The sequence below is a fragment of the Pseudomonas sp. ES3-33 genome (assembly GCF_000952175.1).
In the GTDB taxonomy this organism is placed as follows: domain Bacteria; phylum Pseudomonadota; class Gammaproteobacteria; order Pseudomonadales; family Pseudomonadaceae; genus Aquipseudomonas; species Aquipseudomonas gregormendelii.
Genome location: NZ_JZRI01000008.1, coordinates 1 through 56,061, shown reverse-complemented (window position 1 = coordinate 56,061; position 56,061 = coordinate 1). Strand labels below are relative to the sequence as shown.

61 protein-coding genes and 4 tRNA genes (1 of these 65 only partly in view) are annotated in these 56,061 nt (G+C 56.9%); 7 read left to right on the top strand and 58 right to left on the bottom strand.

What is annotated here, in order from left to right; genetic code table 11:
* The 3 genes from UB23_RS01015 to UB23_RS01005 all read right to left on the bottom strand — a co-directional run.
* Window positions 1-633, bottom strand: partial view of an NAD-dependent epimerase/dehydratase family protein gene (locus UB23_RS01015; RefSeq protein WP_045057485.1) — the 5' portion only. The gene continues 297 nt to the left of window position 1, outside the view; 633 of the gene's 930 nt are visible here — the first part of the coding sequence; its start codon is at window positions 631-633; its stop codon lies off the left edge, out of view.
* Window positions 626-1,510 carry a sugar nucleotide-binding protein gene (locus UB23_RS01010; RefSeq protein ID WP_045057484.1) on the bottom strand — a complete coding sequence of 295 codons (885 nt, stop codon included), beginning with the start codon at window positions 1,508-1,510 and terminating at the stop codon, window positions 626-628. The genes UB23_RS01015 and UB23_RS01010 overlap by 8 nt, the downstream gene beginning before the upstream one ends.
* Before the next feature lie 241 nt (window positions 1,511-1,751).
* A complete protein-coding gene (locus tag UB23_RS01005) occupies window positions 1,752-3,875 on the bottom strand; it encodes a mechanosensitive ion channel family protein (protein WP_045057483.1) in 2,124 nt (707 codons plus the stop codon).
* Between the two features lie 231 nt (window positions 3,876-4,106).
* On the opposite strand from UB23_RS01005, the gene UB23_RS01000 reads away from it, so the two are divergent.
* From UB23_RS01000 to UB23_RS00985, 4 genes are read left to right on the top strand one after another with little or no spacing between them, the layout of a single operon-like run.
* Complete coding sequence (locus tag UB23_RS01000) at window positions 4,107-5,033, top strand: DUF72 domain-containing protein (RefSeq protein ID WP_045057482.1); 927 nt, start codon at window positions 4,107-4,109, stop codon at window positions 5,031-5,033.
* The gene (locus UB23_RS00995) at window positions 5,030-5,824 is read left to right on the top strand and encodes an endonuclease/exonuclease/phosphatase family protein (protein WP_045057481.1); all 795 of its coding nucleotides are present in this window, start codon (window positions 5,030-5,032) and stop codon (window positions 5,822-5,824) included. Before UB23_RS01000 ends, UB23_RS00995 begins: the two co-directional genes overlap by 4 nt.
* Complete coding sequence (clsB, locus tag UB23_RS00990) at window positions 5,821-7,113, top strand: cardiolipin synthase ClsB (RefSeq protein ID WP_045057480.1); 1,293 nt, start codon at window positions 5,821-5,823, stop codon at window positions 7,111-7,113. Before UB23_RS00995 ends, clsB begins: the two co-directional genes overlap by 4 nt.
* Window positions 7,100-8,086 carry a lysylphosphatidylglycerol synthase domain-containing protein gene (locus tag UB23_RS00985; RefSeq protein WP_045057479.1) on the top strand — a complete coding sequence of 329 codons (987 nt, stop codon included), beginning with the start codon at window positions 7,100-7,102 and terminating at the stop codon, window positions 8,084-8,086. The genes clsB and UB23_RS00985 overlap by 14 nt, the downstream gene beginning before the upstream one ends.
* Before the next feature lie 67 nt (window positions 8,087-8,153).
* Here the strand turns inward: UB23_RS00985 and UB23_RS00980 are convergent, their stop codons facing one another.
* The 3 genes from UB23_RS00980 to UB23_RS00970 all read right to left on the bottom strand — a co-directional run bounded on the left by UB23_RS00980 (window position 8,154) and on the right by UB23_RS00970 (window position 11,127).
* Window positions 8,154-8,912 carry an alpha/beta hydrolase family protein gene (locus tag UB23_RS00980; protein ID WP_045057478.1) on the bottom strand — a complete coding sequence of 253 codons (759 nt, stop codon included), beginning with the start codon at window positions 8,910-8,912 and terminating at the stop codon, window positions 8,154-8,156.
* Window positions 8,902-10,011, bottom strand: coding sequence for a DUF3182 family protein (locus UB23_RS00975; RefSeq protein ID WP_045057477.1), 1,110 nt, complete (start codon window positions 10,009-10,011; stop codon window positions 8,902-8,904). Before UB23_RS00975 ends, UB23_RS00980 begins: the two co-directional genes overlap by 11 nt.
* A gap of 129 nt (window positions 10,012-10,140) precedes the next feature.
* Window positions 10,141-11,127: a GlxA family transcriptional regulator gene (locus UB23_RS00970; protein ID WP_045057476.1), complete on the bottom strand. Its 987-nt coding sequence runs from the start codon at window positions 11,125-11,127 to the stop codon at window positions 10,141-10,143.
* 101 nt (window positions 11,128-11,228) lie between these two features.
* On the opposite strand from UB23_RS00970, the gene UB23_RS00965 reads away from it, so the two are divergent.
* The gene (locus UB23_RS00965; RefSeq protein WP_045057475.1) at window positions 11,229-11,783 is read left to right on the top strand and encodes a cysteine hydrolase family protein; all 555 of its coding nucleotides are present in this window, start codon (window positions 11,229-11,231) and stop codon (window positions 11,781-11,783) included.
* A gap of 135 nt (window positions 11,784-11,918) precedes the next feature.
* Complete coding sequence (locus UB23_RS00960) at window positions 11,919-14,123, top strand: OsmC domain/YcaO domain-containing protein (RefSeq protein WP_045057474.1); 2,205 nt, start codon at window positions 11,919-11,921, stop codon at window positions 14,121-14,123.
* 78 nt (window positions 14,124-14,201) lie between these two features.
* On the opposite strand, the gene UB23_RS00955 is transcribed toward UB23_RS00960, so the two are convergent.
* Window positions 14,202-14,735, bottom strand: a complete 534-nt coding sequence (locus UB23_RS00955) for a single-stranded DNA-binding protein (RefSeq protein ID WP_045057473.1) — start codon at window positions 14,733-14,735, stop codon at window positions 14,202-14,204.
* A gap of 9 nt (window positions 14,736-14,744) precedes the next feature.
* The gene (locus UB23_RS00950) at window positions 14,745-16,142 is read right to left on the bottom strand and encodes an MFS transporter (RefSeq protein WP_045057472.1); all 1,398 of its coding nucleotides are present in this window, start codon (window positions 16,140-16,142) and stop codon (window positions 14,745-14,747) included.
* Between the two features lie 191 nt (window positions 16,143-16,333).
* On the opposite strand from UB23_RS00950, the gene uvrA reads away from it, so the two are divergent.
* Window positions 16,334-19,168 carry an excinuclease ABC subunit UvrA gene (gene uvrA / locus UB23_RS00945; protein ID WP_045057471.1) on the top strand — a complete coding sequence of 945 codons (2,835 nt, stop codon included), beginning with the start codon at window positions 16,334-16,336 and terminating at the stop codon, window positions 19,166-19,168.
* Window positions 19,169-19,300: 132 nt separating this feature from the next.
* On the opposite strand, the gene bfr is transcribed toward uvrA, so the two are convergent.
* The 50 genes from bfr to birA all read right to left on the bottom strand — a co-directional run bounded on the left by bfr (window position 19,301) and on the right by birA (window position 55,858).
* Entirely contained in the window at window positions 19,301-19,765 is a 465-nt protein-coding gene (gene bfr, locus UB23_RS00940) for a bacterioferritin (protein WP_045057470.1), read from the bottom strand.
* Between the two features lie 149 nt (window positions 19,766-19,914).
* Window positions 19,915-21,369 (bottom strand): catalase, encoded by a 1,455-nt coding sequence (locus tag UB23_RS00935; RefSeq protein WP_045057469.1) that lies wholly within the window; start codon window positions 21,367-21,369, stop codon window positions 19,915-19,917.
* Between the two features lie 224 nt (window positions 21,370-21,593).
* Window positions 21,594-21,980: a 50S ribosomal protein L17 gene (gene rplQ / locus UB23_RS00930; RefSeq protein WP_007896790.1), complete on the bottom strand. Its 387-nt coding sequence runs from the start codon at window positions 21,978-21,980 to the stop codon at window positions 21,594-21,596.
* A 42-nt stretch (window positions 21,981-22,022) separates the two neighbouring features.
* Window positions 22,023-23,024 carry a DNA-directed RNA polymerase subunit alpha gene (locus tag UB23_RS00925; RefSeq protein ID WP_003176403.1) on the bottom strand — a complete coding sequence of 334 codons (1,002 nt, stop codon included), beginning with the start codon at window positions 23,022-23,024 and terminating at the stop codon, window positions 22,023-22,025.
* 22 nt (window positions 23,025-23,046) lie between these two features.
* Window positions 23,047-23,667: a 30S ribosomal protein S4 gene (gene rpsD / locus UB23_RS00920; protein WP_003210056.1), complete on the bottom strand. Its 621-nt coding sequence runs from the start codon at window positions 23,665-23,667 to the stop codon at window positions 23,047-23,049.
* 18 nt (window positions 23,668-23,685) lie between these two features.
* Entirely contained in the window at window positions 23,686-24,075 is a 390-nt protein-coding gene (gene rpsK, locus UB23_RS00915) for a 30S ribosomal protein S11 (protein ID WP_002555466.1), read from the bottom strand.
* Between the two features lie 30 nt (window positions 24,076-24,105).
* On the bottom strand, window positions 24,106-24,462 hold the full coding sequence (rpsM, locus tag UB23_RS00910) for a 30S ribosomal protein S13 (RefSeq protein ID WP_045057468.1): 357 nt from the start codon (window positions 24,460-24,462) through the stop codon (window positions 24,106-24,108).
* A 130-nt stretch (window positions 24,463-24,592) separates the two neighbouring features.
* A complete protein-coding gene (rpmJ, locus tag UB23_RS28145) occupies window positions 24,593-24,709 on the bottom strand; it encodes a 50S ribosomal protein L36 (protein ID WP_002555468.1) in 117 nt (38 codons plus the stop codon).
* 27 nt (window positions 24,710-24,736) lie between these two features.
* Window positions 24,737-26,065, bottom strand: a complete 1,329-nt coding sequence (gene secY / locus UB23_RS00905; RefSeq protein WP_008073883.1) for a preprotein translocase subunit SecY — start codon at window positions 26,063-26,065, stop codon at window positions 24,737-24,739.
* Window positions 26,066-26,503 carry a 50S ribosomal protein L15 gene (gene rplO, locus UB23_RS00900; protein WP_007896782.1) on the bottom strand — a complete coding sequence of 146 codons (438 nt, stop codon included), beginning with the start codon at window positions 26,501-26,503 and terminating at the stop codon, window positions 26,066-26,068.
* A 3-nt stretch (window positions 26,504-26,506) separates the two neighbouring features.
* The gene (gene rpmD, locus UB23_RS00895; RefSeq protein WP_003186033.1) at window positions 26,507-26,683 is read right to left on the bottom strand and encodes a 50S ribosomal protein L30; all 177 of its coding nucleotides are present in this window, start codon (window positions 26,681-26,683) and stop codon (window positions 26,507-26,509) included.
* A gap of 2 nt (window positions 26,684-26,685) precedes the next feature.
* Window positions 26,686-27,186, bottom strand: coding sequence for a 30S ribosomal protein S5 (rpsE, locus tag UB23_RS00890; RefSeq protein WP_003186035.1), 501 nt, complete (start codon window positions 27,184-27,186; stop codon window positions 26,686-26,688).
* A gap of 3 nt (window positions 27,187-27,189) precedes the next feature.
* On the bottom strand, window positions 27,190-27,540 hold the full coding sequence (gene rplR / locus UB23_RS00885; RefSeq protein ID WP_017341069.1) for a 50S ribosomal protein L18: 351 nt from the start codon (window positions 27,538-27,540) through the stop codon (window positions 27,190-27,192).
* A 10-nt stretch (window positions 27,541-27,550) separates the two neighbouring features.
* The gene (rplF, locus tag UB23_RS00880; RefSeq protein ID WP_003176412.1) at window positions 27,551-28,084 is read right to left on the bottom strand and encodes a 50S ribosomal protein L6; all 534 of its coding nucleotides are present in this window, start codon (window positions 28,082-28,084) and stop codon (window positions 27,551-27,553) included.
* A 12-nt stretch (window positions 28,085-28,096) separates the two neighbouring features.
* Window positions 28,097-28,489, bottom strand: coding sequence for a 30S ribosomal protein S8 (rpsH, locus tag UB23_RS00875; protein WP_008065722.1), 393 nt, complete (start codon window positions 28,487-28,489; stop codon window positions 28,097-28,099).
* Between the two features lie 208 nt (window positions 28,490-28,697).
* Window positions 28,698-29,003, bottom strand: a complete 306-nt coding sequence (gene rpsN, locus UB23_RS00870) for a 30S ribosomal protein S14 (protein ID WP_003176414.1) — start codon at window positions 29,001-29,003, stop codon at window positions 28,698-28,700.
* 13 nt (window positions 29,004-29,016) lie between these two features.
* Entirely contained in the window at window positions 29,017-29,556 is a 540-nt protein-coding gene (rplE, locus tag UB23_RS00865; RefSeq protein ID WP_003176415.1) for a 50S ribosomal protein L5, read from the bottom strand.
* A gap of 22 nt (window positions 29,557-29,578) precedes the next feature.
* A complete protein-coding gene (gene rplX, locus UB23_RS00860) occupies window positions 29,579-29,893 on the bottom strand; it encodes a 50S ribosomal protein L24 (protein WP_003176416.1) in 315 nt (104 codons plus the stop codon).
* Window positions 29,894-29,904: 11 nt separating this feature from the next.
* Window positions 29,905-30,273, bottom strand: coding sequence for a 50S ribosomal protein L14 (gene rplN, locus UB23_RS00855; protein WP_002555479.1), 369 nt, complete (start codon window positions 30,271-30,273; stop codon window positions 29,905-29,907).
* A 23-nt stretch (window positions 30,274-30,296) separates the two neighbouring features.
* On the bottom strand, window positions 30,297-30,563 hold the full coding sequence (rpsQ, locus tag UB23_RS00850; protein WP_003176419.1) for a 30S ribosomal protein S17: 267 nt from the start codon (window positions 30,561-30,563) through the stop codon (window positions 30,297-30,299).
* A gap of 2 nt (window positions 30,564-30,565) precedes the next feature.
* Window positions 30,566-30,757 carry a 50S ribosomal protein L29 gene (gene rpmC / locus UB23_RS00845; protein WP_008030901.1) on the bottom strand — a complete coding sequence of 64 codons (192 nt, stop codon included), beginning with the start codon at window positions 30,755-30,757 and terminating at the stop codon, window positions 30,566-30,568.
* On the bottom strand, window positions 30,757-31,170 hold the full coding sequence (gene rplP / locus UB23_RS00840; protein WP_045057467.1) for a 50S ribosomal protein L16: 414 nt from the start codon (window positions 31,168-31,170) through the stop codon (window positions 30,757-30,759). The genes rpmC and rplP overlap by 1 nt, the downstream gene beginning before the upstream one ends.
* A gap of 12 nt (window positions 31,171-31,182) precedes the next feature.
* Window positions 31,183-31,869: a 30S ribosomal protein S3 gene (rpsC, locus tag UB23_RS00835; protein ID WP_003176422.1), complete on the bottom strand. Its 687-nt coding sequence runs from the start codon at window positions 31,867-31,869 to the stop codon at window positions 31,183-31,185.
* Between the two features lie 13 nt (window positions 31,870-31,882).
* Entirely contained in the window at window positions 31,883-32,215 is a 333-nt protein-coding gene (gene rplV / locus UB23_RS00830) for a 50S ribosomal protein L22 (RefSeq protein ID WP_003103908.1), read from the bottom strand.
* An 11-nt stretch (window positions 32,216-32,226) separates the two neighbouring features.
* The gene (rpsS, locus tag UB23_RS00825) at window positions 32,227-32,502 is read right to left on the bottom strand and encodes a 30S ribosomal protein S19 (protein WP_003232420.1); all 276 of its coding nucleotides are present in this window, start codon (window positions 32,500-32,502) and stop codon (window positions 32,227-32,229) included.
* Between the two features lie 16 nt (window positions 32,503-32,518).
* Complete coding sequence (gene rplB / locus UB23_RS00820) at window positions 32,519-33,343, bottom strand: 50S ribosomal protein L2 (RefSeq protein WP_045057466.1); 825 nt, start codon at window positions 33,341-33,343, stop codon at window positions 32,519-32,521.
* A gap of 14 nt (window positions 33,344-33,357) precedes the next feature.
* Window positions 33,358-33,657, bottom strand: coding sequence for a 50S ribosomal protein L23 (gene rplW / locus UB23_RS00815; protein ID WP_002555488.1), 300 nt, complete (start codon window positions 33,655-33,657; stop codon window positions 33,358-33,360).
* On the bottom strand, window positions 33,654-34,256 hold the full coding sequence (gene rplD / locus UB23_RS00810; RefSeq protein ID WP_007896707.1) for a 50S ribosomal protein L4: 603 nt from the start codon (window positions 34,254-34,256) through the stop codon (window positions 33,654-33,656). Before rplD ends, rplW begins: the two co-directional genes overlap by 4 nt.
* Before the next feature lie 12 nt (window positions 34,257-34,268).
* The gene (gene rplC / locus UB23_RS00805) at window positions 34,269-34,904 is read right to left on the bottom strand and encodes a 50S ribosomal protein L3 (protein ID WP_027898301.1); all 636 of its coding nucleotides are present in this window, start codon (window positions 34,902-34,904) and stop codon (window positions 34,269-34,271) included.
* Between the two features lie 80 nt (window positions 34,905-34,984).
* Window positions 34,985-35,296 carry a 30S ribosomal protein S10 gene (gene rpsJ / locus UB23_RS00800; protein ID WP_003186070.1) on the bottom strand — a complete coding sequence of 104 codons (312 nt, stop codon included), beginning with the start codon at window positions 35,294-35,296 and terminating at the stop codon, window positions 34,985-34,987.
* Between the two features lie 141 nt (window positions 35,297-35,437).
* Window positions 35,438-36,631, bottom strand: coding sequence for an elongation factor Tu (tuf, locus tag UB23_RS00795; RefSeq protein WP_008145495.1), 1,194 nt, complete (start codon window positions 36,629-36,631; stop codon window positions 35,438-35,440).
* A 31-nt stretch (window positions 36,632-36,662) separates the two neighbouring features.
* The gene (gene fusA / locus UB23_RS00790) at window positions 36,663-38,768 is read right to left on the bottom strand and encodes an elongation factor G (RefSeq protein WP_045057465.1); all 2,106 of its coding nucleotides are present in this window, start codon (window positions 38,766-38,768) and stop codon (window positions 36,663-36,665) included.
* 30 nt (window positions 38,769-38,798) lie between these two features.
* Window positions 38,799-39,269: a 30S ribosomal protein S7 gene (gene rpsG, locus UB23_RS00785; protein ID WP_002555493.1), complete on the bottom strand. Its 471-nt coding sequence runs from the start codon at window positions 39,267-39,269 to the stop codon at window positions 38,799-38,801.
* 117 nt (window positions 39,270-39,386) lie between these two features.
* Window positions 39,387-39,758 carry a 30S ribosomal protein S12 gene (gene rpsL / locus UB23_RS00780; RefSeq protein ID WP_002555494.1) on the bottom strand — a complete coding sequence of 124 codons (372 nt, stop codon included), beginning with the start codon at window positions 39,756-39,758 and terminating at the stop codon, window positions 39,387-39,389.
* Between the two features lie 216 nt (window positions 39,759-39,974).
* Entirely contained in the window at window positions 39,975-44,174 is a 4,200-nt protein-coding gene (gene rpoC, locus UB23_RS00775; protein ID WP_045057464.1) for a DNA-directed RNA polymerase subunit beta', read from the bottom strand.
* Between the two features lie 64 nt (window positions 44,175-44,238).
* The gene (rpoB, locus tag UB23_RS00770; protein ID WP_045057463.1) at window positions 44,239-48,312 is read right to left on the bottom strand and encodes a DNA-directed RNA polymerase subunit beta; all 4,074 of its coding nucleotides are present in this window, start codon (window positions 48,310-48,312) and stop codon (window positions 44,239-44,241) included.
* 220 nt (window positions 48,313-48,532) lie between these two features.
* Window positions 48,533-48,898, bottom strand: a complete 366-nt coding sequence (gene rplL / locus UB23_RS00765) for a 50S ribosomal protein L7/L12 (RefSeq protein WP_008145490.1) — start codon at window positions 48,896-48,898, stop codon at window positions 48,533-48,535.
* Window positions 48,899-48,978: 80 nt separating this feature from the next.
* Window positions 48,979-49,479, bottom strand: coding sequence for a 50S ribosomal protein L10 (rplJ, locus tag UB23_RS00760; RefSeq protein ID WP_045057462.1), 501 nt, complete (start codon window positions 49,477-49,479; stop codon window positions 48,979-48,981).
* A gap of 198 nt (window positions 49,480-49,677) precedes the next feature.
* Window positions 49,678-50,373 (bottom strand): 50S ribosomal protein L1, encoded by a 696-nt coding sequence (gene rplA / locus UB23_RS00755; RefSeq protein WP_007896626.1) that lies wholly within the window; start codon window positions 50,371-50,373, stop codon window positions 49,678-49,680.
* The gene (gene rplK / locus UB23_RS00750) at window positions 50,373-50,804 is read right to left on the bottom strand and encodes a 50S ribosomal protein L11 (RefSeq protein WP_003210097.1); all 432 of its coding nucleotides are present in this window, start codon (window positions 50,802-50,804) and stop codon (window positions 50,373-50,375) included. The genes rplA and rplK overlap by 1 nt, the downstream gene beginning before the upstream one ends.
* Before the next feature lie 117 nt (window positions 50,805-50,921).
* Window positions 50,922-51,455: a transcription termination/antitermination protein NusG gene (gene nusG / locus UB23_RS00745; RefSeq protein WP_007896622.1), complete on the bottom strand. Its 534-nt coding sequence runs from the start codon at window positions 51,453-51,455 to the stop codon at window positions 50,922-50,924.
* A gap of 9 nt (window positions 51,456-51,464) precedes the next feature.
* Entirely contained in the window at window positions 51,465-51,833 is a 369-nt protein-coding gene (secE, locus tag UB23_RS00740; RefSeq protein WP_009045851.1) for a preprotein translocase subunit SecE, read from the bottom strand.
* A 45-nt stretch (window positions 51,834-51,878) separates the two neighbouring features.
* A tRNA-Trp gene (locus tag UB23_RS00735) sits at window positions 51,879-51,954 on the bottom strand.
* Between the two features lie 53 nt (window positions 51,955-52,007).
* Window positions 52,008-53,201 (bottom strand): elongation factor Tu, encoded by a 1,194-nt coding sequence (tuf, locus tag UB23_RS00730; RefSeq protein WP_007896619.1) that lies wholly within the window; start codon window positions 53,199-53,201, stop codon window positions 52,008-52,010.
* 84 nt (window positions 53,202-53,285) lie between these two features.
* Window positions 53,286-53,361: transfer RNA gene (locus UB23_RS00725), tRNA-Thr, on the bottom strand.
* A gap of 26 nt (window positions 53,362-53,387) precedes the next feature.
* Window positions 53,388-53,461: transfer RNA gene (locus UB23_RS00720), tRNA-Gly, on the bottom strand.
* A 23-nt stretch (window positions 53,462-53,484) separates the two neighbouring features.
* Window positions 53,485-53,569: transfer RNA gene (locus UB23_RS00715), tRNA-Tyr, on the bottom strand.
* A 142-nt stretch (window positions 53,570-53,711) separates the two neighbouring features.
* Window positions 53,712-54,152, bottom strand: a complete 441-nt coding sequence (locus UB23_RS00710; RefSeq protein ID WP_045057461.1) for a hypothetical protein — start codon at window positions 54,150-54,152, stop codon at window positions 53,712-53,714.
* Between the two features lie 7 nt (window positions 54,153-54,159).
* A complete protein-coding gene (locus tag UB23_RS00705; protein ID WP_045057460.1) occupies window positions 54,160-54,909 on the bottom strand; it encodes a pantothenate kinase in 750 nt (249 codons plus the stop codon).
* Window positions 54,899-55,858, bottom strand: coding sequence for a bifunctional biotin--[acetyl-CoA-carboxylase] ligase/biotin operon repressor BirA (gene birA / locus UB23_RS00700; protein ID WP_045057459.1), 960 nt, complete (start codon window positions 55,856-55,858; stop codon window positions 54,899-54,901). The genes UB23_RS00705 and birA overlap by 11 nt, the downstream gene beginning before the upstream one ends.
* Between the last annotated feature and the right edge of the window lie 203 nt (window positions 55,859-56,061).

Genomic DNA, 56,061 nt, shown 5'->3' with positions numbered 1-56,061 from the left:
CTCGCCATCGCCAAACACGGTGATCGGCAAGCCTTTCTGCGCCCGCTCGCTGAAGATGCTGATCACCCCGGAGTACGGCGAGGACGGATCCTGGCGCGGGCCGTAGATGTTGAAGAAACGGAAGACCACCGGTTCCAGGCCATGCTGTCGCCGGTAGAAGTCAAAATAGTGCTCGCTGGCCAGTTTGTCCGAGGCATAGGGCGTCAACGGCGATTTGGGCGTTTCTTCGTCGATCGACTCGCCTTCACCGTTGTTGCCGTAGACCGCCGCGCTGGAGGCAAACAACACGCGTTTGACTCCGGCCTGGCGCATGGCTTCGCACACATTCAACGAAGCTACGAAATTGCTCTGGTGGGTTCTGACCGGATCATCCACCGAGGCCTGGACCGAAGCGACCGCCGCCAGGTGTGCCACGGCGCTGCAGCCGACCATCGTGCGCGCCACCAGCGCTGCATCGGCGACATCACCGAGAATCAGCTCAACCTTGGGATTGTCCAGCGGCAGGTTGCTGCGCTTGCCGGTGGACATGTCGTCGAGAATGCGCACCGAATGGCCCTTGGCGAGCAAGGCATCGGTCAGGTGCGAGCCGATGAAACCGGCACCGCCGGTGATGAGAATTGGGCCGTCAGCCATGGCGATAGAACCTGTCCAGTAGGCCCGGGAGTGCCGCGCGCCAGGCACGCGGCTTGATCCCGAACGTGTGCAGAATTTTCTTGCAGGCCAGCACTGCATGCTGCGGCTCGTCGGCAGCGTCAGGACGCGCGGCGTGAGCCTGGGCGGTCGGTGCTTCGATGGCCAGCGGGTGCAGGTTGCGCGCTTCGGTCAGGATAGCCTGCCCCAGTGCCAGCGGCGTAGTGGCCTCATGCCCTGCGTAATGGTAGGTGCCCCACAGCGGCGCTGCACAATCCAGTTGCTTGAGCACCGAAATAATCACCCGGGCGGCATCGTCGACCGGCGTCGGATTGCCTCGGCGATCATCAGCCATCAGCAGTTCTTCTGGCTGCTCGGCACGAGCCAGGAAACGCCCCAGGGCGCCATCGGCGCTGTCATCGAGCAGCCAGCCGAAGCGCAGCAGCACATGCTGCGGGCAAGTGGCCCGCACGCTTTGCTCGATGCGCCACAGGGCCTGACCACGCAGGCCCAACGGCACCGGCTCGTCTTTTTCGCTGTAGGCCGTCGCGCGGGAACCGTCGAACACCCGATAGCTCGACGGTTGCAGCAGGACGATATTGTGGTGCTGGCACAATTCGGCCAGGCGCTCGACTGCGCGCTCCTGCCCGGCCAGACGCTGCTCGCTGACCGCCTCGGCCTGGAACCAGTCGAAGTAGTACGCAAGGTTGATCAGCGCGTCCGGGCGGGTGTCGTCGAGCAATTGCGTCAGGCTCGCGGCATCCCAGCCGTCTTGCGGCGGGCGGGGGGCGAGGAAGCCGATGTCTTCCTCCGCACCGAGGCGAATCAGCGCCTGCCCAAGGGCATTTCCGCCGCCCAGTAACATAAGGCGCATTCGCATAGAGTCAGCAGGCCCAGTCTGATTGGAACGATGGCTGTTAGACATCACCCAGGGTGATGCCATTGATAATTGCCGGAATCGTTGCATTTTGCGGGTTTAGTACGCAACCGTCACCCGTAAAGTGTATCTGCGTGGATTGTGCTGTTGCCGATGGCCCCTTCTCGGACAAGCCCGCTCTCACAGGGTTGATCGGGGGTTACAAATTTTCTGCTCGCGATAGCGGTGTGACCCACACCGAAAATCACTGCGAACGCGGCGGATCCGGCAGCAAAACAGCCCCATGCTGTGGAGCCTGCCCATCCTCCAGAACTTCGTCACCCTGCCGCTTGGGCAACAAAACCTGCTGTGGATAAGTCTGCGCGAAATGCACCCAAGGGCTGTTATCCACAAGCTTTTTCAAGCGTTGGTTGAACGCCCGGCTCACCGCATATTGCCCACCCGATACCGTGCGGAACTGTGCGGTCAGCACCACGCCATTGAGGTCCATCTTGTCGACACCAAACACGTCAAGCGGCCCCTGCAGGTTGTACTTGAGGAACGCATCTTCGCGGATCGACTCCCCGGCCTCGCGGATCAGCTCGATGGCCTTATCAACATCGGTGTCATACGTGAACTGCACCGAGAAAAACGCATAGGCGAACTGCCGAGATTGATTGGTAACCGCCTTGATCTGGCCGAACGGCACCGAGTGCACGAAGCCTTTGCCATCGCGCAGGCGCAAGGTGCGAATGGTCAGGCCCTCGACAGTGCCGGCGTGGCCCGAGTCGAGCACCACCCAGTCGCCGATCGAGAGCGTGTCTTCGATAATAATGAACAGGCCCGTGATCACGTCTTGCACCAGCTGCTGGGAGCCGAAACCGATCGCCAGACCGACCACCCCGGCACCGGCAAGCAGTGGCGCCACGTTGATCCCCAGGTTGGCCATGGTGGTAATCGCGCAGATCACCACCAGGATGATCTTCATCGCATTGCGCAGCAGCGGCAGGATGGTTTTTACCCGGGTGCTGGGCTGACGCGCCGATGAGCGCTTGTTGACGGGCGGCTTCAGGGCCTCCTGAATGGCCGTGTCGAGCACCACCCAGAACAGCCAGGTCACCAGGAAGATCAGGCCGATGCGGCTCAGCGAGTCGCTGATCGCCCGCCCGATCGAGTTGCGTTCGGCAAATTCGAACAGCGAAACTCCCCAGATCCGGCCCAGAATCTCGATAAAAGCCACTGCCATCACAATCCGCACCAGTGCGTGTAGCAGGCTGAGAAAACGCTCCTTGTAAGCGCTGCTGCGCTGCAGCGCCTCGGCTTTTCGCGACTTGAACAGGTGCTGGAATACCGTGCTGAGAAATACCGTGGCGATCAGCAGGATGGTGGTGAACAACGCACAGCGCAGGGCTTTCTGATTATCCTCACCCACCCCGATCAAATTGATCGCTGACACCATGACCATCAGCAGGATCGGCCAGTACCAGAGTCCGGAGAAAATTCGCAGGGACTCCTGCAGCGATGGCTGCTTGAGCCGTTGCGCCAGGGGTCGGTTGCGAATCAGGTGAGCCACCGGACGACGCAGGCGGATCACCAGCAAGCCAAAGATGATCGACGCAAACAGCCCGGTGAACACCGCGATGCTGCTGGTGATATTGCCGCCCAGTTGCCGGGCGATCTGCGGGCTGGTCAGGGCATCGCTCAGCGCGGCGAGGAAGCCGATCAGGAATAGAGGCTTGGGACAGTAGTCGCGGATGATCTGCACCGCCGCACGCTTGTGCCCGGTGTTGAACATGACGATCACACACAGCAGCATCGAAGTGGAAAATATCCCGCTGCTGGTGGCGTAGGCAAAGCACAGCGCCAACGCCCGGCCTACCGAGGCTGGCAGGAAATGGCTGATGGACAGCGTCAGCGGCAGACACATAATCGCGGGCAATGTGTAGGGCAATACGTAGCTGAGCAGGTCCTGACTGCGCTGGCGGGTACCCAGCCAGCGACCCTGGTTCAGCCGCTTGGCCAGCAGGCCACCGAGCACCGTGAGCAAGGCAAAGGCGCCCAGCCAGACCCCGGACAACAACAGGAAGTCACCCACGATGCTCATGGGCGAGCGCGCCGAGGGCTGGTTGACCAGCTTGTCGACTTCGTCCGCTGCCCGATCAGCTCGCAAACGCCAGGCGTCCACCAGGTCTTCGTTGAGGTCGAGTTTGTCCTGCACGTTATCGATGCTGGAACTGATGGCACCGAGCAAACCGCCCTGCACCAGCGGCTCCGGCGTGGCCGGCTCTTCGGCAGCGGCTGGAAGGCCCGGCAACGCGGCGGCTTGTAATGCGTTGCTGGCAAAAATCAGCAACGCCCCCAGTAGTATCGCGGTCCTGAACTTGAGCAAAACGCGGAGCTCCTCGAAAACGCATCTGTGAGGAACTGATCGACAAATCCCGTGCAAGTTCGGTTTTGGCCGCGAGATAGCGGCAGCAGTGCCCCATCAATAACTGGCAAAACCCTCTCCTCGCCGCTTATCCACGGGAGATACCGTCCGTAGCCCGCTCGAAACTTTCTCTATCGCCCCGCAGTCAGCAATGGAACGGGGTAAACCGAGGACCACAAGACGGGAGGCGACATGGCGGGGATTCATATTGGTATTTCAGGCTGGCGCTACTTGCCCTGGAGGGGGGATTTCTACCCAAAGGGGTTGACCCAGAAACGCGAATTGCAGTTCGCGTCGAGGGCGGTCAACAGCATCGAAATCAATGGATCGTTCTACGCGTTGCAACGTCCGCAGCGGTATGCCGAGTGGTACGCCCAAACCCCGGCGGATTTCGTCTTCAGCGTCAAAGCCCCACGGTTCATCACCCACGTCAAACGCTTGCGCGACGTGCATAAGCCCCTGGCCAATTTCTTCGCCTCCGGGGTGCTGGAACTCAAGGAAAAGCTGGGGCCGGTCCTCTGGCAATTCCCGCCCAACTTCAAATTCAATGCCGAATTGTTCGAAAGCTTTCTCGAACAGCTCCCCCACAACACCCAGCAGGCCGCCGCCCTCGCCCGCCAGCACGATTCCCATGTACCGGGGCATGCCAGTATCAAGGCCTACAGGAAACGACCGCTGCGCCATGCCGTGGAAATCCGTAACGATAGTTTCGTCGACCAGGCGTTCGTGCGCTTGCTCAAGCGCTACAACGTGGCACTGGTGATCGCCGACACGGCGGGAAAATGGCCCTATCGCGAAGACATCACCAGCAATTTTGTCTACTTGCGCCTGCACGGGGCCGAAGAACTGTATGCCAGCGGCTACACGGCCCAGGCGCTGAAACGCTGGGGCGACCGGATCGATGCCTGGAACCATGGGCAGCAACCTGCGGATCCACAGCTGATCGCTCCGCGGCTCAAACCCCAGCCGCGCAAGTCCCGCGAAGTGTTCTGCTATTTCGATAACGACATCAAGGTTCGCGCGCCGTTTGATGCGCGTAGGCTGCTGGAGCGCTTCCATCTTGCAGACAGTCTGGCCACTACCCCCGGCGAGCCCGCAGCCGAAGGAGTGCTGTCATGAGCATGTCTGAACAGCCCGAGGCACCAGAACAATTGCAACCCCTCGCGGCCGTGCGGCGTTTCACCGTGCTGACGGTGAACACTCACAAGGGTTTCACCGCGCTCAACCGGCGTTTCATCCTGCCCGAGTTACGCGAAGCGGTGCGCGCCGTGTCCGCCGACGTGGTGTTTTTGCAGGAAGTCCACGGCACCCACGAGCAACATCCCCAGCGCTACGACAACTGGCCGACGATGCCGCAGTACGAATTCCTCGCCGACAGCCTGTGGCCACAATTTGCCTATGGCCGCAACGCGGTCTACCCCGAGGGCGATCACGGTAATGCGCTGCTGTCGAAATTCCAGATCATCCGCCATGACAATCTCGACGTGTCCATCAGCGGCCATGAAAACCGCGGAATTTTGCACTGCGTGCTACGCCTGCCGGGCGACGGTCCGGAGGTGCATGCGATCTGCGTCCACCTGGGCCTGCACGAGGCCCACCGCAACGAACAACTGGGCCTGCTGGCCCGGCGTCTGGAAGAGCTGCCCAAGGATGCGCCGGTGATAGTCGCCGGCGATTTCAATGACTGGCGCCAGCGCGCCGATGCGCTGCTCAAGCCGTGCGGTTTGCGCGAAGTGTTCGCCGAGCATCATGGCAAGCCCGCGCGCAGCTTTCCGGCTCGCCTGCCGGTCCTGCGCCTGGACCGCATTTATGTCCGCAACCTCAAGGCCAGCCGCCCGCAGGTATTGGCTGCACGGCCCTGGTCCCATCTTTCCGACCACGCACCGCTATCGGTGGAGATCGAGCTATGAGTATCCCGTCGATGGATAAAACCACGCTGGACAGCGTTTCCGTCCCCCCGGTGCGCGAGCCTGCAGCCGTTGATGTCGAGTACGGCTGGCAAGGCAATAATCGTGTGGAACTGCTGGAAAACGGTGAGGAATATTTCCCCAGGGTGTTCGAGGCGATGCGCCAGGCCAAGACGGAAATCCTCCTGGAAACGTTCATCGTCTTTGAAGACAAGGTCGGTAACGAATTGCAGGAAGTGCTGATCGACGCCGCCAGACGCGGGGTGCGCGTCACTGCCAGCCTTGATGGTTTTGGCTGCGGCGAACTCAGCACGGGCTATCTCACGGCGCTGAGCGAAGCCGGTGTGCACCTGCAGATATTCGACCCAGCCCCCAAGCGCCTTGGCGTACGCACCAACTGGTTCCGCCGGTTGCACCGCAAGATTGTGGTGGTGGACGGCACGATTGCATTTATCGGCGGCATCAACTTTTCCGGCGATCACCTGCTCGATTTCGGCCCTGAAGCCAAGCAGGATTATTCCGTGGAGATCCAGGGGCCGGCAGTGGCTGATATCCATCACTTTGCCCTGCTGCAAAGTGGTCGCCCTGGCCGCGCCAAGTATTGGTGGCAGCGTCGTCGGCAGCGGCGCTCGGAACTGGCGTTCACCGACCACGATGGCCAGGTGCGCCTGGTGTATCGCGATAACGGTGACCATCGCACCGATATTGAAGAGGTCTATCGGCAGGTGCTGCGCAGTGCCCAGCGCCGGGTGGTGATCGCCAACGCCTATTTCTTCCCGGGCTATCGCCTGCTGCGCGAGATCCGCAATGCGGCCCGCCGGGGCGTGGAAGTCAAACTGATCCTGCAAGGCCAGCCGGACATGCTGGTCGCCAAGCTGGCTGCACGCATGACGTACGACTACCTGCTCAAGTCCGGCGTGCAGATTCACGAGTACTGCCAGCGCCCGCTGCACGGCAAAGTGGCGCTGGTGGATGAGGACTGGAGCACCGTTGGTTCGAGCAACCTGGACCCGCTGAGCCTGTCGATGAATCTTGAAGCCAATGTGCTGATTCGCGATCGCACCTTCAATCGCCAACTGTTCGAGCGCCTTGAAGACCTGAGCAACAATCACTGCAAGGCCATGTCCGTAGAGAAATCTCCACGCGGGCGGATTTGGCACATGACCGTGGGCTTTCTGGTGTTCCACTTTCTGCGCCACTTCCCTGCATGGGCCGGTTGGTTACCGGCCCATAAGCCGCGCCTGAAACTGTTTACCCATTCGACCGGGAGTGATCGCCATGAGCAGCGCTGAAACACAGTCGGCGCCGCACGCCGAGAGCCCGGGAAAATCCCGCTGGAGTCGCTGGAAACGGCCACTGACGATGCTGTTTTTCCTGGCGCTGATCGTGCTGTTCACGATGCTCGCCCGCCGCATCGAATGGAATGAAGTGTTCGACACCCTGGCGGACTTCAAAGTACGCACTTTGATCATTGCTTCAGGGCTGACGCTGGTGAGCTTTCTGGTATACGCCTGTTTCGACTTGATTGGTCGCACCTACATACGCCAGGACCTGACCTGGAAACAGATCCTTCCGGTGGGCATCATCAGCTATGCGTTTAACCTCAATCTCAGCGCCTGGGTCGGCGGCATCGCCATGCGCTATCGCCTGTATTCGCGCCTGGGCGTGAGCAAGGCGAACATCGCCAAGATCCTCGGCCTCAGCCTGGCGACCAACTGGTTCGGCTATATGGTGATTGCCGGTGCGGTGTTCAGCAGTGGACTGGTGCGCATGCCGCCGGGCTGGAAGCTGAGCAGCACGGCCCTGCAGGGCGTCGGGGTGCTGCTGTTGCTGGTGAGCGCAGGGTATCTGGCGGCGTGTCAGTTTTCCAAACGTCGCGAGTGGTCGATTCGCGGAGTGGAAATCAATCTACCGTCGCTGCGCATGGCGGTCTTGCAACTGGCATTGGGCGCGCTGAACTGGTCGCTGATGGCCGCCGTGATTTTCACCTTGCTCCCGAGCAAGCTGGATTATCCACTGGTGCTGGGTGTACTGCTGATCAGCGCCATCGCCGGGGTGATTACCCACATACCTGCCGGTCTTGGGGTGCTGGAGGCGGTGTTTGTCGCGCTGCTGCAGCATGAAGCTTCGCGTGGCAGCCTGGTGGCGGGGTTGCTGGCGTATCGGGCGATCTACTTTATTTTGCCGCTGCTGATTACGCTGGTGATGTACCTGGTGGTGGAAGCCAAGGCCAAGTCGCTGCGGATAGCCAAGAAGCCGGGTTGAGCCATTTGGTGAAACAGATGACGCCATCGCGAGCCTGCTCGCGATGGTTTCAAGAACGCCACACCTCTCACTTCGATTGAATGATACTCAGCCGTTCGCCCACCACCATCTCGGTAATCCAGTCCACCAGGATCGAGGTGTACGCCTGCTGCGACACCGGCTCGCTCAAGGCATGGTCCGCACCATCGATGATCCGATGGGTCAGCGAGTGAGTCTGCTGGCACGCCGCGCGGTAACTCATGATGGTCGCATGAGGGACAAAATCATCAGTCTCCGACTCCACCAGCAAGACATCCCCGGTGAACTGTGAACACGCGTGCAGCGCGCGATTACTGTCGGCGCGGATCAGCGTGCTGCGATAGTCACGTAAATCAGTCTTGTCCAGTTCGCGCTTGGGCGTGTGCCACTGCTCATCGCGATACAGTGCCGGCACTCGCAAGGCCAACCAGCGCACTGGACGCAATGACGTCAGGATCGACGCCAGGTAACCACCGTAACTGGTGCCGACCACCGCAATCGCCGAAGTATCCAGGGCCGGATGGGCCAGCAGCCGGTCGTAGGCGGCCAGCAAGTCGCGCAAATTGTCCTCACGGGTGACCCGGGTCAGAGGAATGCCAGTGCCGCCGGTGTGCCCCCGCAAATCAAAGGTCAGGCACACGCAACCCAACCCGGCAATGCCCATGGCCCGTTCCAGGTCGCGCTCCTGGCTACCGCCCCAGCCGTGCACAAACAGCACGCCTGGCACTTTCGACTTGGGGCTCAGGAAAGTCCCGCTCATCTGTTCATCGTCGATGTCGATCTGAATGGTTTCGCTTCTAGCCGTCATAGGATTTGACCGTTACGTACTTGAGAAGAAAGTCACTGTTTTCCGCGGGTCCGCGGTACACCTCGATAGCGTCCGCCGGCAACGGCTGATCAACGTAGGTTTCCACCGACGACACCCGTATCGCGCGCATCCCCGGATCGTTGACGAAGGACTGCAGGGCCGCCACCTCAGCGCTGCTGGCGCCGCCCATGCGCCAGGACTGCTCCAGCACCCCGCTGCGCACCTGCCCTTCGCTGTCCAGGCCTTGGGCGATATCGTAATTGCGCCGCGAAGCGTAGAAACCGGGGTAGGCCTCGTCGGCGGCGCTATCAAACACCTGGGCCTGGCGAATCGCCAGCCGCACATCTTCTGCCAACGGTAACTCGAGCAGGTCTTCGTAGTAACCCCGGACGACCAGCAGGTTTGAACCGCCGTAGACCTGCTCGCCGTGAGCATCCTCGGTCAGGTACTGATCACCGCAGTAGCTGAGCACCTGGTCGCCGATGAAGCTCTGGCCGACGCTGTGGGTGATGACGTTTTGCAGATCCTGCTCCAGCACCACACCCTCGCTGAACAAAGACTGGGCATCGGGTCTGGCGAGAATGGTGTCGAATTGCTGGAGGGTTTTGACGACCTCCTGGCCACGACCGGCGCAGGCGTGCACCGGTTTTAACCGGATCGGGCCGCTTTGCAACAGATGCTCCGCTGCGGGACGGGCGTCTTCCAGGGAAAAGACGCTCAGACCGTCCAGCACCACGTTACGCACCCGCTCGGAAAACAACGGTGACCAGCCTTCAGGCGCACAGGCATCGCGACTGAATAAGCCATGGCTGATGGCCTTGGTGCAGATGAAATCGTGGTCGACATAGCCGCCCCACAAATCTTCCGGTCCCCTAACCCCCAGTTCCCGAGCGGCCGCCACGCCTACCAGCGTCTGGGTTGGCAATAGATACAGCTCGCGACCGCCGTGTACGCTCGCGTCGTAACTGCCACCAAATTTGAGCCCGAGAATCTGCGCCAGCCAACGAGCCAGCGCGCGGTTGGTCTCCACCTCATGCTGAGGTGCCTGGGCCCGCACGGAGTGCGCGACGACCAGTTTCTTGCGGTTTGTTGGGGTCATGCATCCCCCTTCAATCTGCGTTTGGTGGATGTCGCAGGTCAGGGCTTCTGATCAAGCCGGGTGCCACCTGCTGGATGCCGCCAGTGAATCTTGCGGTTAATCACTCCGACATTCCCCCTGTTCGAGCGTTCAACTCTGGCCAGCGCCGACGCCGAAGCGACTGCGGTAATCACTCGGCGCCAGGCCGGTAATTTTCCTGAACGTGGCCCGGAACGCACTCGGGTCTTGATACCCCACCGTCCAGGCAATGTGATCGATCGTGCCGTTGGTGAATTCAAGCATTTCCCGCGCCTTGCCGACTCGCAGATGCTGGCAGTACTCGGTCGGTTTGAGCCCGGTAGCGGCACGAAAACGACGCAGGAAAGTGCGTTCTTCCAGGCCCGCGCGTTGCGCCATTACGCTCAGGGATACCTCGGTCGCGCCTGTGCTTTGCAGCCAATGCTGAACCTTGAGGATCGCCGCGTCGCCATGACTGAGAATAGGTGAGAAGTTGCTGCCGCACTCGCTGGCACTGTCGCTGTGCTCGACCACCAGAAAACGTGCGGTGCCGGTAGCGATGCTCGGCCCGAGCAGGCGGTCGACGAGCCGCAGGCCCAGCTCTGACCAAGCCATCAACCCGGCCGTGGTAATCAGGTCGCCATCATCGACAATCGGCGTGTCGGCCTTGAGCTTGATCGCAGGATAGCGCTCGGCGAAACCCTTGGCCGAGGTCCAGTGTGTGGTGGCGCTGCGGCCGTCGAGCAAACCGCTCTCGGCCAGCAGAATCGAACCCACGCAAACGCCACCCAGGGTCGCACCACTGGCGTGTTGCTCACGCAACCAGTGGAACAACGACGGCGGGGCCTGGCCCTCGGTAAAACCGGCAATCGACGGCGGGATCAAAATCGCCACCAGGGATTGTTCAGGTGCGGGATGGCTGTCGTATACCCGGGTCGGGGGCAGATCGCCGGTCACTTGCCAATGACTGACCCGCAACAGCGGCAGTTGTGCAGCCTGATGTTCGGCAGCAATGCGGTTGGCCACCCCGAACAGATCCGTCAAGCCATGTACCGCTGCCATCTGTGCGCCTGGATAGATCAGCACGCCCAGCTCGGCGACGGTCCTTTGCAGACTCATTGTCAGTTTTCCCCCTTCTATTGTCGGTGCGGCCAATCCTCGGAATGCCTGCCACACCCGATACTCCATTGCACACCCAAACACTTCAAGAGGAAACAGTCATGGCCAAGCAAGCACTCATCGTAGTCGATATCCAAAACGACTACTTTCCCCAGGGCAAGTGGCCGCTGGTCGGCGCCGACGCTGCTGCCGACAACGCCGTACGACTGCTCAAGGCCTTTCGCGATGCCGGTGACTCGGTGGTGCATATTCGCCATGAGTTCACTTCCGACGAAGCGCCCTTCTTCACTCCAGGCTCCGACGGCGCGAAATTGCACCCCAAGGTTCTGAACCGCGCTGATGAACCGGTGGTGCTCAAGCACTTCGTCAACTCGTTCCGTGAAACCGAACTGCAGTCGATCCTCGACGAGCAAGGTATCAAGGAACTGGTCGTGGTCGGCAGCATGAGCCACATGTGCATCGACGGCATTACCCGCGCCGCTGCCGACTTCGGCTACACCGTTACCGTGATTCACGACGCTTGCGCCTCACGCGACCTGGAGTTCAACGGCGTCACAGTGCCAGCCGCCCAGGTTCACGCCGCGTTCATGTCGGCCTTGGGCTTTGCTTACGCCAGCGTAATCTCGACTGACGAATTCCTCGCAGCCAGCCGCTGACCTTGAAAAGGGCCAGGCCGAATCCTCCGGCCGGCCCTTGCTTTGCCGGCTAAAACAGCCCGACGGGGGAGACTTACCGTTGAAATGCCGGATAATGGCGGCCAAATCGACTAGCCCGCTATTCTGGTAACCCCCATGGAAATCAAGGTCAACTTTCTCGACAACCTTCGACTTGAAGCCAAGTTCGATGACTTCACGGTGGTGGCCGATCAACCTATCCGCTACAAGGGCGATGGCTCGGCACCGGGCCCGTTCGACTACTTCCTGGCTTCGTCGGCGCTGTGCGCGGCGTACTTCGTAAAGTTGTACTGCAGCACCCGCAATATCCCTACCGACAACATCCGGCTGTCACAGAACAACATTGTCGACCCGGAAAACCGTTACAACCAGATCTTCAAGATCCAGGTCGAACTGCCCGCCGACATTTCCGACAAAGACCGCCAGGGCATCCTGCGGTCCATCGACCGTTGCACCGTGAAAAAAGTGGTGCAGGCCGGCCCTGAGTTTGTGATCGAGGAAGTGGACAACCTCGACGCCGATGCCCAGGCGCTGCTGATGCCGGCTTCCAACGCCCAGGCAAGCACCTATATTGCCGGCAAGGACCTGCCGCTGGAGCAAACCATCGCCAACATGTCGGCCATTCTGGCGAACCTGGGCATGAAGATCGAAATCGCCTCGTGGCGCAATATCGTGCCAAATGTGTGGTCGCTGCATATCCGCGATGCGCACTCGCCAATGTGCTTTACCAACGGCAAGGGTGCGACCAAGGAAGGCGCGCTGGCGTCGGCGCTGGGCGAGTTTATCGAGCGACTCAACTGCAACTTCTTCTACAACGATCAGTTCTGGGGCGAAGACATCGCCAACGCCGCGTTTGTGCACTACCCGGACGAGCGCTGGTTCAAGCCTGGCCGAAAAGACGCGCTGCCGACTGAAATTCTCGACGAATACTGCCTGAAGATTTACAACCGCGACGGCGAGCTGCGCGGCTCCCATCTGATCGATACCAACTCGGGCAATGAAGAACGTGGCATCTGCTCGCTGCCTTACGTGCGGCGTTCGGACGGTGAAGTGGTGTACTTCCCTTCCAACCTGATTGAGAACCTGTTCCTGAGCAACGGCATGAGCGCCGGCAACACCCTGGCCGAAGCCCAGGTGCAATGCCTGTCGGAGATCTTCGAGCGCGCGGTCAAACGCGAAATCATCGAAGGCGAATTTGCCTTGCCTGATGTGCCGGCCGACGTGCTGGCGAAGTACCCGGGTATCCTGGCCGGTATTCAGGCCCTGGAGGAGCAAGGGTTCCCCGTACTGGTCAAGGATGCGTCCCTGGGAGGTGAACTCCCGGTGATGTGCGTGACCCTGATGAACCCGCGCACCGGCGGCGTGTTCGCCTCGTTCGGCGCCCACCCAAGCCTGGAAGTGGCACTGGAACGCAGCCTGACCGAATTGCTCCAGGGTCGCAGCTTCGAAGGCCTCAACGACTTGCCCCAGCCGACTTTTGAAGGGCACGCGGTCACCGAGCCGAATAACTTCGTCGAACACTTCATCGACTCGAGCGGCGTGGTGTCGTGGCGCTTCTTCAGTTCCAAATCGGATTACGAATTCGTCGAGTGGGACTTCTCCGGCCAGGGCGAAAACTCGAATGCCGAAGAAGCCGAAACCTTGTTCGGCATTCTCGACGGCATGGGCAAGCAGGTGTACATGGCGGTCTACGAGCATATCGGCGCCAAGGCGTGCCGCATCCTGGTGCCGGACTACTCGGAAATCTATCCGGCGGACGACCTGATCTGGGACAACACCAACAAGGCGCTGTTCTTCCGCGCCGACATCCTCAACCTGCATCGCCTGGACGACGAGGAACTGCAGGCACTGGTTGAGCGCCTGGTGGAAAGTGAGCTGGACGACTACACCGACATCACTTCGTTGATCGGCATCGAATTTGATGACAACACCGCTTGGGGTCAGTTGACGATCCTGGAGTTGAAGCTGCTGATTTATCTCGCCCTGCAGCAATATGAAGAGGCGAAAGAGGCCGTGGAAATGTTCCTGCAGTACAACGACAACACCGTTGAACGTGGCCTGTTCTATCAGGCAGTCAACGTCGTGCTGGAAATGAAACTCGACGAAGACCTGGAACTGGAAGACTACGAGGCTAATTTCCGCCGGATGTTTGGCGACGAGCGAACGGATGCGGCGATTGGTTCGGTGGACGGCAGCGTGCGCTTCCATGGCTTGACGCCGACCAGCATGAAGCTGGAGGGGCTGGACCGGCACCTGCGGCTGATCGACAGCTACAAGAAACTGCACTCGGCGCGGGCCAATGTGACTGCTCTGTCCCGTTAACCTTTTAACGGCGCCCACAAAAAAGCGAAGCCATATGGCTTCGCTTTTTTTGTTTTGCGGTTCTGAACAAGCTGCGGATCAGAACGGGATATCGTCATCAAAGCTGTCGAAATCCGGAGCCGGCTGCGCAGCGGCCTGCTGAGGGGCTGGACGCGACTGCTGCGGTGCAGACTGTTGCGGTGCCGATTGCGGACGTGGAGCCTGCTGGCGTGGAGCCGGGGCGGACTGCTGGTAGTTGTTGCCACCGCCTTGCTGGTCGCCCTGTTGTGGACGGCCGCCCAGCAGCTGCATGGTGCCTTGCATGTCGACCACGATTTCAGTGGTGTAACGCTTGATACCGTCTTTTTCCCACTCGCGGGTCTGCAGCTTGCCTTCGATGTACACCTGCGAACCCTTACGCAGGTATTCGCCGGCGATCTCGGCAACCTTGCCGAACATCGATACACGGTGCCATTCGGTCTTCTCGACCTTCTGACCGGTTTGCTTGTCGGTCCACTGTTCGCTGGTCGCCAGACTCAGGTTAGTCACGGCGTTACCGTTAGGCAGGTAGCGAACTTCGGGATCCTGGCCGCAAGTGCCGACCAATATGACTTTGTTAACCCCACGGGCCATAACGTTCTCCTAGGCTTCGCACGCTGTCGGGGCCGGGTTGTTCACCAGGCGCTCGAGGGTGGTGCGATCCAATAGTTCGGTGTCCAATTTGATGTAAATGGCTGCTTCATCAGCAACCACGACTGCGTCTGTTACCCCTACGACGGCCATCAGGCGCTCGACCAGACCCGCTTCGCGGATCGCCTCGGGCGACAGCGGCAAGCGCAGGCTCGTCACGTAGGGTGGTTCGCGCATGGTAACAGCAAAGGCCAACCAGAGGGCAGCCAGCCCGGCGCATCCAAGGAACACAGCCGACAAACCGCCATGCTGGAACATCCACCCGCCCATGATCCCGCCCAACGCCGAACCGAGGAACTGACTGGTGGAATAAACCCCCATGGCCGTGCCCTTGCCGCCTGCCGGTGAAACCTTGCTGATCAGCGATGGCAACGAAGCTTCCAGCAGATTGAACGCGGTGAAGAACACCACCGTGCCGATTACCAGAGCCCGCAAGCTATCGCCGAACTGCCAGAAGAATAGCTCAGTGAGCATCAGCGTCAGCACCGCGCCCAATAAAACTCGTTTCATTTTGCGTTTCTTCTCGCCGTAGATAATGAACGGGATCATGGCGAAGAAGGAAATCAGCAGCGCAGTGAGGTAAACCCACCAGTGCTGCTCCTTGGGCAGGCCGGCTTTTTCGACCAGTGCCAGGGGCAAGGCAACGAAGCTGGACATCAACATGGCGTGCAACACAAAAATGCCCAGGTCAAGGCGCAACAGGTCCGGATGCTTGAGCGTTGGCAGCAGCGCCTGGCGGGCCACACCGGATTCTCGATGCTGCAGCGGACCGGTGGCACGGGGCACCATGAACATCACGATGACGATGCCAAGCAGCGCCATGGCGCCAGTGGCCAGGAACAACCCGGACAGGCCGAAGGCGCGTGTCAGCAGAGGGCCCACGACCATTGCGACGGCGAATGACAAGCCGATGGTCATGCCGATCATGGCCATGGCTTTCGTGCGGTGCTGCTCGCGGGTCAGGTCGGACAGCAGTGCCATCACCGCAGCGGAAATCGCGCCTGCACCCTGCAGGATTCGCCCGGCAATCACACCCCAGATCGAATCGGCATTGGCGGCCAATACGCTACCCAGGGCAAAGATGATCAGACCCAGGTAGATCACCGGGCGACGGCCGATGCGATCGGAAATGAAGCCGAACGGAATCTGGAAGAGCGCCTGGGTCAGGCCGTAAGCGCCAATCGCCAGTCCGATGAGGGCCGGGGTGGCGCCAGCCAGGTCCATGCCATAGGTCGCCAACACGGGCAACACCATGAACATGCCAAGCATACGGAAGGCGAACACCAGGGCCAGACCGCTTGCTGCGCGGGTCTCACTGCCACTCATGCGTTCGCTGTGGGGATCGTGCATGGAAAAACCTCATGTGAACCGGCGGCGATTCTACCAGTCCCATCGATTGACAGGGTATATCGCGACGCTTTGCCGCGCTCACCTGTCAGACTCTTCATGTAAGAGAATAACCCGCTCGTTTGATAGTGTGCATCCATCCAGTATTTGGCCGTATACTCCTACGTTTTCGACGCCCGCCAAGCGAGGCCACTTTGGACAAGATCCTGATTCGTGGGGCCCGAACCCACAACCTGAAGAACATCGACCTGACCCTGCCACGGGACAAACTGATCGTCATCACCGGCCTGTCCGGATCCGGCAAGTCTTCCCTGGCTTTTGACACCCTGTACGCCGAGGGCCAGCGCCGCTACGTCGAATCGCTGTCGGCCTATGCGCGGCAGTTCCTGTCGATGATGGAAAAACCTGACGTCGACACCATTGAAGGCTTGTCGCCAGCGATTTCCATCGAGCAGAAGTCGACGTCGCACAACCCGCGCTCGACCGTCGGCACCATCACCGAAATCTACGATTACCTGCGCCTGCTGTACGCCCGCGTTGGTATCCCGCGCTGCCCGGACCACGATATCCCGCTGGAAGCGCAAACCGTCAGCCAGATGGTCGACCTGGTCCTCGCTCAACCGGAGGGCAGCAAGCTGATGCTGCTGGCCCCGGTCATTCGCGAGCGCAAAGGCGAACACCTGTCGGTCTTCGAAGAACTGCGCGCCCAGGGCTTCGTGCGCGCCCGGGTGAACGGCCGGCTGTGCGAGCTGGATGAACTGCCGAAGCTGGACAAGCAGAAAAAGCATTCGATTGATGTCGTGGTCGACCGCTTCAAGGTTCGCGCCGATCTGCAACAGCGCCTGGCCGAGTCTTTCGAGACCGCCTTGAAACTGGCCGACGGCATTGCCCTGGTAGCGCCGATGGACGACGAGCCTGGTGAAGAGATCATCTTCTCCGCGCGCTTCGCCTGCCCGATCTGCGGCCATGCGATCAGCGAGCTTGAGCCCAAGCTGTTTTCTTTCAACAACCCGGCTGGCGCTTGCCCCACCTGCGACGGCCTGGGGGTGAAACAGTTTTTCGATATCAAGCGACTGGTCAATGGCGAGCTGACACTCGCAGAGGGCGCCATACGCGGCTGGGATCGGCGCAACGTCTATTACTTCCAGATGCTCGGGTCGTTGGCCTCGCATTACAAATTCAGCCTTGAAGTGCCGTTCAACGAATTGCCCGCCGATCAGCAGAAATTCATTCTGCATGGCAGTGGCTCGCAGAACGTCGACTTCAAATACCTGAACGACCGTGGCGATATCGTCAAACGCTCGCACCCATTCGAAGGCATCGTGCCTAACCTGGAACGTCGCTATCGCGAAACAGAGTCGGCGTCGGTGCGCGAAGAACTGGCCAAGTTCCTGAGTACCCAGCCTTGCCCGGACTGCCGCGGCACCCGCCTGCGTCGCGAAGCGCGGCACGTCTGGGTGGGCGAGAAGACGCTGCCGGCAGTGACCAACCTGCCGATTGGCGACGCCTGTGAATATTTCGGTGGGCTGAAGCTCACCGGTCGTCGCGGTGAAATTGCCGACAAAATCCTCAAGGAAATCCGCGAGCGCCTGCAGTTCCTGGTTAACGTGGGTCTCGACTACCTCTCGCTGGACCGTAGTGCTGACACCTTGTCCGGCGGTGAAGCCCAGCGAATCCGCCTGGCCAGCCAGATTGGCGCCGGCCTGGTGGGCGTGCTGTACATCCTCGACGAGCCTTCAATCGGTCTGCATCAGCGTGACAACGACCGTCTGCTGGGCACCCTCAAGCACCTGCGCGACATCGGTAACACGGTGATCGTGGTCGAGCATGATGAAGATGCGATCCGCCTGGCGGATTACGTAGTGGATATCGGCCCAGGCGCCGGGGTACACGGTGGACATATTGTTGCCGAGGGCACGCCCGCCGAGGTCATGGCCCACCCGGATTCATTGACCGGCAAATATTTGTCCGGACGCGTGAAGATCGCGGTGCCCGCCAAGCGCACCCCACGCAACAAGAAGCTGTCGTTGTCTCTCAAGGGCGCTCGCGGCAATAACCTGCGCAATGTCGACCTGGAGATTCCGATCGGCCTGTTGACCTGTGTGACCGGCGTATCCGGCTCGGGCAAGTCGACGCTGATCAACAACACCCTGTTTCCCCTGAGCGCCACTGCGCTGAACGGTGCAACCACACTCGAAGCTGCCGCACACGACAGCATCAAGGGGCTGGAGCATCTGGACAAGGTTGTCGACATCGACCAGAGCCCGATCGGTCGTACGCCGCGCTCCAACCCGGCGACCTACACCGGGCTGTTCACGCCGATTCGCGAATTGTTTGCCGGCGTACCGGAGTCCCGTTCCCGTGGTTACGGCCCGGGTCGCTTCTCCTTCAACGTAAAGGGCGGCCGCTGCGAAGCGTGCCAGGGTGATGGCCTGATCAAGGTAGAGATGCACTTCCTGCCGGACATCTACGTGCCGTGCGACGTCTGCAAGAGCAAGCGCTACAACCGCGAAACCCTGGAGATCAAGTACAAGGGCAAGAACATTCACGAAACCCTCGAGATGACTATCGAGGAAGCCCGGGTATTCTTCGATGCGGTTCCGGCTCTGGCGCGCAAGCTTCAGACCCTGATGGACGTGGGCTTGTCCTACATCAAGCTCGGACAGTCGGCGACTACCTTGTCCGGCGGTGAAGCCCAGCGGGTCAAACTGTCCCGCGAGCTGTCGAAACGTGACACGGGCAAGACCCTGTACATCCTCGATGAGCCGACCACCGGCTTGCACTTCGCGGATATCCAGCAACTGCTCGATGTATTGCACCGTCTGCGCGACCACGGCAATACCGTGGTAGTGATCGAGCACAATCTGGATGTGATCAAGACAGCTGACTGGCTGGTGGATCTTGGCCCGGAGGGTGGTTCCAAGGGTGGGCAGATCATTGCAGTGGGCACACCCGAAGAAGTGTCCGAGATGAAGCAGTCTCACACCGGTTTTTATCTCAAGCCGTTGCTGGCTCGCGACCGGGACTGATCTGCGCCCATGAAAAAGCCCCTGTCACTTTGTCGGTGACAGGGGCTTTTTTGTATCTTCTATAGGCTTCGGCAGCTCCTACGTGGGAATGCGCGCACCTGTAGGCGCTGCCGAAGGCTGCGATCTTTTGGATCAGAACTGCGATTGCAGGTAATTCTCCAGGCCGATCAACTTGATCAGGCCCAACTGCTTCTCGAGCCAGTAGGTGTGATCTTCTTCGGTGTCGTTCAACTGAATACGCAGGATCTCGCGGCTGACGTAGTCCTTATGCAACTCGCAGAGCTCGATGCCCTTGCAGAGTGCGGCGCGGACTTTGTATTCCAGGCGCAGGTCGGCGGCGAGCATGTCCGGCACGGTGGTGCCCACATCCAGGTCGTCCGGACGCATGCGTGGCGTGCCTTCGAGCATGAGGATGCGACGCATCAGGGCGTCAGCGTGCTGCGCCTCTTCTTCCATCTCGTGGTTGATACGTTCGTAGAGCTCGGTGAACCCCCAGTCCTCATACATCCGCGAGTGAACAAAATACTGGTCACGCGCGGCGAGTTCGCCGGTCAGCAACGTGTTGAGGTAATCGATAACATCTGGGTGGCCTTGCATCGCCCTACATCTCCCTGCTTGAAAGTCTGTAGTTTGAACCAACATGCCCGGAACGTCACTCGCCAGACGCAATAAATGCGAAGATATTCAGAGAAAACCGGCCTAAATAACGCAAAAACCGCCCAAATGAGGGCGGTTCTGCTTCTCGTTTAGACTTCGTTAATCTGTACGTTGAGTGCCTTTGCGATTGCTTCTCCATACGCCGGATCGGCCTTGAAGAAATGTTGCAGCTGACGATCAACCACGTCGCTGGAAACACCCGACATCGCTCCAGAGATGTTGCTGACCAGCAGATGCTTTTGCTCGTCGTTCATCAGGCGAAACAGCGCACCGGCGTGACTGTAGTAGTCGGTGTCTTCGCGATGATCAAAGCGGTCAGCGGCGCCGCTCAGCTGCAGGGCTGGCTCGGCGTAACGAGGCGCCTGCTTCGGAGCGTCCACGTAGCTGTTCGGCTCATAGTTGGGTGCCGCACCACCATTGCTGCCAAATGCCATCGAGCCGTCGCGCTGGTAAGTGTTCACAGGGCTGAGAGGTGCATTCACCGGCAGATGCTGGTGATTGGTACCTATGCGGTAGCGGTGGGCATCCGCATACGCGAATACACGGCCCTGGAGCATGCGGTCCGGCGACAAGCCAACACCTGGGACCATGTTGCTTGGCCCGAATGCCGCTTGCTCGACTTCAGCGAAGTAGTTCAGCGGATTACGGTTAAGCTCAAGCTCACCCACTTCGATCAGCGGAAACTCTTTCTGCGACCAGGTCTTGGTCACGTCGAAAGGATTTTCATAATGAGCAGCCGCTTGCGCCTCAGTCATGATCTGAATGCAAACGCGCCATTTCGGGAAGTCTGCGCGCTCGATCGCTTCGAACAGGTCGCGCTGGGCGTAGTCTGGATCGGTACCCGCCAGGCGTGCAGCATCTGCCGGCGCGAGGTTCTTGATCCCTTGCCGGGTTTTGTAATGCCACTTCACCCAGTGACGCTCGCCCCTGGCATTGAGCAGGCTATAGGTGTGGCTGCCGAAGCCGTGCATGTGACGGTAGCCGTCAGGGATTCCACGGTCCGAGAACAGGATGGTGACCTGGTGCAGCGCCTCAGGCGAGTGGGACCAGAAGTCCCACATCATCTGCGCGCTTTTGAGATTGCTCTGGGGTAGACGTTTTTGCGTGTGGATGAAGTCAGGAAATTTCAGCGGATCACGGATGAAGAACACTGGCGTGTTGTTACCGACGATGTCCCAGTTACCTTCCTCGGTATAGAACTTCAGGGCAAAGCCCCGCGGGTCACGCTCGGTATCGGCCGAACCACGCTCACCACCTACGGTAGAGAATCGCAGGAAGGTTGGGGTTTGCTTGCCGACCGCTTCGAACAGCTTGGCGCTGGTGTACTCGGTAATGTCACGAGCTACCGTGAAGGTGCCATAGGCACCTGAACCCTTGGCGTGGACGCGGCGCTCAGGGATGTTTTCACGGTTGAAATGCGCGAGCTTCTCGATCAGATGGAAATCGTCGAGCAGAAGCGGGCCGCGAGGGCCTGCAGAGCGGGAATTCTGGTTATCAGCGACAGGAGCGCCACTGGCGGTGGTTAGCGTTCTGGTTTGGCTCATGCGGTGTTCATCCTATGTCAGGTCTGGATCTTGCCGGCTAATCGGCTTGAGACGAGTATTACCGTTGATCGCCTAATCTACAAATTCATTAATTTGCGACAATCAATAGAAAAATACTAACAACAGTCCCGACCGAATAATGACCGTAACCACCACAGCGATGCATTTCTTGCAGACACAAAAAACCGGGCACTAGGCCCGGTTCTTCGTTTCAGACTGACGTCTTACTCAGCGGATACAGCTTCACCGCCAACTGGACGATCAACCAACTCAACGTACGCCATAGGCGCGTTGTCACCCGTGCGGAAACCGCACTTGAGGATGCGCAGGTAGCCACCCTCACGGGTAGCGTAACGCTTGCCCAGGTCGTTGAAGAGCTTACCAACGATAGCTTTCGAACGAGTACGGTCGAAAGCCAGACGGCGGTTAGCCAGGCTGTCTGTCTTGGCCAAAGTGATCAGCGGCTCAGCAACGCGACGCAGTTCTTTAGCTTTTGGCAGTGTAGTTTTGATCAGCTCGTGCTCGAACAGCGACACCGCCATGTTTTGAAACATGGCCTTGCGGTGCGAGCTGGTGCGGCTCAGGTGACGACCACTTTTACGATGACGCATGGTTCATTCCTTACCAAACACAACGTTCGGTGATTACGACGATCAGGCAGTCGCCTTGTCGTCCTTCTTAAGACTTGCAGGCGGCCAGTTGTCGAGGCGCATGCCGAGGGACAGACCGCGGGAGGCCAGAACGTCCTTGATTTCAGTCAAGGATTTCTTGCCAAGGTTCGGAGTCTTCAACAGCTCTACTTCGGTACGCTGAATCAGGTCACCGATGTAGTAGATGTTTTCCGCCTTAAGGCAGTTAGCCGAACGTACAGTCAGTTCCAGATCGTCAACCGGGCGAAGCAGGATCGGATCGATCTCGTCTTCCTGCTCGATAACCACTGGCTCACTGTCACCTTTGAGATCGACGAACGCAGCCAACTGCTGTTGCAGGATGGTTGCAGCACGGCGGATAGCCTCTTCAGGATCCAGGGTACCGTTGGTTTCCAGATCAATAACCAGCTTGTCCAGGTTAGTACGCTGCTCGACACGGGCGTTTTCCACCACGTATGCGATACGGCGAACCGGGCTGAACGAAGAGTCAAGCTGCAAGCGACCGATGCTGCGGCTTTCGTCTTCATCGCTCTGACGCGAGTCTGCCGGTTCATAACCACGACCACGAGCTACGGTGAGCTTCATGTTCAGGGCGCCGTTAGACGCCAGGTTAGCGATTACGTGATCGGGGTTAACGATCTCGACATCATGATCCAGCTGAATATCGGCAGCGGTAACCACCCCCGAACCCTTCTTCGACAAGGTCAGCGTAACTTCGTCACGACCGTGCAGCTTGATAGCCAGACCTTTAAGGTTCAACAGGATTTCAATTACGTCTTCCTGTACGCCTTCGATGGCGCTGTACTCATGGAGTACACCGTCAATCTCGGCCTCGACTACTGCACAGCCGGGCATTGAGGACAACAGGATGCGTCGCAGCGCGTTGCCCAGGGTGTGGCCGAAACCACGCTCGAGAGGCTCGAGAGTGATCTTGGCGCGGGTTGGACTGACAACCTGCACATCAATATGGCGGGGTGTCAGGAACTCATTTACCGAAATCTGCATGGATGCACCTATTTTCTAGCCCTTACTTGGAGTAGAGCTCGACAATCAGGCTTTCGTTGATGTCGGCGGACAGATCACTGCGAGCTGGAACGTTCTTGAAAACGCCCGACTTCTTCTCAGTGTCTACTTCTACCCATTCTACGCGGCCACGTTGGGCACACAGATCGAGAGCTTGGACAATGCGAAGTTGGTTCTTTGCTTTCTCGCGAATCGCGACCACGTCACCAGCACGAACCTGGTACGACGGCACGTTTACGGTCTGACCGTTAACGCTTACGGATTTGTGCGATACCAGCTGACGGGATTCGGCACGAGTCGAACCAAAGCCCATACGGTATACAACGTTGTCCAGACGGCATTCGAGCAGTTGCAGCAGGTTTTCACCGGTTGCACCTTTCTTGCCAGCAGCTTCTTTGTAGTAGCCGCTGAATTGACGCTCGAGAACGCCGTAGATACGACGGACCTTCTGCTTTTCACGCAGTTGGGTGCCGTAATCGGACTGGCGACCGCGGCGTTGGCCGTGGATACCAGGTGCTGCTTCAATGTTGCACTTCGATTCGATCGCGCGCACGCCGCTCTTCAGGAAGAGATCGGTGCCTTCGCGACGAGCGAGTTTGCATTTTGGACCAATGTAACGAGCCATTCTTTACAATCTCCTGGATTACACGCGGCGCTTCTTCGGCGGACGGCACCCGTTGTGCGGGATTGGCGTCACGTCGGTGATGCTGGCGATCTTATAGCCACAGCCGTTCAAAGCACGGACAGCAGACTCACGACCTGGACCTGGACCCTTGACGTTAACGTCGAGGTTTTTCAGGCCGTATTCCAGCGCAGCTTGACCAGCACGTTCAGCAGCTACTTGAGCAGCAAACGGGGTGGACTTGCGGGAACCGCGGAAACCCGAACCACCGGAGGTAGCCCAAGAAAGCGCGTTACCTTGACGGTCGGTGATGGTCACGATTGTGTTGTTAAAAGAAGCATGGATGTGGGCGATGCCATCAACCACTGTCTTTTTAACTTTTTTACGAGGACGAGCAGCAGGTTTTGCCATGATAATTTTCCTGTCGATTCGCTGGGGCGATTACTTGCGGATCGGCTTACGCGGACCTTTACGGGTACGCGCGTTAGTCTTGGTACGCTGACCGCGCACTGGAAGACCACGACGATGACGCAGACCGCGATAGCAACCGAGGTCCATCAAACGCTTGATTTTCATGTTGATTTCGCGACGCAGGTCACCTTCAGTGGTGAACTTCGCCACTTCGCCACGCAGCAATTCAATCTGCTCGTCGCTCAGATCCTTGATCTTAGCGGCTGGGTTTACCCCAGCAACCACGCAAATTTTCTGCGCAGTAGTGCGACCAACACCATAGATGTAGGTCAGCGAGATAACAGTATGCTTGTTATCTGGAATGTTAACGCCTGCAATACGGGCCATTCAGTGGGACTCCAATTGACAGCTACCTACGCCCCGGAAGCCAAGAAATAGGGCGCGAGATAATATCGCTGTAATAACAAATAATCAACCCGGTAGCGCACTAGCTACCGGGCTTGAAGCACAATCACACTCAGCCTTGGCGCTGTTTGTGACGCGGTTCCGCGCTGCAAATTACTCGAACAACACCTTCGCGGCGAATAATCTTGCAGTTACGGCACAGCTTTTTCACCGATGCACGAACTTTCATCACCAACTCCTCGAACCTTATGGGTACTCAGCGCAACATTCCGCTGCCGTAACCCTTCAGGTTGGCTTTCTTCATCAGGGATTCGTACTGGTGCGAAACGAGGTGCGATTGTACTTGGGACATGAAGTCCATCACAACCACGACGACGATCAGCAACGAGGTCCCGCCAAGGTAGAACGGAACGTTTGCCGCAACCACCAGGAACTGGGGCAGCAGGCACACGGCCGTCATATATAGAGCACCGAACAGGGTCAAACGCGTCAGAACGCCATCAATGTAGCGCGCCGACTGCTCGCCTGGACGGATGCCCGGAATAAAGGCACCGGACTTCTTCAGGTTTTCCGCTACGTCTTTCGGATTGAACATCAACGCCGTATAGAAGAAGCAGAAGAAAATAATCCCTGCACTAAACAGCAGAATATTCAACGGCTGACCAGGAGCGATCGACTGCGAGATGTCCTGCAACCAGCCCATACCTTCAGACTGACCGAACCAGGTACCCAACGAAGCCGGGAACAGCAAAATGCTGCTCGCGAAAATAGCCGGAATAACACCGGCCATGTTCACCTTCAGCGGCAAGTGGCTAGTCTGCGCAGCGAAGACCTTGCGGCCCTGCTGACGCTTGGCGTAGTGAACAGCAATACGACGCTGGCCACGCTCAATGAACACCACAAAACCGATAATCGCTACTGCCAGCAAACCGATCGCAACCAGGGCGAAAATGTTGATATCACCCTGACGCGCAGACTCGAAAGACTGCCCGATCGCTCTCGGAAGACCGGCGACGATACCTGCGAAAATCAACATCGAGATACCGTTGCCAACACCACGCTCAGTAATCTGCTCACCCAGCCACATCATGAACATCGCACCAGCCACAAAAGTGGATACCGCGACGAAATGGAAGCCAAAGTCACCAGTGAACGATACGCCCTGCCCCGCCAGACCAATGGACATGCCAATTGCCTGAACGAGAGCGAGGACGACAGTGCCGTAGCGGGTGTACTGGGCAATCTTGCGACGCCCAGCTTCACCTTCCTTCTTCAACTGCTCCAGCTGCGGGCTGACGGCTGTCATCAGTTGCATGATGATCGATGCCGAAATGTACGGCATGATCCCCAGTGCAAAGATGCTCATCCGCTCCAGCGCGCCGCCGGAAAACATGTTGAACAAGCTAAGAATGGTCCCCTCATTCTGTCGAAACAGGTCCGCGAGTCGGTCCGGGTTGATACCTGGAACCGGGATGTGTGCGCCTATTCGGTAGACGATAATCGCCAGGAACAGAAAACGCAGACGAGCCCAGAGTTCAGACATACCGCCTTTGCCGAGCGCAGAGAGAGCACCTTGCTTAGCCATTTATTCCTCGAACTTGCCGCCAGCTGCTTCGATAGCCGCACGCGCACCTTTGGTGGCGCCGATTCCCTTTCCGATGGTAACAGCGCGAGTAACTTCGCCGGACAGCATGATTTTCACACGCTGAACGTTGACGTTGATCACGTTGGCATCTTTCAGGGACTGCACGGTGACGATGTCGCCTTCCACTTTAGCCAGCTCGGACAGACGCACTTCTGCGCGGTCCATGGCTTTCAGGGAAACGAAACCGAACTTCGGCAGGCGACGATGCAGCGGCTGTTGACCGCCTTCAAAGCCTGGAGCAATGGTGCCACCGGAGCGGGAGGACTGACCTTTGTGGCCACGGCCACCGGTCTTGCCCAAACCACTACCGATACCACGGCCCGGACGATGCTTTTCGCGACGGGAACCCGGCGCTGGACTCAGATCATTGAGTTTCATCGATTAACCCTCGACACGCAGCATGTAGTAAGCCTTGTTGATCATCCCGCGATTCTCGGGAGTATCAAGTACTTCTACAGTGTGACCGATGCGACGCAGACCCAGACCCTTAACGCACAGTTTGTGGTTAGGGATGCGGCCGGTCATGCTTTTGATCAGCGTTACTTTAACGGTAGCCATGATCAGAAGATCTCCTTGACGCTTTTGCCACGCTTGGCGGCAATGGATTCAGGAGACTGCATAGCTTTCAAACCTTTGAAAGTGGCGTGAACCACGTTTACCGGGTTAGTCGAGCCATAGCACTTGGCCAGAACGTTCTGAACGCCAGCAACCTCGAGGACAGCACGCATAGCGCCGCCAGCGATGATACCGGTACCTTCAGAAGCAGGCTGCATGTACACCTTCGAAGCGCCGTGAGCGGACTTCATTGCGTACTGCAGAGTGGTGCCGTTCAGGTCAACTTGGATCATGTTGCGGCGAGCAGCTTCCATTGCCTTCTGGATCGCAGCAGGCACTTCACGCGACTTGCCACGGCCGAAGCCAACGCGCCCTTTACCATCACCAACCACGGTCAACGCGGTGAAAGTGAAGATACGGCCGCCTTTAACGGTTTTGGCTACGCGGTTAACTTGAACCAGCTTCTCGATGTAGCCTTCGTCGCGCTTTTGGTCGTTATTTGACATAACTTAGAACTCCAGCCCAGCTTCACGAGCAGCATCAGCCAGCGCTTTAACGCGGCCGTGGTACTTGAAGCCAGAGCGGTCGAAAGCCACTTGCGAGACGCCAGCGGCCTTAGCACGCGTAGCGACCAGCTGGCCAACCTTAGTGGCCGCGTCGATGTTGCCAGTGGCACCATCACGCAGTTCTTTATCCAAAGTCGAGGCGGATGCCAGAACTTTGGCGCCGTCGGCCGAAATGACCTGGGCGTAAATGTGCTGCGACGAGCGGAACACGCAGAGACGCACGACTTCGAGTTCGTGCATTTTCAGGCGTGCTTTGCGAGCGCGACGCAGTCGAGTAACTTTTTTGTCGGTCATTTGCTATGCCCTACTTCTTCTTGGCTTCTTTACGACGGACGACTTCGTCCGCGTAGCGCACACCTTTGCCTTTGTACGGCTCTGGTGGACGGAAGTCGCGGATCTCGGCGGCCACTTGACCTACCAGCTGCTTGTCGATGCCCTTGATCAGGATATCGGTCTGGCTAGGAGTCTCAGCGGTGATGCCTTCCGGCAGTTCATAATCCACTGGGTGCGAGAAGCCAAGAGCCAGATTCAGCACTGTGCCTTTTGCTTGCGCTTTGTAACCAACACCGACCAGCTGGAGCTTGCGCTCGAAGCCTTGGCTTACGCCTTGGACCATGTTGTTTACCAACGCACGAGTGGTACCAGCCATTGCGCGAGTTTGTTGATCGCCATTGCGAGCAGCGAAACGCAGCTCACCAGCTTCTTCAACGATCTCAACGGACGAATGGATGTTCAGTTCGAGAGTGCCCTTGGCACCCTTCACCGAAAGCTGTTGGCCTGCGAATTTGACTTCGACACCGGCTGGCAGCTTAACGGGGTTCTTAGCGACGCGTGACATGCTTATCCCCCCTTAGAACACAGTGCAAAGAACTTCGCCGCCGACACCGGCAGCGCGCGCAGCACGATCCGTCATCACACCTTTGTTGGTGGAGACGATAGACACACCGAGACCGCCACGAACTTTTGGCAGATCATCGACGGACTTGTACTGACGCAGGCCTGGACGGCTAACGCGCTTCACTTCTTCGATGACCGGACGGCCTTCGAAATATTTCAGCTCGATAGACAGCAGTGGTTTTGTTTCGCTGCTGATCTGATAACCCGCGATGTAACCTTCGTCCTTCAGGACTTTAGCTACAGCCACCTTCAACGTGGAAGAAGGCATGCTTACGACGGACTTTTCAGCCATCTGGGCATTACGGATTCGAGTTAGCATGTCCGCTAACGGGTCCTGCATACTCATGGGCTAGACGCTCCTAATACAAAAAAATTAGCCTTGCGGCTACATATGTCGCCGAGAATCTCCGGGCCTAAAACACACGGGCTCAGGCGAGCCGCGTATTTTAGACATACTCCGGAAATGAAACAAGCCCCAAAAGGGGCTTGTTCCAGATTCTAGGTCACCGGCGGTCAGTCTCTTGCGATTCTGGCCACCTGGACTTCGAAAGTACTTACCAGCTGGCTTTAACCAGACCAGGTACGTCACCACGCATTGCAGCTTCACGCAGTTTGTTACGGCCGAGGCCGAACTTGCGGTAAACGCCGTGTGGACGACCGGTCAGGCGGCAGCGGTTACGCATGCGCGAGGCGCTTGCGTCACGTGGCTGCTTCTGCAGAGCTACTGTAGCTTCCCAACGCGCTTCTGGACTTGCGTTCAGATCAACGATGATAGCTTTCAGTGCTGCACGCTTTTTGGCGTACTTGGCAACCGTGAGCTGACGTTTCAGCTCGCGGTTTTTCATGCTCATCTTGGCCATTTTCCTACTCCAATCAGTTGCGGAACGGGAATTTGAAAGCACGCAACAGGGCGCGACCTTCATCATCGTTCTTGGCAGTGGTGGTCAGGGTAATGTCCAGACCGCGGAGAGCATCGATCTTGTCGTAGTCGATTTCCGGGAAGATGATCTGCTCTTTAACGCCCATGCTGTAGTTACCACGACCATCGAAGGACTTGGCATTCAGGCCGCGGAAGTCGCGGACCCGAGGCAGGGAGATCGACAGCAGACGATCCAGGAATTCGTACATACGCTCACGGCGCAGGGTCACTTTGACGCCGATCGGCCAACCTTCACGGACTTTAAAGCCAGCGATGGATTTCCGAGCGTAAGTCACAACGACTTTCTGACCGGTGATCTTTTCCAGGTCGGCAACAGCGTGCTCGATGACTTTTTTGTCACCGACCGCTTCGCCCAGACCCATGTTCAGGGTGATTTTTGTAACGCGTGGAACTTCCATCACGTTCGAAAGCTTAAGTTCTTCCTTAAGCTTCGGTGCGATTTCTTTCCAGTAAATCTCTTTTAGTCGTGCCATGGTCTCATCTACCTAGCAGTGTTCAAGCATCAACCGCTTTTTGGGTCGACTTGAAGACACGAATTTTCTTGCCGTCTTCTACTTTGAAACCAACGCGATCAGCCTTGTTGGTTTCGCCGTTGAAAATGGCGACGTTAGAAGCGTCCAGTGGAGCTTCTTTTTCGACGATACCGCCTTGCACGCCCGACATCGGGTTAGGCTTGGTATGACGCTTAACCAGGTTCAGACCACCAATAACCAGACGGTTGTTAGCGAGAACCTTAAGCACCTTACCGCGCTTACCTTTGTCTTTGCCGGCGATCACGATGATCTCGTCGTCACGACGAATCTTTTGCATGTCGGATCTCCTTACAGCACTTCTGGGGCGAGCGAGACGATCTTCATGAACTTCTCAGTACGAAGTTCACGGGTCACTGGCCCAAAGATACGGGTGCCGATCGGCTCTTGCTTGTTGTTCAGAAGAACAGCAGCGTTGCCATCAAAGCGGATAATGGAGCCATCAGCACGGCGTACGCCGTGACGAGTGCGGACTACAACAGCAGTCATCACTTGGCCTTTTTTCACTTTACCGCGAGGAATTGCTTCCTTCACGGTAACTTTGATGATGTCACCGATACCAGCGTAACGACGATGGGAGCCACCCAGCACCTTGATGCACATAACGCGGCGTGCGCCGCTGTTATCGGCCACATCGAGCATGGATTGAGTCTGAATCATATAATTTCTCCGACCCCTAGTCCTTAGACTTCCACAGCGCGTTCGAGAACATCAACCAGCGCCCAAGACTTGGTCTTGGCCAAAGGACGAGTTTCACGAATAGTGACTTTGTCGCCGATGTGGCACTGATTGGTTTCGTCGTGCGCGTGCAGCTTAGTCGAACGCTTAACGTATTTACCGTAGATCGGGTGCTTTACGCGACGCTCGATCAGAACGGTGATGGTCTTGTCCATTTTGTCGCTGACAACACGGCCAGTCAGCGTACGGACGGTTTTTTCGGCTTCAGCCATGATTACTTACCTGCCTGCTGTTTGAGCACAGTCTTCACGCGAGCGATGTCACGCTTAACTTGCCGGAGCAGGTGAGACTGCCCCAACTGGCCAGTTGCTTTCTGCATGCGCAGATTGAACTGGTCGCGCAGCAGGCCGAGCAGTTGCTCGTTAAGCTGCGGCGCGTCTTTTTCACGAAGTTCGTTCGCTTTCATCACATCACCGTCCGTTTAACGAAGGCGGTGGCGAGCGGCAGCTTTGCAGCAGCCAAGGCAAATGCCTCACGCGCCAGCTCTTCAGTAACACCCTCGATTTCATACAGGACTTTGCCTGGCTGAATCTGGGCAACCCAGTACTCCACAGAACCCTTACCTTTACCCATCCGAACTTCGAGGGGCTTTTTGGAGATCGGCTTGTCCGGGAATACACGGATCCAGATCTTGCCGCCACGTTTAACGTGACGGGTCAGTGCACGACGCGCTGACTCGATCTGACGAGCGGTGAGACGACCACGAGCTACAGACTTCAGCGCATATTCGCCGAAGCTGACTTTGCTACCGCGCTGAGCCAAGCCACGGTTGTGGCCAGTCATCTGCTTGCGGAACTTCGTACGCTTTGGTTGCAACATTTGGCGTACCCCTTACTTAGCAGCTTTTTTACGAGGCGCTGGTGCTTGTGGTTTCAGTTCTTCTTGGCGACCACCAATTACTTCGCCTTTGAAGATCCAAACCTTTACACCGATCACACCGTAAGTGGTGTGAGCTTCGTAGTTGGCATAGTCGATGTCGGCACGCAGGGTGTGCAGTGGCACACGACCTTCGCGATACCATTCAGTACGTGCGATTTCAGCACCGCCGAGACGACCGCTCACTTGGATTTTGATGCCTTTGGCACCAATGCGCATGGCGTTCTGTACAGCGCGCTTCATAGCGCGACGGAACATTACGCGACGCTCCAGCTGCTGAGCTACGCTCTGCGCAACCAACATACCGTCGAGCTCCGGCTTGCGGATTTCTTCGATATTGATGTGCACAGGCACACCCATTTGCTTGGTCAGGTCCTGACGCAGTTTCTCAACATCTTCACCTTTCTTCCCGATAACGATACCTGGACGAGCGGTGTGGATGGTGATACGTGCTGTTTGAGCCGGACGATGGATATCGATACGGCTTACGGACGCGCTTTTTAGTTTGTCTTGGAGATACTCACGCACCTTCAGATCAGCGAACAAATAGTCCGCATAAGTCCGACCGTCTGCGTACCAGACGGAGGTGTGCTCCTTGACGATTCCCAGGCGAATGCCAATGGGATGTACTTTCTGACCCATCTCTTCGACTCCGTTACTTGTCAGCAACCTTGACAGTGATATGGCAAGACCGCTTGACGATGCGATCAGCACGGCCTTTGGCACGTGGCATGATTCGCTTCAGCGAACGCCCTTCGTTGACGAAAACGGTGCTGACTTTAAGGTCATCAACGTCTGCGCCTTCGTTATGCTCGGCGTTGGCTACGGCCGACTCCAGCACTTTCTTCATGATCTCGGCGGCTTTCTTACTGCTGAAAGCCAACAGGTTGAGCGCTTCGCCCACCTTCTTCCCGCGGATCTGGTCGGCGACCAAGCGGGCTTTCTGGGCGGAGATTCGAGCGCCCGACAACTTAGCGGCTACTTCCATTTCCTAACCCCTTAACGCTTGGCTTTCTTGTCTGCCACGTGCCCACGGTAAGTGCGGGTACCGGCAAACTCGCCTAGTTTGTGGCCGACCATGTCTTCGTTAACGAGAACTGGGACGTGGAGACGACCGTTGTGTACAGCGATGGTCAGACCGACCATTTGTGGCAGGATCATCGAACGACGCGACCAGGTTTTAACTGGTTTGCGATCGTTCTTTTCCGCCGCCACTTCGATCTTCTTCAGTAGGTGAAGATCAATAAAAGGACCTTTTTTCAGAGAACGTGGCACTGTCGTATCCCTCTATTTACTTGCGACGACGGACGATCATTTTGTCGGTACGCTTATTACCACGAGTCTTCGCGCCCTTAGTCGGGAAGCCCCATGGCGATACCGGATGACGACCACCAGAGGTACGACCTTCACCACCACCATGTGGGTGGTCAACCGGGTTCATGGCAACACCACGAACGGTTGGGCGAACGCCACGCCAGCGTTTGGCACCAGCTTTACCCAGCGAACGCAGGCTGTGCTCGGAGTTCGAGACTTCACCCAGGGTCGCGCGGCATTCAGCCAGCACTTTACGCATCTCACCAGAACGCAGACGCAGGGTCACGTAGACACCTTCACGAGCGATCAGCTGAGCCGAAGCACCAGCGGAACGAGCGATTTGCGCGCCTTTACCTGGCTTCAATTCGATGCCGTGTACGGTACTACCAACTGGAATGCTGCGCAGTTGCAACTGGTTGCCCGGCTTGATCGGAGCCAAAGCACCCGAAATCAGCTGGTCGCCAGCGCTCACGCCTTTAGGGGCGATGATGTAACGGCGTTCGCCGTCTGCGTACAACATAAGAGCAATGTGAGCAGTACGGTTTGGATCGTATTCGATACGCTCGACAGTGGCTGGAATGCCATCTTTGTCGTTGCGACGGAAATCGACCAGACGATAATGCTGCTTATGGCCACCACCGATGTGACGAGTGGTAATACGACCATTGTTGTTACGACCACCAGTCTTCGATTTTTTCTCGAGCAGCGGTGCGTGAGGAGCGCCTTTATGCAGCTCCTGGTTGACCACCTTGACCACATGACGGCGGCCAGGGGAAGTCGGTTTGCATTTAACGATTGCCATGATGCACCCCTTCCTTACTCAGCACTGCTGCTGAAATCGAGATCTTGGCCTGGCTGAAGGGAGATAACTGCCTTCTTCCAGTCATTACGCTTGCCCAGACCGCGAGCAGTGCGCTTGCTCTTACCCAGAACATTCAGGGTAGTAACACGCTCTACTTTCACGCTGAACAGGCTTTCGACGGCCTTCTTGATTTCCAGCTTGGTTGCGTCAGTTGCAACCTTGAAAACGAACTGGCCTTTCTTGTCAGCCAGAACCGTAGCCTTCTCGGAAACGTGCGGGCCAAGCAGAACTTTAAATACGCGTTCCTGGTTCATCCCAGCAGCTCCTCGAATTTCTTCACGGCCGACACGGTGATCAACACCTTGTCGTATGCGATCAGACTAACTGGATCGGAACCTTGCACGTCACGTACATCAACGTGTGGCAGGTTGCGAGCAGCCAGGTACAGGTTCTGATCAACCACTTCAGACACGATCAAGACGTCAGTCAGGCCCATGCCGGTCAGTTTGTTCAGCAGATCTTTGGTCTTCGGTGCATCAACAGCGAAGTCCTGAACCACAACCAGACGATCAGTACGCACCAGCTCAGCAAGGATGGAACGCATTGCTGCGCGATACATCTTCTTGTTCAGCTTCTGGGTGTGATCCTGAGGACGAGCTGCGAAAGTGGTACCGCCGCCACGCCAGATTGGGCTACGGATAGTACCGGCACGCGCGCGGCCAGTACCTTTCTGACGCCATGGGCGCTTACCGCCACCACGAACGTCGGAACGGGTCTTTTGCTGCTTGCTACCTTGACGGCCGCCGGCCATGTAGGCCACGACTGCTTGGTGAACCAGCGTCTCGTTGAATTCGCCGCCAAATGTCAGTTCGGAAACTTCGATCGCTTGAGCGTCATTTACATTTAATTGCATGTCAGCTTCCCCTTAACCGCGAGCCTTGGCTGCTGGACGTACAACCAAGTTGCCGCCAGTAGCGCCAGGAACAGCGCCCTTGACCAACAACAGATTGCGTTCAGCGTCCACGCGCACTACTTCGAGGGACTGCACGGTCACGCGCTCAGCGCCCATATGACCGGACATTTTTTTGCCCTTGAATACACGACCAGGAGTCTGGCACTGGCCGATAGAGCCTGGAACGCGGTGGGACACGGAGTTACCGTGGGTATTATCTTGCCCGCGGAAGTTCCAACGCTTGATCGTACCCTGGAAGCCTTTACCTTTGGACTGACCGGTTACATCAACCAGTTGACCAGCGGCGAAGATTTCAGCGTTGATCAGATCGCCGGCCTGGTACTCGCCTTCTTCAAGGCGGAATTCCATTACGGCACGACCAGCGGCAACGTTCGCTTTAGCGAAGTGGCCAGCCTGAGCAGCTGTAACACGCGAAGCACGACGCTCGCCTACAGTGACTTGCACTGCACGATAGCCATCGGTTTCTTCAGTTTTGAACTGGGTGACGCGATTCGGCTCGATCTCAATGACCGTGACCGGAATGGAGACACCTTCTTCGGTGAAAATACGGGTCATACCGCATTTACGACCGACTACACCAATAGTCATGTTGTAAACCTCATGAGTGTACGGGGCTTTCACCCGCTATGGCCGCCCATTTCAGAGCGTTACACGACTAAGACCGAGTCTTAGCCGAGGCTGATCTGCACTTCCACACCGGCCGCAAGATCAAGCTTCATAAGAGCATCAACGGTTTTATCCGTTGGCTGGACGATGTCCAGTACGCGCTTATGAGTACGGATCTCGTACTGGTCACGCGCGTCTTTGTTGACGTGCGGGGAGACCAGAACGGTGAACCGCTCTTTACGGGTAGGCAGTGGAATTGGACCACGCACTTGAGCACCAGTACGTTTCGCGGTTTCCACGATTTCCTGGGTGGATTGGTCGATCAGGCGATGGTCAAAAGCCTTCAACCTGATACGGATTTGCTGATTTTGCATTGGATTTCAGACTCCGGCTGCTATTCCCAGCGAGCGCAATACGCCCGTTAAAAGGAGGCGCAATTCTATAGACGGGCTACCACAGTGTCAACCCAATAAAAAAGCCCCCGCTAGGCGGGGGCTTTTTCAAGTCATCACTTATTAAGCGATGATTTTGGCTACGACGCCAGCGCCGACGGTACGACCGCCTTCACGAATGGCGAAACGCAGACCATCTTCCATTGCGATGGTTTTGATCAGGGTGACAACCATTTTGATGTTGTCGCCTGGCATTACCATTTCAACGCCTTCCGGCAGTTCGCAGTTACCGGTCACGTCAGTGGTCCGGAAGTAGAACTGTGGACGGTAGCCTTTGAAGAACGGAGTGTGACGACCGCCTTCTTCTTTGCTCAACACGTACACTTCAGCTTCGAAGGTAGTGTGCGGCTTAACCGAACCTGGCTTGACCAGAACCTGGCCACGCTCAACGTCGTCACGCTTGGTGCCGCGCAGCAGCACGCCGCAGTTCTCGCCAGCACGACCTTCGTCGAGCAGCTTACGGAACATTTCAACACCGGTGCAGGTGGTGACGGTAGTGTCACGCAGACCAACGATTTCCAGTGGATCCTGAACCTTGACGATACCGCGCTCGATACGGCCAGTTACAACAGTACCGCGACCGGAGATCGAGAATACGTCTTCGATTGGCATCAGGAACGGCTTGTCGATAACACGGACTGGATCTGGGATGTAGCTGTCCAGAGTCTCAACCAGTTTACGAACGGCAGTGGTGCCCATTTCGTTGTCGTCTTGGCCGTTCAGAGCCATCAGAGCGGAACCGATGATGATCGGGGTGTCGTCGCCTGGGAAGTCGTAAGTGCTCAGCAGATCGCGCACTTCCATCTCAACCAGTTCCAGCAGCTCAGCGTCGTCTACCATGTCAGCCTTGTTCAGGAAGACAACGATGTACGGAACGCCAACCTGACGGGACAGCAGGATGTGCTCACGGGTTTGTGGCATCGGACCATCAGCGGCCGAGCAAACCAGGATAGCGCCGTCCATCTGCGCAGCACCGGTGATCATGTTCTTCACATAGTCAGCGTGACCTGGGCAGTCAACGTGAGCGTAGTGACGGATCAGCGAGTTGTATTCAACGTGCGCGGTGTTGATGGTGATACCACGAGCCTTTTCTTCCGGAGCGCTGTCGATCTTGTCGAAAGCAACAACGGCCGAACCGAAAACTTCGGAGCAGACGCGAGTCAGAGCAGCGGTCAGCGTGGTTTTACCGTGGTCGACGTGACCGATGGTGCCAACGTTGACGTGCGGGAGGGTACGGTCAAATTTTTCTTTAGCCACGACAATTAACTCCTAGCCTAAAGGGGCTGAATCAGCCTTGTTTTTTGGTAACGGTTTCGACGATGTGCGACGGAGCCGTATTGTATTTTTTGAATTCCATAGAGTAGCTTGCGCGACCTTGGGACATGGAGCGAACGTCGGTTGCGTAACCGAACATCTCACCCAACGGAACCTCGGCACGAATAACTTTGCCGGAAACCGTATCTTCCATACCCAGGATCATGCCGCGACGACGGTTAAGGTCGCCCATCACGTCACCCATATAGTCTTCAGGTGTAACAACCTCTACCGCCATGATCGGCTCAAGCAGCTCACCACCGCCCTTCTGGGCCAGTTGCTTGGTCGCCATGGATGCAGCCACCTTAAACGCCATCTCGTTGGAGTCGACGTCGTGGTAGGAACCATCAAACACAGTAGCCTTCAGGCCGATCAGCGGATAGCCGGCAACAACGCCGTTCTTCATCTGCTCTTCGATGCCCTTCTGGATAGCCGGGATGTATTCCTTAGGAACCACACCACCCACTACTTCGTTCACGAATTGCAGACCTTCCTGACCTTCGTCAGCAGGAGCAAAACGGATCCAGCAGTGGCCGAACTGACCACGACCGCCGGACTGACGAACGAACTTGCCTTCGATTTCACAGTTCTTCGTGATGCGCTCACGATAGGAAACCTGAGGCTTACCGATGTTGGCTTCGACGTTGAACTCACGGCGCATCCGGTCAACCAGGATGTCCAGGTGCAACTCGCCCATGCCGGAGATGATCGTTTGACCAGTCTCTTCATCAGTCTTGACGCGGAAAGATGGATCTTCCTGAGCAAGCTTGCCCAGAGCGATACCCATTTTTTCCTGGTCATCCTTGGTCTTAGGCTCAACGGCAACCGAAATAACCGGCTCCGGGAAGTCCATGCGAACCAGGATGATTGGCTTGTCAGCGCTGCACAAGGTTTCGCCAGTGGTGACGTCCTTCATGCCGATCAAGGCCGCGATGTCACCAGCGCGTACTTCCTTGATTTCTTCACGGGCGTTTGCGTGCATTTGCACCATACGACCCACGCGCTCTTTCTTGCCCTTAACCGAGTTGATCACGCCGTCGCCGGATGCCAACACGCCCGAGTAAACACGGACGAAAGTCAAGGTACCCACGAATGGGTCGGTAGCGATTTTGAAAGCCAGAGCCGAGAACGGCTCGCTGTCATCTGCGTGACGTTCCATCTGCTTTTCCTCGTCATCAGGGTCAGTACCCTTGATGGCAGGAATATCAGTTGGAGCAGGCAGGTAATCGATAACGGCGTCGAGAACCAGGGGAACGCCCTTGTTCTTGAAGGAAGAACCGCAAACAGCCAGGACGATTTCGCCAGCGATAGTACGCTGACGCAGAGCGGCCTTGATTTCCGCGTTGGTGAGTTCTTCACCTTCGAGGTACTTGTTCATCAGCTCTTCGCTGGCTTCGGCCGCAGCCTCAACCATGTTGCCGCGCCACTCGTCAGCCAATTCCTGCAATTCAGCAGGGATAGGCTCGCGACGTGGAGTCATGCCTTTGTCAGCGTCGTTCCAGTAAACAGCTTCCATAGCGATCAGATCGATCTGACCCTGGAAGTTGTCTTCGGAACCGATGGCCAATTGGATTGGCACCGGAGTGTGACCCAGACGCTGTTTGATCTGACCGATCACGCGCAGGAAGTTGGCACCAGCACGGTCCATCTTGTTTACGTAAACAAGACGTGGAACGCCGTACTTGTTGGCTTGACGCCATACGGTTTCCGACTGAGGCTCAACACCCGAGGTGCCGCAGAACACAACGACCGCGCCGTCGAGAACACGCAGGGAACGTTCAACTTCAATAGTGAAGTCTACGTGACCCGGGGTGTCGATGACGTTGAAGCGGTATTGGTCCTTGTGCTGCTTCTCGGAACCCTGCCAGAAGGCGGTAATGGCAGCAGAAGTAATGGTAATACCACGCTCCTGCTCCTGAACCATCCAGTCTGTGGTCGCGGCGCCGTCATGCACCTCGCCCATTTTGTGACTTTTGCCAGTGTAAAAAAGGACGCGCTCGGTGGTGGTGGTTTTACCAGCATCCACGTGAGCAACGATACCAATGTTACGGTAGCGATTAATCGGTGTTGTACGAGCCATAAAGCCCTCGCAAAATTAGTGACGCTAAAATTAGAAGCGGTAGTGCGAGAAAGCTTTGTTAGCTTCAGCCATACGGTGCACGTCTTCACGCTTCTTAACTGCAGCACCTTTACCTTCGGCAGCGTCCAACAGTTCGCCAGCCAAACGCAGAGCCATAGACTTCTCGCCGCGCTTGCGGGCGAAGTCTACCAACCAGCGCATTGCCAGGGCGTTACGACGGGACGGACGAACTTCAACCGGAACCTGGTAAGTAGCACCGCCTACACGGCGCGACTTCACTTCGACCAGCGGAGCGATGGCGTCGAGAGCTTTCTCGAAGATTTCCAGGGGGTCGCTGTTCTTGCGTTCTTTAACCTTTTCCAGCGCGCCATAAACGATACGCTCGGCAACAGCTTTCTTGCCGCTTTCCATAACGTGGTTCATGAACTTGGCCAGGATTTGGCTTCCGTATTTTGGATCGTCAAGCACTTCGCGCTTGGCTGCTACGCGTCTTCTTGGCATGGATAAGCCCTCAAACGGTCTTCAGGTTCGCTCGGAATCGGTGCCCTTTCGGGACGCCTCCGACCTTACTCTTATCGACTCAGAAAAATAGAAAATCAGTTTTACAAAAAGCCGCTACTACTTAGGCTTCTTGGTACCGTACTTCGAACGACCCTGGTTACGACCTTTAACGCCGGAAGTATCCAGAGAGCCGCGTACGGTGTGGTAACGAACACCTGGCAAGTCTTTTACACGACCGCCGCGGATCAGTACCACGCTGTGCTCTTGCAGGTTGTGGCCTTCACCGCCGATGTACGAGGAAACCTCGAAACCGTTGGTCAGGCGCACACGGCATACTTTACGCAGTGCCGAGTTAGGTTTTTTCGGCGTGGTGGTATACACACGGGTGCATACGCCACGACGTTGCGGGCAGTTCTGCAGCGCAGGCACGTCGGATTTCTCGACGATACGCTTACGCGGCTGACGTACCAGCTGGTTGATAGTTGCCATCTACTAGCTCCACTGTTGTCTTGCGACGCTATTGTCTTGCAAGAAAAGCAAAATGGCAGGAACGAATTCCCGCCAAATTTAGGGGTACAAGAGTCTAAAGAGGATCTTGTCCCCAGTCAAGGCAAGGCCCCGACCTCCCCGCTCATCCAATCTCGACAATTTGTCTCGATTCGACGAACGGAGCGACCAGGGCCTCACACTCATTTATCGCAGAACTCAGTTACCGCTAGAGTTCAGCGCTTCGGTCAGTGCAGCTTCCACTTCACTGGCGCTTACGCGCAACGGCTTGTCAGCTTCACGACGACGCTTGCGCTCGCTGTGGTAAGCCAGGCCGGTACCCGCCGGGATCAGACGACCCACGACCACGTTTTCTTTCAGGCCGCGCAGGTAATCGCGCTTGCCGGTTACCGCCGCTTCGGTCAGTACACGAGTGGTTTCCTGGAAGGAAGCCGCCGAGATGAACGATTCGGTGGACAACGACGCCTTGGTGATACCCAGCAACACACGAGTGAACTTGGAAACGAATTTCTCGTCGCCAGCCAGACGCTCGTTCTCTACCAGAACGTGAGTCAACTCCATCTGGTCGCCCTTGATGAAAGTCGAGTCGCCGGATTCAGCGATTTCAACTTTACGCAGCATCTGACGCAGGATGGTCTCGATGTGCTTATCGTTGATCTTCACGCCTTGCAGACGATAAACGTCCTGGATCTCGTTCACGATGTACTTGGCCAGCGCACTCACACCCAGCAGACGCAGGATGTCGTGTGGATCGCTCGGGCCGTCGGAGATAACTTCGCCGCGGTTTACCTGTTCGCCTTCGAAGACGTTCAGGTGACGCCACTTCGGAATCAGCTCTTCGTACGGATCGGTACCGTCGTTCGGGGTAATGACCAGACGGCGTTTGCCTTTGGTCTCTTTACCGAACGCGATGGTGCCGCTGACTTCAGCCAGGATCGAGGCTTCTTTCGGACGACGTGCTTCGAACAAGTCGGCAACACGTGGCAGACCACCGGTGATGTCACGGGTCTTCGAAGTCTCTTGCGGGATACGAGCGATAACGTCACCGATCGCAATCTTCGCACCATCCGCCACACCGACCAGGGCGTTGGCTGGCAGGAAGTACTGAGCGATAACGTCAGTGCCTGGCAGCAACAAGTCCTTGCCGTTGTCATCAACCATCTTCACAGCAGGACGGATATCTTTACCGGCAGCTGGACGGTCTTTGGCGTCGAGTACTTCAATGTTGGTCATACCGGTCAATTCGTCAGTCTGACGCTTGATCGTGATGCCTTCTTCCATGCCCACGTAGGTCACGGTACCTTTCATTTCGGTAACGATTGGGTGAGTGTGCGGATCCCACTTGGCCACGATTGCGCCAGCGTCGACCTTGTCACCTTCTTTAACCGAAATCACGGCACCGTACGGCAGCTTGTAGCGCTCGCGCTCACGACCGAAGTCATCAGCGATTGCCAGCTCACCGGAACGGGACACAGCTACCAGGCAGCCATCCACTCGCTCAACGTGCTTCAGGTTGTGCAGACGGACGGTACCGCCATTCTTCACCTGAACGCTGTCAGCAGCGGAGGTCCGGCTTGCCGCACCACCGATGTGGAACGTACGCATGGTCAGCTGGGTACCCGGCTCACCGATGGACTGGGCAGCGATAACGCCGACCGCTTCACCGATGTTCACCTGGTGACCACGAGCCAGATCACGGCCGTAGCACTTGGCGCAAATGCCATAGCGGGTTTCGCAGCTGATCGGCGAACGCACGATCACTTCGTCGATGCTGTTCAGCTCGATGAACTCGACCCACTTCTCGTCTACCAGGGTGCCGGCAGGAACGATAACTTCCTCGGTACCTGGCTTGAATACGTCACGGGCAATGACACGACCCAATACGCGTTCACCCAACGGCTCAACAACGTCACCGCCTTCAATGTGCGGAGTCATTACCAGGCCATGTTCGGTGCCGCAATCGATCTCGGTCACAACCAGATCCTGCGCCACGTCTACCAGACGACGAGTCAGGTAACCGGAGTTCGCAGTTTTCAACGCGGTATCCGCCAAACCTTTACGAGCACCGTGAGTGGAGATGAAGTACTGAAGTACGCTCAAACCTTCACGGAAGTTCGCAGTAATCGGCGTTTCAATGATGGAACCATCCGGCTTGGCCATCAGGCCACGCATACCGGCGAGCTGACGGATCTGCGCAGCAGAACCCCGTGCACCCGAGTCGGCCATCATATACATCGAGTTGAAGGACTCTTGGTCGACTTCGACGCCATGACGGTCGATGACTTTCTCTTTCGAGAGGTTGGCCATCATCGCCTTGGAAACTTCGTCGTTCGCCTTGGACCAAAGGTCGATCACTTTGTTGTACTTCTCGCCCTGGGTTACCAGGCCGGAGGCGTACTGACTTTCGATCTCTTTCACTTCATCAGTAGCAGCATTGATGATGCGGGCTTTTTCATCCGGGATAACGAAGTCGTTAACACCGATGGAAACGCCGGAAATGGTCGAATAGGCAAAACCGGTGTACATCAACTGGTCAGCGAAGATCACGGTCTCTTTCAAACCAACCACGCGGTAGCACTGGTTGATCAGCTTGGAGATCGCTTTTTTCTTCATCGGCTGGTTGACGACATCGTACGACAGGCCAGGTGGAACAACCTGGAACAACAGCGCACGGCCGACAGTGGTGTCGACGATACGGGTGTTCTTGACGCTGCCGCCATCACGGTCGTTAACGGTTTCGTGGATCCGCACTTTGACCTTGGCGTGCAGTGCGGCTTCGCCGGCACGGAACACACGGTCAACTTCCTGCAGATCCGCGAACACACGACCTTCGCCCTTGGCGTTGATCGCCTCACGAGTCATGTAGTACAGACCCAATACAACGTCCTGCGACGGAACGATGATTGGCTCACCGTTGGCTGGCGACAGAATGTTGTTGGTCGACATCATCAACGCACGCGCTTCCAACTGGGCTTCCAGCGTCAGCGGTACGTGCACGGCCATTTGGTCGCCGTCGAAGTCGGCGTTGTACGCAGCACAGACCAGAGGGTGCAGCTGGATAGCCTTACCTTCGATCAGTACCGGTTCAAACGCCTGGATACCCAGACGGTGAAGGGTCGGTGCACGGTTGAGGAGAACCGGGTGTTCACGGATCACTTCAGCGAGAACGTCCCAAACCTCAGGCAGCTCGCGCTCGACCATCTTCTTGGCAGCTTTGATGGTGGTAGCGAGACCACGCATTTCCAGCTTGCCGAAAATGAACGGCTTGAACAGCTCGAGAGCCATTTTCTTCGGCAGACCGCACTGGTGCAGACGCAGGGTCGGACCTACGGTAATTACCGAACGACCGGAGTAGTCAACACGCTTACCGAGCAAGTTCTGACGGAAACGACCCTGCTTACCCTTGATCATGTCAGCCAGGGATTTCAGAGGACGCTTGTTCGAACCGGTGATAGCGCGGCCACGACGACCGTTGTCGAGCAGTGCATCGACAGCTTCCTGCAACATACGCTTTTCGTTGCGCACGATGATGTCCGGAGCGGACAGATCAAGCAGGCGCTTCAAACGGTTGTTACGGTTGATCACTCGACGATACAGATCGTTGAGGTCGGAAGTCGCGAAGCGACCGCCATCCAGCGGGACCAGTGGACGCAGATCTGGCGGCAGAACCGGCAGAACGGTCAGCACCATCCATTCTGGAAGGTTGCCGGAACCCTGGAAGGCTTCCATCAACTTCAGACGCTTGGACAGTTTCTTGATCTTGGTTTCGGAGTTGGTTTGCGGAATTTCTTCACGCAGGCGGCCAATCTCGTGCTCCAGGTCGATAGCGTGCAGCAGTTCACGGACAGCTTCGGCACCCATGCGGGCATCGAAATCGTCGCCGAACTCTTCCAGCGCTTCGAAGTACTGCTCGTCGTTGAGCAGCTGACCTTTTTCAAGGGTGGTCATGCCTGGATCGATAACGACATAGCTCTCGAAGTAGAGAACGCGTTCGATATCACGCAGGGTCATGTCCATCAGCAAACCGATACGCGACGGCAGCGATTTCAGGAACCAGATGTGGGCCACCGGGGACGCAAGCTCGATGTGCGCCATGCGCTCACGACGAACCTTGGCCAGCGCGACTTCAACGCCGCACTTCTCGCAGATCACACCACGGTGCTTCAAGCGCTTGTACTTACCGCACAGGCACTCGTAATCCTTTACCGGGCCAAAGATCTTGGCGCAGAACAGGCCGTCACGTTCAGGTTTGAACGTACGGTAGTTGATGGTTTCCGGCTTTTTAACTTCACCGAACGACCACGAACGGATCATCTCAGGCGATGCCAATCCAATACGGATGGCGTCGAACTCTTCGACTTGACCCTGGTTTTTCAGCAAATTCAGTAGGTCTTTCAAGGCCTTTCCTCCTGGCGGAGCAGAGAGCGGGCAATCCTGCCCCGCTCTCGATTCGCGTCACGTGTTATTCGGTTTCCAGATCGATATCGATGCCGAGGGAACGAATTTCCTTGATCAACACGTTGAAGGACTCGGGCATGCCCGGCTCCATACGGTGATCGCCATCCACGATGTTTTTGTACATCTTGGTACGGCCGTTCACATCGTCCGACTTCACTGTGAGCATTTCTTGCAGAGTGTAAGCAGCACCGTATGCTTCCAGTGCCCAGACCTCCATCTCCCCGAAACGCTGACCACCGAACTGTGCCTTACCACCCAGCGGCTGCTGGGTAACCAGGCTGTACGAACCGGTAGAACGAGCGTGCATCTTGTCGTCTACCAAGTGGTTCAGCTTCAGCATGTACATGTAGCCAACAGTAACCGGGCGCTCGAACTTGTTGCCGGTACGGCCGTCGGTCAGCTGCATCTGGCCGCTTTCTGGCAGGTCTGCCAGTTTCAGCATGGCCTTGATTTCGCTTTCCTTGGCGCCGTCGAACACTGGAGTGGCCATTGGAACGCCGCCGCGCAGGTTCTTCGCCAGATCCAGGATTTCCTGGTCGGAGAAGCTGTCCAGGTCTTCGTTACGACCGCCGATCTGGTTGTAGATCTCGTCGAGGAAGGTGCGAAGTTCAGCAACTTTACGCTGCTCTTCGATCATCCGGTTGATCTTCTCGCCCAGACCTTTGGCCGCGAGGCCCAGATGGGTTTCGAGGATCTGACCAACGTTCATACGCGAAGGTACGCCCAACGGGTTGAGGACGACGTCGACCGGGGTGCCATTGGCATCGTGCGGCATGTCTTCAACCGGCATGATCACGGAGACCACACCTTTGTTACCGTGACGACCGGCCATCTTGTCGCCCGGCTGAATGCGGCGACGGATTGCCAGGTAAACCTTGACGATTTTCAGCACGCCTGGAGCCAGGTCATCGCCCTGCTGCAGTTTGCGCTTCTTGTCTTCGAACTTGTCGTCCAGCAGACGGCGACGATCAACGATGTAGGCCTGAGCCTTCTCGAGCTGCTCGTTCAGAGCATCTTCAGCCATGCGCAGTTTGAACCACTGACCATGCTCAAGACCGTCGAGTACTTCGTCGGTGATGTCCTGACCTTTCTTCAGACCAGCGCCGCCTTCAGCCTTGTGGCCTACCAGGGCGGAGCGCAGACGTTCGAAAGTCGCGCCTTCAACGATACGGAACTCTTCGTTCAGATCCTTGCGGATCTCGTCGAGCTGAGTCTTCTCGATGGACAGTGCACGAGCATCACGCTCAACGCCGTCACGAGTGAAGACCTGTACGTCGATGACGGTACCCTTGGTGCCGGTAGGCACACGCAGGGAGGTGTCTTTAACGTCGCTGGCTTTTTCACCGAAGATCGCACGCAGCAGTTTTTCTTCCGGGGTCAGTTGGGTCTCGCCTTTCGGAGTGACCTTACCTACCAGAATGTCGCCTGCGCCTACTTCAGCACCTACGTAAACGATACCGGCTTCGTCCAGCTTGTTCAGTGCAGCTTCACCCACGTTCGGGATGTCTGCAGTGATTTCCTCTGGCCCAAGCTTGGTGTCACGTGCCACACAGGTCAGTTCCTGAATGTGGATCGTGGTGAAGCGGTCTTCCTGAACAACACGCTCGGACAGGCAGATGGAGTCTTCGAAGTTGTAACCGTTCCAGGCCATGAACGCGATGCGCATGTTCTGACCCAGCGCCAGTTCACCCATGTCGGTGGACGGACCGTCAGCCATGATGTCGCTGCGCTGAACCCGATCACCCTTACGTACCAGCGGACGCTGGTTGATGCAGGTGTTCTGGTTGGAGCGGGTGTATTTGGTCAGGTTGTAGATGTCGACACCAGCTTCGCCGGTTTCAACTTCGTCATCAGCAACACGAACCACGATACGGCTGGCATCAACGGAGTCGATCACGCCGCCACGACGAGCCACGACGCAAACGCCGGAGTCACGGGCTACGTTACGCTCCATGCCGGTACCGACCAGCGGCTTGTCAGCGCGCAGGGTTGGTACAGCTTGACGCTGCATGTTCGAACCCATCAACGCACGGTTGGCGTCATCGTGCTCGAGGAACGGGATCAGCGACGCTGCAACCGAAACTACCTGCTTCGGCGAAACGTCCATCAAGGTGACGTCTTCCGGCGCCTTGACGGTGAACTCGTTCAAGTGACGAACAGCTACCAATTCGTCGACCAGCATTTTCTTGTCGTTCATCGTGGCCGAAGCCTGAGCGATCACGTGATCAGCTTCTTCGATGGCGGACAGGAACACGATCTCGTCAGTGACCAGAGCGTCTTTCACCACACGGTACGGGCTTTCGAGGAAGCCGTACTGGTTGGTGCGCGCATAGGCGGCCAGGGAGTTGATCAGACCGATGTTCGGACCTTCCGGCGTTTCAATCGGGCATACACGACCGTAGTGAGTCGGGTGTACGTCACGAACTTCAAAGCCGGCACGCTCACGAGTCAGACCGCCAGGGCCGAGTGCAGACACACGACGCTTGTGGGTAATCTCGGACAGCGGGTTGTTCTGGTCCATGAACTGGGACAGCTGGCTGGAACCGAAGAACTCTTTCACCGCCGCAGCCACAGGCTTGGCGTTGATCAGGTCTTGCGGCATCAGGCCTTCGCTTTCAGCCATCGACAGACGCTCTTTGACCGCACGCTCAACACGTACCAGGCCAACGCGGAACTGGTTCTCGGCCATTTCGCCAACGCAGCGAACACGACGGTTACCCAGGTGGTCGATGTCATCGACGATGCCTTTACCGTTACGGATGTCGACCAGAGTCTTCAGAACCGCGACGATATCTTCCTTGCACAACACGCCCGAACCTTCGATCTCGGTACGACCGATACGACGGTTGAACTTCATCCGGCCGACCGCAGACAGGTCATAGCGCTCAGGGCTGAAGAACAGGTTGTTGAACAGGGTCTCGGCAGCATCCTTGGTTGGCGGCTCGCCTGGACGCATCATGCGATAGATCTCGACCAGCGCTTCCAATTGGTTGCTGGTGGAGTCGATCTTCAGGGTGTCGGAGACGAACGGACCGCAGTCGATATCGTTGGTGTACAGAGTTTCGATGCGAACAACCTGGGCCTTGGCAATTTTTGCCAGGATCTCGGTGTTCAACTCGGTGTTGCACTCTGCCAGGATTTCGCCGGTTGCCGGATGCACGATGGCCTTGGCGGTAGTGCGACCCAGGACGTAGTCCAGAGGCACTTCCAGGGTCTTGAGACCGGCTTTTTCGATCTGGTTGATGTGGCGCGCAGTAATACGGCGACCCGCTTCAACGATGACCTTGCCCTTCTCGTCCTGAATATCAAGAACAGCGATTTCACCACGCAGACGCGAAGCAATCAGTTCCAGACTGAGGGTTTCGCCGCTCAGGTGGAAAACGTTGGTGGTGTAGAACGCGTCGAGCACTTCTTCAGTGGTATAGCCGAGCGCGCGCAGCAGTACCGATGCAGGCAGCTTGCGACGACGGTCGATACGCACGAATACGCAGTCTTTCGGGTCGAACTCGAAGTCCAGCCACGAACCGCGGTAAGGAATGATGCGCGCGGAGTACAGCAGTTTGCCGGAGCTATGCGTCTTGCCGCGGTCGTGGTCGAAGAACACGCCCGGGGAACGGTGCAGCTGGGAAACGATTACACGCTCGGTACCGTTGATTACGAAGGTACCGTTTTCAGTCATCAGGGGGATTTCACCCATGTAGACTTCTTGCTCTTTGATGTCCTTGATCGCTTTGTTCGACGATTCTTTGTCGAAAATGATCAGGCGCACTTTTACCCGCAAAGGTACGGCGTAAGTCACACCGCGCAATACGCATTCTTTGACATCAAATGCCGGTTCGCCCAGGCGATAACCGACGTACTCCAGCGCAGCATTGCCGGAGTAGCTGATGATCGGGAAAACGGATTTGAAGGCCGCATGCAGGCCCACGTCGCGGAACTGATCTTTAGTCGCTCCCGCCTGCAAGAATTCACGATACGAATCCAGCTGGATTGCCAGGAGATACGGCACATCCATGACGTCCGGCAACTTGCTAAAGTCCTTGCGGATACGTTTTTTCTCAGTATATGAGTAAGCCATCAGCGTTCCCCAGCTTGGTCACCTGCTTGTTTGGCCCCTCCCGACGGGAGCAGCCAGAAAATCGTGCAAACCCCATGGTTTGCGCCACCGCATCGGGTGGTTACAGCTCGTTACCAGCACCGACCCAGTCGGTTGCCAATAACGGAAAAAGGCCGGTGGCAAGAGCCACCAGCCATCAGCCTTTCGCTTAACGCTCGGGCTGGAGACGCAAGGTCGATGCTTACTTCAGCTCGACTTTAGCGCCTGCTTCTTCCAGAGTGGCTTTAGCTTTGTCAGCTGCATCTTTCGATACGGCTTCCAGAACAACGCCAGGAGCGCCGTCAACTACTGCCTTGGCTTCTTTCAGGCCCAGACCGGTCAGTTCACGTACTGCCTTGATCACGTTAACTTTCTTCTCGCCAGCTTCCAGCAGCATGACGTTGAATTCAGTTTGTTCTTCAACAACGGCAGCAACAGCAGCTGGACCAGCGGAAGCAGCGGCAGCGGAAACGCCGAACTTCTCTTCCATGGCCTTGATCAGCTCAACGATTTCCAGAACGGATTTTTCGCCGATTGCTTCGATGATTTGGTCGTTAGTCAGAGACATGACTATAAATTCCTGTATTGGGGTGACAGCCTACGCGGCCATCGAAATAAACAATAAACGCTGAAAGGAGTCGCTTAGCCTTAGGCTGCAGCTGCTTCTTTCTGGTCGCGAAGTGCCGCCAGAGTACGAGCCAATTTGCTGGTTGCGCCTTGAATCACGCTCATCAGCTGAGAAATTGCTTCGTCACGGGTCGGCAGGCTTGCCAGTACGTCGATCTGATTAGCTGCGAGGAACTTGCCCTCGAACGCAGCTGCCTTGATCTCGAACTTATCCTGACCTTTTGCGAATTCCTTGAAAATACGAGCAGCAGCGCCCGGATGATCTTTGGAGAATGCAATCAAGGTCGGGCCAGTGAACACGTCGTTGAGCACGTCATATGGAGTGCCAGCAACGGCGCGCTTGAGCAGGGTGTTACGTACAACACGTACGTAAACGCCAGCTTCACGAGCCTCTTTACGGAGTCCGGTCATAGCGCCAACTGTCACGCCGCGGGCATCAGCCACAACAGCAGACAGGGCAACTTGGGCAGCCTCGTTGACTTCAGCGACGATGGCCTTCTTGTCTTCGAGTTTAATTGCCACGGGTTTAACTCCTGCTTGTTACCGTTTCATCCAACCGAGGCCGGATGTCGTTTTGGTGTCTGATTCGGTAAGGAACCGGGAGCACCATCTGCGTAGGCTTGAGGTTTAAGACTTGCGTCGCCTACGGTCTTGGATAGCCCCCGCCAGGCAGGGACCCCAATCTTTCAATTGGCGCAATCACTTGCGCCAACCTGTGTCTTACGCGTCGAGCGACCCTTGGTCGATGACCAGACCTGGGCCCATAGTGGTGCTCAGGGTAACGCGCTTGACGTAAATGCCTTTCGAGGAAGCTGGCTTGATACGCTTCAGATCAGCGATCAGGGCTTCAACGTTTTCCTTCAGCTTGACGGCGTCGAAGCCGACTTTGCCAACGGAAGTGTGGATGATGCCGTTTTTGTCGGTGCGATAACGAACCTGACCAGCCTTGGCGTTTTTAACCGCGGTAGCTACGTCTGGTGTTACGGTGCCGACTTTAGGGTTAGGCATCAGGCCACGTGGACCGAGGATCTGACCCAACTGACCAACAACGCGCATTGCATCCGGGGATGCGATAACAACGTCATAGTTCAGGTCGCCGCCTTTCATTTCGGCAGCCAGGTCGTCCATACCTACACGGTCAGCGCCGGCAGCCAGAGCGGCCTCAGCAGCTGGACCCTGGGTGAACACAGCTACGCGAACGGTCTTGCCAGTACCGTGCGGCAGCACAGTAGCGCTACGAACGACCTGGTCGGATTTACGCGGGTCAACGCCCAGGTTCACAGCAACGTCGAACGACTCGCTGAACTTGACAGTCGACAGCTCAGCCAGCAGAGCAGCAGCGTCTACAAAGTTGTAGGACTTGCCTGCTTCGATTTTGCCGGCGATAGCCTTTTGACGCTTGGTCAACTTAGCCATTACACACCCTCCACGTTAAGGCCCATGCTACGAGCAGAACCGGCGATAGTGCGCACGGCCGCATCCATATCAGCTGCAGTCAGATCCGCGTTTTTGGTTTTCGCGATTTCTTCCAGCTGAGCACGAGTCACGGTGCCAACCTTAACGGTGTTCGGACGAGCGGAACCGCTAGTCAGACCAGCCGCCTTCTTCAGCAGAACCGAAGCAGGAGTGGATTTGGTTTCGAAAGTGAAGCTACGGTCGCTGTAGACAGTGATGATCACTGGAGTCGGCAGGCCTGGCTCAATACCCTGGGTACGGGCGTTGAAAGCTTTGCAGAATTCCATGATGTTCACGCCGTGCTGACCCAGTGCAGGACCAACAGGTGGGCTTGGGTTAGCCTGAGCGGCCTTCACTTGCAGCTTGATGTAAGCGGTAATCTTCTTGGCCATGAGGCACTCCAATTACGGGTTCAAACGCCTCGAAAGGCTCCCCGGTTACTTGCGCGTTTATCCCAGTGACGACAAAACCCCACAGCCTAAGGCTGCGGGGTTGGGATGCTTGCCCAGCTAGACCTTTTCGACCTGGCTGAACTCTAGCTCTACCGGAGTAGAGCGACCGAAAATGAGCACTGCCACTTGGATCCGGCTCTTTTCGTAGTTAACTTCTTCGACCGTGCCAGTAAAATCAGCAAACGGCCCGTCGTTGACCCGTACCGACTCGCCTGGCTCGAACAACGTCTTCGGCTTCGGCTTGTCGCTACCATCAGCAACGCGACGCAGAATCGCTTCTGCCTCTTTATCGGTGATCGGCGCAGGTTTATCAGCAGTACCGCCGATGAAACCCATCACCCGAGGAGTATCCTTGACCAAGTGCCAAGTACCCTCGTTCATGTCCATCTGGACCAGCACATAACCTGGGAAGAACTTGCGCTCGCTTTTGCGTTTCTGGCCATTACGCATTTCAACCACTTCTTCAGTGGGAACCAGAATTTCGCCGAAGCCATCTTCCATGCCAGCCAGCTTTACGCGCTCTACCAACGAGCGCATGACATGCTTCTCGTAACCGGAGTAAGCATGCACAACGTACCAACGCTTAGCCACGGGACACCCTTAGCCGACAATCAAGGAAACAAGCCAGCCGAGCAGGGAATCAAGACCCCACAACAGCAACGCCATAACCAGAACAACAGCCACTACGATCAACGTGGTCTGTGTGGTTTCTTGGCGAGTTGGCCATACGACTTTACGAATCTCAGTGCGAGCTTCCTTTACCAGTACAAAGAAAGACTTGCCCTTAGCTGTCTGCAGGCCTACAAAGGCAGCTACAGCAGCAATGGCAAGCAGTGCCAGTACGCGGTACAGGATCGGCGAAGCAGAGTAATACTGATTGCCAACAACGCCAACAACCACCAAAGCGACTACTACTAGCCACTTGAGCAGATCGAAGCGAGAGCCTTGAGCTTCAGCTTTAGGAGTCATCTATGAAGATCCTGTGAAAAGAAAGCCAAACCCACCAAGTGAATCTGGCAGGTCAGGAGGGAATCGAACCCCCAACCTACGGTTTTGGAGACCGTCGCTCTGCCAATTGAGCTACTGACCTAAAACAAAATCAGGCCGACCATTATGCCGGCCTGAAAAAGACATTACAACAACTTACTCGATGACTTTTGCCACGACACCCGCGCCGACGGTACGACCGCCCTCACGAATAGCGAAACGCAGACCATCTTCCATCGCGATGGTTTTGATCAGGGTAACGGTCATCTGAACGTTATCACCCGGCATAACCATCTCAACTCCTTCTGGCAGCTCGCAGTTACCAGTCACATCAGTCGTACGGAAGTAGAACTGTGGACGGTAGCCTTTGAAGAACGGCGTATGACGACCACCTTCTTCCTTGCTCAGAACATAAACTTCAGCTGTGAACTTGGTATGCGGCTTGACGGTGCCGGGCTTGACCAATACCTGGCCACGCTCAACATCATCACGCTTGGTACCACGCAGCAATACGCCGCAGTTCTCACCTGCACGACCTTCGTCGAGCAGCTTGCGAAACATCTCTACACCCGTGCACGTAGTCTTGACCGTGTCACGCAGACCAACGATCTCAACTTCTTCCTGGATGCGAACAATGCCACGCTCAACACGACCAGTCACAACAGTACCGCGACCGGAGATCGAGAACACGTCCTCGATCGGCATCAGGAACGGCTTATCAATAGCACGCTCAGGCTGCGGAATGTAGCTATCCAGAGTCTCGACCAGCTTCTTGACGGCAGTGGTGCCCATCTCGTTGTCGTCTTGACCATTCAACGCCATCAGCGCCGAACCAATGATGATTGGAGTGTCATCACCTGGGAAATCGTAGGTGCTCAACAGGTCTCGCACTTCCATTTCAACCAACTCAAGCAGCTCCGCGTCATCTACCATGTCAGCCTTGTTCAGGAAGACAACGATGTACGGAACGCCTACCTGGCGCGACAGGAGAATGTGCTCACGGGTTTGCGGCATCGGACCATCAGCGGCCGAGCAAACCAGAATCGCACCATCCATCTGTGCAGCACCGGTGATCATGTTTTTTACGTAGTCGGCGTGACCAGGGCAGTCAACGTGTGCGTAGTGACGCACGGCCGAATCGTACTCAACGTGAGCGGTGTTGATGGTAATACCACGAGCTTTTTCTTCTGGGGCGCTATCGATCTTGTCGAAGTCAACCTTTGCCGAACCGAACACTTCGGAGCAGACGCGGGTCAAGGCTGCAGTCAGAGTAGTTTTGCCGTGATCGACGTGACCAATGGTGCCTACGTTGACGTGCGGCTTATTACGTTCGAACTTTTCCTTAGCCATCGAAATCACCCTCAGGAGAAGAATGTTACAAGTCAAACAAGCCATTAAAACAAAGGCAGATATTTTCATATCTGCCTTGTTATATGGAGCTCTTGAGCGGATTTGAACCGCTGACCTCACCCTTACCAAGGGTGTGCTCTACCAACTGAGCTACAAGAGCGTAACACTGTGCAAGATCTGCAAACGTGGAGCGGGTAGCGGGAATCGAACCCGCATCATCAGCTTGGAAGGCTGAGGTTCTACCACTAAACTATACCCGCGAGCTTGCAACTCTCGCTAAAAATGGTGGAGGGGGAAGGATTCGAACCTTCGAAGTCGTAGACGTCAGATTTACAGTCTGATCCCTTTGGCCGCTCGGGAACCCCTCCTAAGCGAGCCGGCATTCTATATCATGCCAGCCTTCTGTCAAGCATTTTCTCATTAAAAACCTGAGGTTAGCTGCGTTGACCTCGTTCCGCTGCGTTGACCTTTAAAGGTCTTCACTGCGAAGCGGGCGCCATTCTATGCAAACTAATCCGCCTGTGCAACCCCCTCGCACGGCATTATTTTATGTTTTAACTCATTGAATTCTCTGGAAAGGTTTTGCAACTGCACATCATCCAGCCAGCGTCGGCTTTCAGGTGCGATCCGCACCCAGTAACCAGGCGCATCCGGGAGGTCGCGCGGCAAGGCCTGGAACTTGATCTCCATGCCAGTCAATCTTCGCTCGACGGCCTGAGCCACGTCCTGCCGCGAATAGCCGCCTACATACAGGCACCCGCTATCAGGCTGAACAGCCTTGGCCTTGTCCCGCGCGGCGTCGGTGGATTCGCTCAGCAGGCGAATATCCTGCTGCGAACCACGATACAGGCTCAAAGGCGTCACATCCTTGGCGCGCAAGGGGGCTTCTTGTTGATGCCAGATGTAATAGAAAACATTGAGCACTAGCAGTAGCAGGAACAACCAACGCATAAATACCTCAACTCAAAGGGCACGCCATCGCCAGGCCCACAAACACCAGATCTGGAACCACGCGGGCTTCAGGGACGACGCCCGAGACAAGACTTGCGTCCCCACCCGTGAGAAAAACCACAAAGTCTTCACCCCAGTAACTGCGCGCCATCTCCAATTGCGTAAGCACGAATCCCCTGAGCATCAACGAGCAGCCGCGCTCTACCGCTTCGACGGTGGTGCGACCAGGAGCAAGGCTTTCCAACGCGCGCTCGGCTGCGATGTCGCCATACCGTATCTTGCGCGTGTGGGTGCGCAGCTGATTGCGCATCAAGGGCATCCCCGGACAGATGAAGCCACCGAGATGCTCGCCGTCGCTGTCTATAAAGTCAGCGGTAACGGCTGTACCGAAGTCGAGCACAAGACACGAGCCCGACGCCAGATGGAATCCACCCAGCATCGCCAGCCAACGGTCGAGCCCCAAGCGCTCGTATTCTTCATAGCCGTTACGAACACCGGACATTTCGCGAGAGGGCGCAGCGCAGGCAACTGACACGCCATAAGCACTCTTGAGCAAGGCGGTCAATGCACCGGTTTCTTCGGTGGTCCTGACGCTTACCAGCCGGCAATAGGTCAATGACAGGCTCACGATGGCATTCAGGCTCTCGAGCAACGCCAGATCCGAGTCAACGACCCCCTCTCCGACCGTCATACCGCCGCCCACACCCAGCACGCGCCATTTGATAAAACTGTTTCCGCAGTCGAGCTCAAGAATCATCACGCAACCTCAGGCTGAGCTCACCACCGCTAAAGACTTTTTCCACACCACCCACCTTCAAGCGCAAAGCACCTTGTTTATCGATACCCAGCACTTCGCCATCTATCTGGTTGACCCCGGCAATCAGCGATACGGCGCGCCCCTGCCACAGATGATTCTGCTCCCACTCCGACTGGATGGCAGCAAACCCATCGGTCTGATGACGGTGCAAATAACCCTGCAGCTTCAAACCCAGGGCTGCGACGAGATGGTTGCGATCGAACACCTTGCCGGTCTCGAGACGCATCGACGTCCATTGCTGATCAACCTCATCAGTCATCTGCATGTTTACATTGATTCCAACGCCTAGCACTACGTGGCATACGTCAGCGGGATCGCCCACCAGCTCCAGAAGTATGCCGGCGATTTTTTTCTGCCCGACCAATACGTCGTTTGGCCATTTAAGACCTGCAGCCGAAACTCCGAGCTCACGCAGGGCCTGCATCACTGCCAGGCCTACAACCAGACTGAGTCCTTCCAGCTGCCGCATTCCACCGTCGATGCGCAACACAAGGCTGTAATAGACGTTTTCGGCAAAAGGGCTGACCCACTTGCGTCCGCGACGCCCTCGCCCGGCCGTCTGCCGTTCGGCAACCACCAGGAATGGTGCGGCCTGGCCACGCTCGATCGCGCGCAAGGCCTCGGCATTTGTCGAGTCTATGGAGTCAAAGACCAGGGTGGGCCATTCGCAGGAAGGAGCCGCCTCGCGGATGCTGACAGGGTCGAGCAGCGTCAATGGCGCAGCCAGTTGATAACCGCGACCGCGCACTTTGTGGATGGATAAGCCCAACTCAGCTTCCAGGAGCTGGAGCTGCTTCCAAACCGCACTACGACTGACACCCAGGGCGATGCCAAGGGCCTGGCCAGAATGGAACCGGCCATCCTTAAGAAGCTTCAACAACGTCAGCATGCAAGTCTCGCCTCACAATGAGGCCCGCATGATAGCCATGCACCGAGCGATTGCATAGAAACACGAAGGCCTGAACTTTCCTGCGGACAAAAACAAAACCCCTACCTGCATACGCAGATAGGGGTTTCGGAATTTAATCTTGACGATGACCTACTCTCACATGGGGAAACCCCACACTACCATCGGCGATGCATCGTTTCACT

Excerpts from the sequence above, each read along its gene's own strand:
- rpsL (WP_002555494.1), bottom strand. The coding sequence starts at position 39,758 with ATGGCAACTATCAACCAGCTGGTACGTCAGCCGCGTAAGCGTATCGTC.
- rpmJ (WP_002555468.1), bottom strand. The coding sequence starts at position 24,709 with ATGAAAGTTCGTGCATCGGTGAAAAAGCTGTGCCGTAACTGCAAGATT.
- rplF (WP_003176412.1), bottom strand. The coding sequence starts at position 28,084 with ATGTCACGCGTCGCTAAGAACCCCGTTAAGCTGCCAGCCGGTGTCGAA.
- UB23_RS00970 (WP_045057476.1), bottom strand. The coding sequence starts at position 11,127 with ATGAGTCTGCAAAGGACCGTCGCCGAGCTGGGCGTGCTGATCTATCCA.
- rplW (WP_002555488.1), bottom strand. The coding sequence starts at position 33,657 with ATGAACCAGGAACGCGTATTTAAAGTTCTGCTTGGCCCGCACGTTTCC.
- rplQ (WP_007896790.1), bottom strand. The coding sequence starts at position 21,980 with ATGCGTCATCGTAAAAGTGGTCGTCACCTGAGCCGCACCAGCTCGCAC.
- tuf (WP_007896619.1), bottom strand. The coding sequence starts at position 53,201 with ATGGCTAAGGAAAAGTTCGAACGTAATAAGCCGCACGTCAACGTAGGC.
- UB23_RS00950 (WP_045057472.1), bottom strand. The coding sequence starts at position 16,142 with ATGCACGATCCCCACAGCGAACGCATGAGTGGCAGTGAGACCCGCGCA.
- rpsK (WP_002555466.1), bottom strand. The coding sequence starts at position 24,075 with ATGGCAAAACCTGCTGCTCGTCCTCGTAAAAAAGTTAAAAAGACAGTG.
- clsB (WP_045057480.1), top strand. The coding sequence starts at position 5,821 with ATGAGTATCCCGTCGATGGATAAAACCACGCTGGACAGCGTTTCCGTC.
- UB23_RS00960 (WP_045057474.1), top strand. The coding sequence starts at position 11,919 with ATGGAAATCAAGGTCAACTTTCTCGACAACCTTCGACTTGAAGCCAAG.
- rplA (WP_007896626.1), bottom strand. The coding sequence starts at position 50,373 with ATGGCTAAGTTGACCAAGCGTCAAAAGGCTATCGCCGGCAAAATCGAA.
- UB23_RS00935 (WP_045057469.1), bottom strand. The coding sequence starts at position 21,369 with ATGAGCCAAACCAGAACGCTAACCACCGCCAGTGGCGCTCCTGTCGCT.
- rpsH (WP_008065722.1), bottom strand. The coding sequence starts at position 28,489 with ATGAGTATGCAGGACCCGTTAGCGGACATGCTAACTCGAATCCGTAAT.
- rplX (WP_003176416.1), bottom strand. The coding sequence starts at position 29,893 with ATGCAAAAGATTCGTCGTGACGACGAGATCATCGTGATCGCCGGCAAA.
- rpsD (WP_003210056.1), bottom strand. The coding sequence starts at position 23,667 with ATGGCTCGTTACATTGGTCCAAAATGCAAACTCGCTCGTCGCGAAGGC.
- rplB (WP_045057466.1), bottom strand. The coding sequence starts at position 33,343 with ATGGCAATCGTTAAATGCAAACCGACTTCCCCTGGCCGCCGTCATGTG.
- UB23_RS01010 (WP_045057484.1), bottom strand. The coding sequence starts at position 1,510 with ATGCGAATGCGCCTTATGTTACTGGGCGGCGGAAATGCCCTTGGGCAG.
- UB23_RS00980 (WP_045057478.1), bottom strand. The coding sequence starts at position 8,912 with ATGACGGCTAGAAGCGAAACCATTCAGATCGACATCGACGATGAACAG.
- rpsG (WP_002555493.1), bottom strand. The coding sequence starts at position 39,269 with ATGCCAAGAAGACGCGTAGCAGCCAAGCGCGAAGTGCTTGACGATCCA.
- rpsM (WP_045057468.1), bottom strand. The coding sequence starts at position 24,462 with ATGGCCCGTATTGCAGGCGTTAACATTCCAGATAACAAGCATACTGTT.
- UB23_RS00975 (WP_045057477.1), bottom strand. The coding sequence starts at position 10,011 with ATGACCCCAACAAACCGCAAGAAACTGGTCGTCGCGCACTCCGTGCGG.
- bfr (WP_045057470.1), bottom strand. The coding sequence starts at position 19,765 with ATGCAAGGCCACCCAGATGTTATCGATTACCTCAACACGTTGCTGACC.
- UB23_RS00705 (WP_045057460.1), bottom strand. The coding sequence starts at position 54,909 with ATGATTCTTGAGCTCGACTGCGGAAACAGTTTTATCAAATGGCGCGTG.
- rpmC (WP_008030901.1), bottom strand. The coding sequence starts at position 30,757 with ATGAAAGCGAACGAACTTCGTGAAAAAGACGCGCCGCAGCTTAACGAG.
- secY (WP_008073883.1), bottom strand. The coding sequence starts at position 26,065 with ATGGCTAAGCAAGGTGCTCTCTCTGCGCTCGGCAAAGGCGGTATGTCT.
- rplR (WP_017341069.1), bottom strand. The coding sequence starts at position 27,540 with ATGACCGACAAAAAAGTTACTCGACTGCGTCGCGCTCGCAAAGCACGC.
- birA (WP_045057459.1), bottom strand. The coding sequence starts at position 55,858 with ATGCTGACGTTGTTGAAGCTTCTTAAGGATGGCCGGTTCCATTCTGGC.
- UB23_RS00985 (WP_045057479.1), top strand. The coding sequence starts at position 7,100 with ATGAGCAGCGCTGAAACACAGTCGGCGCCGCACGCCGAGAGCCCGGGA.
- rplP (WP_045057467.1), bottom strand. The coding sequence starts at position 31,170 with ATGTTGCAACCAAAGCGTACGAAGTTCCGCAAGCAGATGACTGGCCAC.
- UB23_RS00955 (WP_045057473.1), bottom strand. The coding sequence starts at position 14,735 with ATGGCCCGTGGGGTTAACAAAGTCATATTGGTCGGCACTTGCGGCCAG.
- rplN (WP_002555479.1), bottom strand. The coding sequence starts at position 30,273 with ATGATTCAGACTCAATCCATGCTCGATGTGGCCGATAACAGCGGCGCA.
- rpsN (WP_003176414.1), bottom strand. The coding sequence starts at position 29,003 with ATGGCCAAGATGAGCATGAAAAACCGCGAGCTGAAACGTCAGCTCACG.
- rpoB (WP_045057463.1), bottom strand. The coding sequence starts at position 48,312 with ATGGCTTACTCATATACTGAGAAAAAACGTATCCGCAAGGACTTTAGC.
- rplK (WP_003210097.1), bottom strand. The coding sequence starts at position 50,804 with ATGGCCAAGAAGATTACCGCTTACATCAAGCTGCAAGTGAAGGCCGCT.
- secE (WP_009045851.1), bottom strand. The coding sequence starts at position 51,833 with ATGACTCCTAAAGCTGAAGCTCAAGGCTCTCGCTTCGATCTGCTCAAG.
- rpsC (WP_003176422.1), bottom strand. The coding sequence starts at position 31,869 with ATGGGTCAGAAAGTACATCCCATTGGCATTCGCCTGGGAATCGTCAAG.
- rplE (WP_003176415.1), bottom strand. The coding sequence starts at position 29,556 with ATGGCACGACTAAAAGAGATTTACTGGAAAGAAATCGCACCGAAGCTT.
- rpsQ (WP_003176419.1), bottom strand. The coding sequence starts at position 30,563 with ATGGCTGAAGCCGAAAAAACCGTCCGTACGCTGACTGGCCGTGTTGTC.
- UB23_RS00710 (WP_045057461.1), bottom strand. The coding sequence starts at position 54,152 with ATGCGTTGGTTGTTCCTGCTACTGCTAGTGCTCAATGTTTTCTATTAC.
- fusA (WP_045057465.1), bottom strand. The coding sequence starts at position 38,768 with ATGGCTCGTACAACACCGATTAATCGCTACCGTAACATTGGTATCGTT.
- rpmD (WP_003186033.1), bottom strand. The coding sequence starts at position 26,683 with ATGGCTACCGTTAAAGTAACGCTGATCAAAAGCATGACCGGCCGCATC.
- rplD (WP_007896707.1), bottom strand. The coding sequence starts at position 34,256 with ATGCAATTAAATGTAAATGACGCTCAAGCGATCGAAGTTTCCGAACTG.
- UB23_RS00965 (WP_045057475.1), top strand. The coding sequence starts at position 11,229 with ATGGCCAAGCAAGCACTCATCGTAGTCGATATCCAAAACGACTACTTT.
- rplC (WP_027898301.1), bottom strand. The coding sequence starts at position 34,904 with ATGACTATTGGTGTAGTCGGTCGTAAATGCGGTATGACCCGTATTTTC.
- UB23_RS00995 (WP_045057481.1), top strand. The coding sequence starts at position 5,030 with ATGAGCATGTCTGAACAGCCCGAGGCACCAGAACAATTGCAACCCCTC.
- rplO (WP_007896782.1), bottom strand. The coding sequence starts at position 26,503 with ATGAAACTCAATGATCTGAGTCCAGCGCCGGGTTCCCGTCGCGAAAAG.
- rplV (WP_003103908.1), bottom strand. The coding sequence starts at position 32,215 with ATGGAAGTAGCCGCTAAGTTGTCGGGCGCTCGAATCTCCGCCCAGAAA.
- rpsJ (WP_003186070.1), bottom strand. The coding sequence starts at position 35,296 with ATGCAAAATCAGCAAATCCGTATCAGGTTGAAGGCTTTTGACCATCGC.
- rplL (WP_008145490.1), bottom strand. The coding sequence starts at position 48,898 with ATGTCTCTGACTAACGACCAAATCATCGAAGCAATCGGCGAAAAATCC.
- rpsE (WP_003186035.1), bottom strand. The coding sequence starts at position 27,186 with ATGTCAAATAACGACCAAAAGCGCGACGAAGGCTACATCGAGAAGCTG.
- UB23_RS00925 (WP_003176403.1), bottom strand. The coding sequence starts at position 23,024 with ATGCAGATTTCGGTAAATGAGTTCCTGACACCCCGCCATATTGATGTG.
- UB23_RS01000 (WP_045057482.1), top strand. The coding sequence starts at position 4,107 with ATGGCGGGGATTCATATTGGTATTTCAGGCTGGCGCTACTTGCCCTGG.